The organism is Sulfuricaulis sp. (assembly GCF_049587675.1).
Lineage (GTDB): Bacteria > Pseudomonadota > Gammaproteobacteria > Acidiferrobacterales > Sulfurifustaceae > Sulfuricaulis.
This window is the reverse complement of sequence record NZ_JBAVEJ010000220.1, coordinates 1-47,461: the sequence shown is the minus strand read 5'-3', so window position 1 is coordinate 47,461 and position 47,461 is coordinate 1. Positions and strand designations below refer to the sequence as shown.

The following is a 47,461-nucleotide window of genomic DNA, read 5'->3' as shown; positions in this document are numbered from 1 at the left end:
CTTAATCAGAGCTTCCCTGAGAAAAATATACTTAATCATTTGCTAAATTTGAATTACTTTGCGCTCTTTGTATCGTTGCGGTGAATAAATAGTTAGTCAGGGAAAACCCCTGTCGACAGATAACGGTCGCCGCGATCGCAAATAATGGTTACGATCACGGCATTGGTAACTTCCTGGGATAATCTCAGCGCCGCAATCGTTGCGCCTCCGGAGGAAATACCGCAGAAGATGCCCTCATCGCGCGCCAGTCTTCGCGTCATCTCTTCCGCTTCTTTCTGCGTGACTTCCATAATGCGATCCACGCGTTTGGCGTCGTAGATTTTGGGGAGATATTCCTTGGGCCAGGCGCGGATGCCCGGAATCTGCGATCCCTCGGACGGCTGCACGCCGACGATCTGGATTTTAGAATTCTTTTCTTTCAGATAGCGCGATACGCCCATGATGGTGCCGGTGGTGCCCATAGAACTCACGAAGTGCGTGATCTTGCCCTGTGTGTCGCGCCAGATCTCCGGGCCGGTGCCTTCATAGTGTGCGCGCGGATTGTCCGGGTTTGAAAACTGGTTCAATACCTTGCCCTTGCCTTCGCGTTCCATTTTATCCGCCAGGTCGCGCGCGCCTTCCATGCCTTCCTTTTGCGTCACCAGCACCAGCTCGGCGCCGAAGGCCTTCATGACCGCGCGCCGCTCGAGACTCAAATGCTCCGGCATGACGAGCACCATGCGATAGCCTTGCATCGCCGCGGCCATGGCAAGCGCGATGCCGGTGTTGCCGCTCGTGGCCTCGACCAGCGTGTCGCCGGGTTTGATCTCGCCGCGCGCCTCGGCATGTTTGATCATGGAAAGCGCCGGCCGGTCCTTGACCGAGCCGGCGGGATTGTTGCCTTCGAGCTTGGCCAGAATGATATTCGAAGTCTTTCCCGGCAGGCGTTGCAGCTTCACCAACGGCGTGTCGCCGACAAAATCTTCCAGACGTTTCATACGCGGAATATTAACCCGCGCGCGACTGCAATGCGACCCAGCGGCATATATGGAAAATATTCTAGGTCCCTGTCACAGACGGTAAATTTCATGCCGTGGTCACCGGCTCGACATGGCTGACCGCGGTGTCGGCATGTTCCAGGTGTTCGATAATCAGCTGCAATGAGCGATAGCCCTGATATTCGTTCACGTCCAGTTTGTAAGCGGTGCGGATACGGGAATAGGTGACGGCCTGTCCCTCGCGCACGCTGTTGAACGCGATCGCCTCCAGCGCCTTGGCGTGATGCGGCGCGCGCAAGGTCAGCTTGAGGTGCTTCTCGCCCACCACCCGCTGGCTGACCACATCAAAGCAGCCGTCGAAGACGGGTTCCGGGAATCCCTGGCCCCACGGGCCGGCCGCGCGCAACAGCTCGGCGACCGGCAACGACAACTCCTCCCCCGTGAGTTCGCCGTCACTGATAACCTTTCCCTGTAAATCACTGTCGGAAAGATGGCGGCTGACTTCTTCATCGAAGGCCTGCCGGAAGGCCTCCAGGTGCGCGCGTAGCAGGGTCAGCCCGGCCGCCATCGCATGTCCGCCGAAGCGGCTCAACAAATGCGGATGGCGCGCGGCGACGGCATCGAGTGCATCGCGGACATGCAATCCGGGCACCGACCGTGCCGAGCCCTTGATCTCGGTGTTGCTGACCGGCGCAAACGCGATCACCGGGCGATGCGTGTGTTCCTTGATGCGCGAGGCCACCAGGCCGATCACGCCCTGGTGCCAGGATTCGTCGAACAGGCACAGGCCGCGCGGCAACGTCGCCATGTCCAGATGCAGGCTCGCTATCGCCGCGAGCGCCTGCTTTTGCATCGCGGCCTCGATCGTACGCCGCTCTCGGTTCAAGGCGTCGAGCTTCTCGGCCATGGCCTGCGCTGCCGACGGATCATCGGTCAGCAGGCATTCGATGCCGAGCGACATGTCCGTGAGCCGGCCGGCAGCGTTAAGGCGCGGTCCGACGACGTATCCCAGATCCATGGCCGTCACGCGTTGCGGCGAGCGCCCCGCCACACGCAACAACGCCGCGATACCCTCACAGGGATTCCCATGATTAATGCGTTTCAGCCCCTGGGCGACCAGAATCCGGTTGTTGACATCGAGCGGCACCACGTCGGCGACGGTGCCAAGCGCCACGAGATCCAGCAAACGGGCGAGATTGGGTTCGGGAATATTCTGTTGTGCGAACCACCCGCTTTCCCGCAGGTGCGCGCGCAGCGCCAGCATCACGTAAAAAATAACTCCGACACCGGCCAGGTTTTTGCTCGGGAAATTATCGTCCGGCTGGTTGGGGTTGACGATCACCGTCGCCATCGGCAGCGCTGCGCCGGGGAGATGATGATCGGTGACCAGCACATCGATGCCGCGACGGCGGGCCTCCGACACGCCTTCCAAGCTCGAGATGCCGTTATCAACCGTGATGATCAGTTCCGGAGATTGCTGTGCGGCCAGCGCAACGATTTCGGGAGTCAGGCCGTAGCCGTACTCAAAACGGTTCGGCACGAGATAGAGTACGTCGTGAGCGCCCATGGCTCGCAGTGCCCGCAACGCGAGTGCACAACTGGTTGCGCCATCAGCGTCGAAATCCGCCACGATCAGTATGCGCCGCTGCCGCTGCAGCGCGTCGGCCAACAATGCGGTGGCCTGATCAATCTCCTTCAATTGGGCCGGCGGAATCAGCTGATCGAGCGACTGTTCCAGTTCCTGTGCCGAGGTGACCTGGCGCGCCAGATAGATGCGCCGTAGCACCGGATGCAGATCGGTGGGAAGATTACCGGGTTCACCCGGTGGACGGCGGCTGATGATTTTATTTCCAGAAGACATAAATGAATCCCTACTTCGTTCGTCCTGACGATAATGTAGCCCTACTCGCTACGCTCGTTCGTTTTGACATAAGATCAGTAGCCCTACTCCGCTTCGCTCGTTCGTCCTGACATAATAAGAAGTGTCAGGGCTGCGCTGCGAGATAAGTCGCCAAGGGGCGAGGGAATCGCCACCAGTGGCGTGCCTGACGGGAGGTGAGCGAGAAACTCATTCCCTTATCCGTAATCAATGTTGCGTTCGTGATGGTGTTTGATTTCAATGCTTGTAATAGCGGCATCATCCAATCTCGCTCCAATCGTTGCAGGGCATTATTCCACTCCTGTGCATCACCATATATCGCCGCGTGCTGCAGATCGTCCAGCACCACCAGGTGCTCGCCGGGCCGGACCGCCAGTTTGTGCCAGTCTTCAAACCGATCTGGTGTGTTGTCACCCGGCGTACCTGACAGCCTTGCCAAGGACAGACTTACCGGTTCTTTGCTCCAGACATGCGTCCAGGATACCGGCTTGATGCGCGGCAGACGGCCGCCACCCCAGAACCACAGGCTGTTGATGGGGAGTTTGCCGTCTTTCTCGCGTTCGGCATTAACGGTCGTCGTGTGCAGCAGAATCTGGATTTCATTCAGGGTCGTATGCCAGGCCTTGCCATCAGGACCGCCAGGCAGAAAAGGATGCACGTCCTGGCCGATCGCCCGCGACAGCAAAGTGGTGGTTATCTTCGGCGCTCTTGCTGGCTTGAGATACCAGCGATCCGGTCGCGGCGCCTTGAGCAGCCATCCATCCGCGGTAAACACTTCCATGATCTCCGCCACCATGCGGTTTGCCTCATCCTGAGTGATATCCAGTCTCCGGGCATCGGTCAGGATCAGGCGGTCCTGTTGCAGGCTCAAATGCACGGGGTCGGCGCGCAGCCACCAATCTTTGTCGATCACACCCATGTCGTGCATGCGGCTGACAGCAGCCACCGGAAGATCGGTATTTTCCTCCTGTTCAAGTCCAAAGAGCCTGAACAGCTCATGTTCGTATCCGGTTGTCCCTCCGGTTTGTGACTTTTGCTCGGCCCGTGCCAGCAAGGTTTCCAGGCCACGGCATCTTCCAAGCTCAGTGTGGTCATTTCCGCTGGCAATAAGCAGTCCGGGGAGATAGAGGGTCAATTGCGGGCGCACGGGAGCTTGGTCGGGGAATTTAGGGTCATGTCACGTTGTTTTATGGCTGTGCCGTCGTACTGCGAGCCGCTGCAGCGATTCTAAGGTAAAAAATGCAAGCAAGGGTCGCGCCATGCGGAATTTTTCCACCAGCACCGGGCTCCACTTAGCCTGGTCCCGGGCCTGGCTTTACCTCCCGGGCGCTCTGCCACCTCGAACAGGGGCGATATCGGCCTAAAGGCCCGGGGTGGACGGAAACAGGCCTGCAAAAACCCTAATTTTACGGAGTATTTCAGCCTCTGGCCTGACTCTTGCATCATTAATAGACATTTAACGATGTTTCCAGGCAGGACGACCTTGAACCCGAAAACCGGCTTGTCGCAAGCGCAGGAGAGTCCTCTAACCGACACCAGCAATGTGGTGGCGATCGAGGATTTTGTGCAGTCGCGCAACGCCAAGGCCATCCTCAGCAATTTTTCCGAGCAATTGGCCCACTTTAAACAGTGGCGCGACGATCTCGCCCAGGCGATTGCCGATTATCAATCCTGGACCGAAGCACAGGGACTCACGGACGGTGAGCAGGATTTGCGCGTTTATGAGCTGATCGAAACGCTCCAATCCGACAAGCTGACCGTGGCGTTGGTGGCGGAATTCTCCCGCGGCAAGACGGAGTTGCTGAACGCGATTTTCTTTTCCGATTACAAACAGCGTCTCCTGCCCTCCTCGGCCGGACGCACGACCATGTGCCCTACCGAATTGCGCTGGGACGAGAAAGACGGAGCTTGCGTCAAGCTGCTGCCCATCGAGACGCGCAAGACGGCGCTCACGATTTCCGAGTACAAGCGCACGCCGGTGCACTGGACGACACAGCATATTCTGAAGCTGAGCTCCGCCGAGGAAGTACGCGAGGCTTTGTCCGAAATTACCAAAACGAAAAAGGTCAACATCCGCGAAGCGCAGGAACTGGGTCTGTATGATTCCCGGGCGCAGGCACAGAAACCAGCGCCCAATGAGATGATCGAAGTTCCGGTCTGGCGCCACGTCATCGTCAATTTTCCGCATCCTCTGCTCAAGCAGGGTCTGGTGGTAATCGACACGCCTGGACTGAACGCCCTGGGTGTGGAACCCGAGCTGACGTTGAACACGCTGGCCAATGCCCAGGCCATCCTCTTTGTGCTGGCAGCTGATACTGGTGTCACCAAAACGGATCTCGATGTCTGGGCCAACCATGTGAGCACAGTTAAGGGCAATTCGCACCTGATAGCACTCAACAAGATAGATATTCTCTGGGACGAATTGCACGATGAGGCCGCTGTGGCCAAAAGTATTGCCCGGCAGATTGAAGAGACCGCGCGTGTGCTGCATGTAGAGCGGAAATCGATCTTTCCGGTATCCGCGCAGAAGGGTCTCGTTGCCAAAATCAAGGGCGATCCGGCGCTGACCGATAAGAGCGGGCTACCGGTGCTCGAGCACAAACTGTCGGAAGACATGATCCCTTCCCGGCATATGCTCATCCGCAACCGCATCGTGCACGAAATCAGCGGGCGGGTTGAAAGCAGCCGCGCGCTGCTGGAATCGAAACTCACCGATGTTAACCGGCAACTGACCGATCTCAAGGCCCTGAGCGGCAAGAATCTGGAAGCGATCCAGAAGATGGTCGCGCGCATGCGCCAGGAAAAGCAGAAGTATGACAAGGAACTCGAAGGCTTTCAGTTGACGCGTGCGGCGCTGTCCAAGCAGGCGCAGATTCTGCTCGGGCATCTGAGCATGAAAAGCCTGGACGATTTGATCTCCAAGACGCGCGTGGACATGAATGACACCTGGACCACGCGCGGTCTGAAATCCGGCATGTCGACGTTCTTCGCGGGCACCCTGGAGCGCATGGAAAAGGTCAACAAGGAAGCCGACGAGATACGCAAGGTGGTCGAGGCCATCTATCTACGCCTGCATACCGAATACGGGCTGGCCAAGATCATCCCGCCACGGCTGTCGCTGTTGCCGTTTGTCATGGAGTTCAAGAAGCTGGAAGAAAAAGCCAATGAGTTCCGTGAAAGTCCCATGACCGTGATGACGGAACAGCGCTATGTCATCAAGCGGTTTTTCATCACCCTGGTCAGCCAAGCGCACCATATTTTCAATGAGTGCAATACCGCGTCCAAAAACTGGTTCCAGGCGGCGGTAAACCCGGTTTTTGCCCAGATTCAACAGCATAAGACCATGATTGACCGGAGTTTTGAGGCCCTGAAGAAGATTCACGAGAACATGGACAGTCTCGGGGAGCGTATCGCCGAGTTAGAGGAAGTCCGGAAAGGTCTGGAGGATCAGATGAAGACCACGGAAACCCTGCTGGAGCGGATACATCGCCCCTTAGCTGAGTGACGTACGCATCAGTGGCGCATAACCATGGTTAACAGAATCTTGGGAATGGCTCTGCAATCAATAAGATACATGGAGAATAGAATGTATCACCTGCGATTCAGCTTGTATTCAAGAAGTTGTCGATTGAACTGAAGTCTGTCGAACACAGCCCAAAGAACTACATTTATATATAAGGGAACGCCAGAAAATCTCTGGATTCAAGTATCTGATACCGCCGAGCGTGGAATGCCATGGACACCATCGTGATCATTGATGATCAATTCACAAGCCGCAAGATTCTCGAAGAATTAGTCGTGTCCCTGGACGATGAGATATTCGTGAAAACTTTCGCTGAGCCATTGAAGGCGCTTGAATACGTCGAGATTCACGAGCCTGATCTGGTGCTGGCGGATTTTAAAATGCCGCTAATGAACGGGGTTGAGTTCACGAAACGGTTCCGACAGATTTATAAGGATATTCCGCTGATGGTGATTACCGGCGTGGAAGACAAGAAAGTCTTGTATGACGCCCTGGACGCCGGCGCCACTGATTTTCTTTCCAAACCCATCGACCATCGCGAATGCCGCACACGTTGCAGTAACCTCCTCAAGCTGCGTCGTCAACATCAGGTCATCAAAGGTCGCGCCAAGTGGCTGGAATCGAAATTCGCCGAGGCTGTCGTGGACGTGCGACGCCGTGAACACGAGACGCTGATGCGACTTGCCAAAGCCGGCGAATACCGGGACGAGGAAACAGGAAATCACATCATACGCATGGCGAGATATTCCCGCCTGATTGCGAATGGCCTGGGACTTGGCGCCGAGGAATGTGAACTCATCGAGTATGCCGCGCCGATGCACGACATTGGCAAGATTGGAATAACCGACACGATTCTTCTCAAGCCCGGCCGCCTCTCGCCCGATGAAATCAAAGTTATGAGGCAGCACACATTGTTTGGTTATGAGATCCTGCGCGACAGCCCGTCAAAATATCTGCAAATGGGAGCGGTTATCGCGCTAGGCCATCACGAGCGATATGACGGTACGGGATACCCCCATGGTCTTGCACGCGACGCTATTCCGCTGTCCGCCAGAATCGTGGCGATCGCGGACGTATTTGACGCGCTCACGTCTGCACGGCCGTACAAAGAAGCCTGGCCGATACAAGACGCCCTCAATTACTTGAACGCAGAAATAGGAAAACATTTCGATCCTGATTGTATCGCAGCCTTCCACTCTCAATTCGAGAAGATTCTCAGTATCCGTCAGAAATTCATCGATTTGCCTGCCGTCAAAAACGGATAGCGAACGATGAGCACGGAAGCCAACGCCACGCCGGTTCACCAAGGCATGTTTGCTTTCTTGCGTGAAAGGCTCGCGCAACGCCCGGACAGCGAGCATGCTCAGGCGGCAATTCGACTTGTGATTGGCTTGATCGCCTCTGTTTATCTGATCAATTCAGTGCTGTCGGATAGCGCTATCAGCCGTGAGGAATGGCGCATCATAATATTGACGATATCTTTCGTTCTCTTTTCCGTTGCCGTGCTTACATCCATTGTCATCTTTCCAAAAGTTTCTGTTTGGCGGCGTGTCCTTGGCATATTTGCTGATATTTTTACGACCACGTGTGTGCTCTATTTCACAGACAGTGTGGGAGCAGCGGTTTACGGCGTGTATCTATGGGTTACTTTTGGCAATGGCTTACGCTACGGACCACGATATCTATATCTAGCGTCCGCCATGAGTGTAATCGGCTTTGTGCTGGTGCTCGCGGTAAGTGAATACTGGGCTATTCACCGCGCACTAGGCGTTGGACTTACGATTGCGTTAATCGTACTTCCCTTATATGTAGCCAGTTTAGCGCGTCAACTTCAGGATGCCCTTACTCGTGCAAACGAAGCAAGTCGCGCAAAAAGTGAGTTCCTGGCGAACATGAGTCACGAGATACGGACACCGCTTAATGGAGTGATCGGGATGAGTCATCTGCTGATGGGAACCGATCTCCAACAGGAACAGAAAGACTATGCGCAAACCATCCATGCCTCGGCGCAGACGCTATTGACCCTGATCGAGGATATCCTGGATATATCCAAGATTGAGGCCGGCAAAGTCACGCTGGAGACAACCGATTTCGACCTGCATGGGCTTGTCAACAGCATCGCTATGATGCTGGCGCCCCAAGCGCATGCCAAAGGCCTTAACTTTTCTGTCCACATCGCACCGGAAACCCCGTTTCTTTTACGCGGCGATCCACTGCATGTGCGCCAGGTTCTGATCAATCTCGTCGGTAATGCGATTAAATTCACGGAACATGGCGAAATTGAAATCCGGGTCAAATTGCTCAAGGAAGTGCCCGCCACTGTCAACATAAGGTTTGAAGTCATCGATACAGGAATAGGAATTCCGCTGGAGGCGCAGGCTAGAATATTCGAAAGCTTCACACAGGCGGACGCATCCACCACGCGCCGTTATGGCGGAACGGGCCTTGGGACCACCATAGCCAAGCAACTTGTACAATTAATGAACGGCCGCATAGGACTGATCAGCACGCCCGGCGTCGGCTCGACATTCTGGTGCGAGATCAATTTCGACAAGCAAGCGCTGGCAATGCAAATGTTGGCCAACACGGAGAAGCTGGTGGATACCCGTGTGCTCATGATTTCATCCGGCACGGGCAACCGGTCACTCATGTTTGGTTATTTAAAAATATGGGAAGTTGAGCTATCTATGGCGGAAAATGCCGCGCAGGCATTTGCACTGCTGGTAAATGCGGCGCACAGCGGCCGGCCGTTCCACACGGTATTGGTGGATCAGGAGCATCTCGACATGTACGCCTTGCAATTCATCGCGGCGGCGCGCTCGGAATCCTCTCTATTCGAACTTTCCCTCGTGCTCATTCGTATAAAAGCGGACAACAAGACCGCTGACGAATATCTAAAAGCGGGATATTCGTACGTCCTGGAAAGCCCCGTGGAAAAACGACTGCTTTTTAATGCCTTGCATGCCAGCACCACGGCGCAGCACTACGAGAATGAAAGCGTGATATCGCTGAACGATCGCTATAAACGACATGCGGGGATCAGGCAATCCGGTCTCAAAATACTGGTCGCCGAAGACAATGCCATTAACCAAAAGGTGATCAGCAAAATCCTCGAGAGTGGAGGCCACCGCCCTACTCTGGTGACAAACGGGGAACAAGCGCTGGACGCGCTGGGCAGGCAATCTTTTGACCTGGTGATACTGGATATGCAAATGCCGGTGGTCAGCGGTCTGGAAGTGGTGAAAATCTATCGGTTCACCGGTCCGAAGGATTCCCCTGTTCGTTTTCTGGTTCTGACGGCGAACGCCACCACCGAAGCAATGAACGAATGTCGAGAGGCTGGCGTAGATGCCTATCTGACGAAACCCATCGACCCCGCGAAATTGCTCGATCAAATCGATCGCCTTGCCCCAAAGGGGGCAAGCGGCAGTTCTGCTGACAGGGTGTCTGTGCGAACCACTGTCATGCCGGTTGCCATATCGCCATCCAGCCACGTACTGAATGACGCGACGCTCGCCAGCCTCGAGATTATGGGAAAGCGTTCCTCGTTTATACCAGAACTAATCCATGGCTTCCTGAAGGATACAGAACGGCTGTTGGGCGATATGGAAACAGCCTTGAGGTTGAAAAAATACGCGGAATTTAGGGACCTTGTACATGCGATGAAAGGCAGCGCCGGCAGCGTTGGTGCGCAGGCACTCTACGATATCTGCGCAAGCATGCACGGGTTGCCGGACGATACGCTTCGCAACGAGGCCTCTTCATTTATGCATGACCTGATCACGCAATATGAGTCCGCGCGTTACGAACTTTTGGCATACTTGGAGAGGCGCGCGGCTGGCTAAGAAAACTGCGCAATATACGAATATCCGCTGTTCCTTCTCAGGCGAGTTGTTTTACCACCGCAGTTGGACGAAAAACTGTAAGTTTCTCCTGAGCGCGTGATATCCGTTCCATGATACGTAAGTCTCGTTCATTGAGTTGTAACGCGGCGTCAACCCAGATCGTAACTATGCGCATGAGTTCGTCGTAACTGATGGGGTGATATATTTGCCGTACTTTATGGATGGCGTCGTAACCGTTGGACGCACGCATATATTTTTTCATGTAGGCATGAACAGCTTCTTCCCCCTGGTCGTTTTCAGCTAGAACGTCCACCACGCCCATCTCATAGAGTTCCTCGGCTGAATACATGCGTCCGCTGAGGATTAATCGTTCTGCGCGTGCTGGGTCGAGCCTCCGCGCAAGCAAGCTATATGCACCCATCCCAGGAAAAAGATTGAACAGAATTTCAGGCAGTCCCATCTTTGCCTGTCGTTCGGCAATGATTACTCGGCTTGTGAGCGCCCCCTCGAAGCCACCTCCGAATGCGTCTCCTTGGACCAGTGCTATTGTCGTAATAGGAAGATGATAGCTCACATGCAACAGATCGATGCAGGACTTAGCGTAGCGAAACAGCCCTTCTCGTTCGCGGGCGCGGATCAGCTTCAGAAACAATGAGAGGTCGCCACCAAGACTGAACACTCCAGGAACGCGCGAGGCAACCACAAGAAAGCATAGTCTGTCCCGCTCGGCTGTCTCGGCATCGAGTTTTGTACGATGCTCGATGGCACGATGGAAATGTTCAAGTTCGGCGAGGAGTTCGGGAGTGCAGCAGGGGCGGGAGGTGGGTCGCAGGTAACACCATATGGCCCGGTGTTCCGGCTCATATCGTATGTCTAGCTCGCGATAATGTTCTTGCGTGAAGCACGCATGCGCATGTTGCTTGCTGTTCATTTCACCTCCCCCTCAGCTGCAAGCCCTGTTCGCTTTTCTAGCTGACCCCAAGCGTGCACCCAAGAAACTAGTATCCTAGGCAGGAAACAGAAAAACAAGTGATATCGATTTTACCTTGCGCGACGCGGGGAATGTCCCCGTCCCGGCGGCTCGACTTTGAGTAACGCCGACGCTTTTAATTCCGCGTATCGTTACTTCACTAGTATCCTATGACTACACATGCTTTAATCGAACCGACGCATCACCACGGCCGCGTTATGTCCGCCGAAGGCAAAGGATTGTGACAGCCCCACCTGCGGGTCGAAACGATCGACATGGCGCACGAAGTTGAGATCGAGCAAGGGCGCGTCAAGGTTCTTGCATACATGGGTCACGCCGTCACGCAGGGTCAAGGCCGTGACCAGGGCTTCAAACGCACCGCTGGCGCCGATCGTGTGCCCCAGGAGTGATTTGGTCGAGTTGACCCACACGGATTTGCCGAACACGCGATCGATGACACCAGATTCGATCTCGTCGTTATTCCTGGTGCCAGTACCGTGGGCGTTTATGTAATCAATTTCCGTAGGCGAGAGACCGGCGTCAGACAGTGCGCCGCGTATCATGCGCTCGATCTGCCCGCCGCCCGGGGCAAGGCTCATCATGGAATGGGCGTCGAACGTTTCTGCGAAACCGATCAGTTCCGCCATGATCGTGGCGCCCCGACGCTGCGCGTGTTCGAGTTCTTCGAGAACCAGCGCCGCCGACCCGCCCTGGCTGAACAGAAAGCCCGAGCGCTTCTCGTCGAAAGGCCGGTTCGCGGTTTCAGCATCCGCGTAATCCCGCACCAGAGTCCCTGAAACGTCGAAACTGCGGAAGATGTGGCCATGTTCGTCGGCGAAATATTCGCAACCACCGCTGACGGCGACGTCAACGCGGCCGTCTCTCACCGCTCGATAAGCATTACCCACGGCCACGGTGCCCGAGGCGCACGCGACACAATAGGTTTCATTCGGTCCCTTGAGGTTATATTTAATTCCTATCGCCGCCGACGGCGAGTTCGGCATCACCATGGACACTTCGAAGGGGTTGAAGCGCGTTCCATGGGCCATCTGCTGGACGATATCCTCCAGCACCTCGCGATCAACCGCGGTTTCGTGTTTTTCAACATAGGCTGCAAGGGCAGCACGCGGTTTGGTGAATATATGATGGGTGTGATTCCGAAGGAACGAGATCGCCCCACCGAGTCCAGTTCCGAAAAAGACACCGGTCCGCGCGCTGTCCGCTCCCGACAACACAAAGTTGCGTGAACGTTCGCCGGCAGTAGCTAGGGTGAATCCGGCGCGCCTTATGGCCTCGCGCGCGGCGCCAAGGGCGAGCATGGCTACCGGGTCGAGCTGCAGCCGTTCCGCACGCGCCACGCCCAGGGACTCGGGATCGATTTCAGGGAGAGGCGACCAAATCCGAGAATGGAGTTCATCGTGGTGCCGCCAGCTCGCCGGGACGGTTGCAACCGCCGATTTGCCCTCGAGACATTGGGACCAGAACTCATCCATGCCGATGCCCAGGGAGCTGACGACACCAGCGCCGGTAATAACTACCCGCCGGTTCATGCGGAGGTGGTTTCTTGCAGCTTCCTGTCGATGAAGGAGACGATGTCCTTGACGGTGATAAGCTCCGTCACCTCTTCGGGCGGCATCGTGCGCTGAAATTCATCCTCGAGCGCAACGTAAAGGGTCATTTGATCAAGTGATGAGGCCTGAAGGTCGGAGCGTATGGAGGCATCCAGCCTGATTTCGCTTTCCTTTCGATTCAAAATATCGGCAATAACTTTAAACACACGTTGCTGTACATTTACGTTCATGGAATTGCTACTCGGTTGGTCTGGGAAAGCAGTAACGACTGGCGCGCTCATGGATGGCTGTGTCGGCTATATTGATGCAAGTTCGATGTGGCGCTTGGACCGCCAATCAGCTTGGCGATTAAGCGTTTCGTCGTGGGATGACAACCTGAGACTATCCGGTAGCGGGGCAATATCAATGTCGTAAACAGTCCGCCGCAGGTCAGAGTAATCAGCCGCACTGTCTACCCTCAATCGATCAACCCCTCCGGACATTGGATGGATTCGCTGCGCCGCTATGTACCGGTAGTAGACAACAAGACGCAATTCCTCGTCCGATAATCCGCCCGCCTTAAGTAGGAATCCATAATAGTCCACATAACAATGATAAAGCATCTTTTCGAGCCGCTCGCGTGCCAGATTTGAATGCGACCATGTTGAATGGGTGGCGTCGAAGCGGTCAAGGTTCTTTTCTGTAATAAGACCCTTTTTTCGGAAGTCATCGTACTGCTCGGTTCCTGGTATGGGTGTCAAAATGTAAAAAGAAGCCACCCGTGGATGCAGCGACTTTAATACGCCGAGGTGATGATGAATCTCGTCCTCGTTATCCTCGTCGAATCCGATGATGTTAGAGAAATGAGGACGAATGCCCGCTTCATTGCACAACCGTATAATCTCGGCGTAGAGTTTCGGATGATTGTGGTGTTTCCCCGCCGCTTTGAGTACCTCGCGATTGAACGATTCGATGCCTACGAACATCTCAACACAATTGGCGCGACCAAGCAATGCTATTAATTCCGGATCCTTCGCAATCTGAGCATCGCATTGGCAGAAAAACCGGAGTCCTATATCCTCATCTATTATGGCATGCAGCAGTTCTCGAACTCCGGGAAACTTGTTGAAATTGTCCGACACGAACATGATCAGTTTGACACCCGCGCGTTTCGCCCGCCGTAAACTCTCCAGTGTGCTTTCTATATCCGGACTGCGCACTTGCCTGCCCGAGATCTTGATAACGGAGCAATAATTACACTTATACGGACAACCACGCACAGGATAGAGTCCTAATATGGGCGCTCCATATCGGGCCAAGTCAGTCGAACTCGGCGGGTTTATTACAACTGACGGTAATTGTTCCGCCCAGCGTCGTTCAGCACCATAGACAGGACGTAATTCACCCGCCACGGCATCCTCCAGGATTTCGCGCCAGATCAGTTCCGCCTCGGCCAGCGCGAAGCTCACGCCTCGACCCTGGAGCGAAGTGGTGTCGCAGGTCATGGGGTGCGGTCCGCCGATGATGCAATGGCGCACGCCATGATGGAGAGCGTAGGCAGTCAGATCCAGCGCCCGATGAAACTGGTGAGATTGAACGCCAACCAATGCGATTAGCGTGGTGACGTCGGGATCATGGTGCAGCAAGCGAAGATAGTCGAGGTCCTGCCAAACGTACTCGTCCACAGTGTGAACCGTGACAGGGACGTCGCCAATTCGCTCTGGTGTCAAACTGGCGATATGCCACAAGGTGGCATTGGGCATGTATCCCTTTTTAAAACGCTCCACCGAACCGTCTATCGCGTATTTGCTAGGTTTGATGAGAACTACCCGAAGCTTGGTCATGATGCTCCTGCATCCATACGTCCGTGTTCCGCGGTTTATCCTGACGCGTTAATGTTTGGAGTCTACCATAAAGTCAGACAATAAAGACTTGATGTAGCTCATGTTTCCATTGGTCCAGCTGCGTGGAACACCAGGATCAGCATGTCGCCAATAGCCCACACAAGGTATAACCCTATAGCCGGATATCAATGTTTTTAGCAACGACCGCGCACAGCTAGAACACGGTGAATGCCGGGCTCCTGGATTTGTGGTGTATCTCCGCGGCCGGCGTAGCTACCTGCCTTCCCGCTGCGGCCCGCAGCACCCACGGGCAGAGCCTTTGCGGATTTGCTATAAGAAGTAAAGGTAGGATAAATCATCCGGAGGACGTATAAATGAATCAGAATCACAATATGTTCCCGTACAAGATACTACCGCTCGCCGTCACCCTGGTATTGGGTGGATTCTCGGGCGCGGCGGCGGCGGCGGGTTTTGCGCTGATCGAGCAGAGCGTCAGCGGTATGGGCAACGCCTTTGCCGGCGGGGCGGCCGCCGTCGACGACGCCAGCGTCCAGTTTTTCAATCCCGCGGCCATAACCGAGTTGAAAGGCACGCAGTTCTCGGTTGCCGCCCATAGCGTTAGACCCAGCGCCAAGCTTACCGACGCCAGCGCCAGGGAGACGACCTTGGGCAACATCCCCTACACCACCCCCGGCGCGGCCGAAGATGGTGGCGTGAATGCAGTCGTTCCCAATCTCTACTTCGTGAGCGACATCAACCCTCAGACCAAGTTCGGTCTCGGCATCAGCGTACCGTTCGGTCTTTCCACCGACTACAGCAACGACTGGATCGGCCGCTATCACGGCATCAAATCCTCCGTGGAAACGATCAACATCAATCCCGTGCTCGCCTTCAAACTCAACGATCAGCTGTCGCTCGGCGGCGGCATCAGCGCGCAGTACATCAGCGCCGAGCTGACATCGGCGATAGATTCCGGCGCGATCTGCTATGCGCAGGTGCTTCGGCTCGGCGGTAATCCAGCGGTAAGCTGCGCGCCAGCCGGCCTGACGCCCGGCAATAACGCAACCGACAGTTATGCCAAGATCAAGGGTGAAGACTGGGGCTACGGCTTCAATCTCGGCCTGCTGTACAAGCCCATGGACGGCACGCGCATCGGTGTCGCCTATCGCTCGTCGGTCAAGCAGAGCATCGAGGGCGACGCTACTTTCACCCGTTCGGCGGCGTTCAACGCCTTCCTGACAGGCGCCGGTTCCACCTTATTCACCAACACCTCCGACAGCGCCGACCTCGATCTTCCGGCGACCCTCTCGGTGAGCGCCGCGCACGCGCTCAGCACGCAGCTCGAACTCATGGGCGACATCACCTGGACCCAGTGGAACAAGTTTAAGGAGCTGCGCGTGAAGTACGGCAACGCGGCACAGCCCGATTCGGTGACCACCGAGAACTGGAGAAACACGTTGCGCTATTCGGCGGGCCTGTCGTACAAACTGGACGACCGCATGAAGCTGCGCGGTGGTGTGGCCTACGACCAGACCCCGGTGCCGGATGACGAGCATCGCACGGTACGCCTTCCTGACAACAACCGGACCTGGTTTTCGCTTGGGATGACTTACGCGGCCAGCAATCAGCTGTCATTCGACGTGGGATATGCCCATCTGTTCCTCAAAGACAGCCACATCAACAACACCACGGAGGCCTCCGTGGCTCAGAACCTCCAGGGCACCTACAAGAACAACATCGATCTTCTCAGCGCCCAGCTCAACTACATGTTCTGAATCTTGAGTGGGCAATGAAGGACTCGGGGTCATCAACCATTGATCAACCCCGTGCCGTCCTGCGGTTGAGAACCGCCACAATTACTTTACGACTCTCGCGATGCTACAGTGATTTATCGCCGCTATAGCTACTTACAAACTTATCTTCAGTGTTCGCCCATTCCAGGATGCGTTCAGCGATTCTATCGAGTGACGCTATTTCGCAAACACCGCCCTGGCGAATCGCCTGTTCCGGCATCCCGAAAACCACGCAACTTTTTTCATCCTGGGCGATGGTATATGCACCGGCCATTTTCATCGCTTGCAAGCCGCGCGCACCGTCACCACCCATGCCCGTGAGAATAATGCCCAGGGCATCGGCTCCGGCAATGCGCGCCGCGGAATTGAAAAGCACATCGACAGACGGTCGGTGCCGGTTGACGGGTTCGTCTTCGAAAACCCTGACAGCATAACCACCGCCTGCACGCATGATCTCCAGGTGGTAACCGCCCGGGGCGACGAGCGCCACACCCTGCTTCAAACGATCGCCGCTTTTGGCTTCACGGACTTCCAGTGCGCACTGATTGTTGAGCCGTTCGGCAAACGATGCTGTGAATTTCGGCGGCATGTGCTGCACGATGGCGATGCCGGGCGTGTCTCGTGGCAGTCTCTCCGTGATCTCGGCGATTGCCTGCGTTCCACCGGCCGAGGCGCCGATAACGATTATGCCTTCGCGGGAAATTGGCAATGTTACCTGGGGTTGTCGAATCAGGGGCCCGACAGAACGCGCCGTTGGCGCCGCCGCGCGCACGTGCGCGCTGGCGGCGGTTCTGACTTTCTCGCGGATTTCATCCATGAGCTCATGGGTCATGCCTTCACGCACCCCCCCTTGCGGTTTGGCGACGAAATCCACGGCACCCAGATCGAGCGCGCGCAACGTGGCGGCGGCGCCCTTTTCCGTGTGCGAAGACACCATGACCACGGGCAGTGGATGCAAGCGCATCAGTTTTTCGAGGAAGGTAATGCCATCCATACCGGGCATCTCCACGTCGAGAGTCAGCACATCCGGCTTGAGCGCCTTGATCTTTTCGCGCGCAATGAGAGGGTTGGCGGCTGTTCCCACGACATGGATGGCCGGGTCCTCGTGCAGGATGGTTGTCAGCATCTGACGCATGACCGCGGAGTCATCGATGATGAGGGCCTTTATTTTCCTTGTTTCTTTCATGGCAGCGCCAATCTGGTATCCGTGATTGTGCTCATGTCAGAAGAGCGTGACATCGCCATCGAGCTTCTGTTTCTTCAGGCTGATCAGGTAGACCATTTCTTCCTCGGCGGTGCGCTCTGCCTCGTTATTGCCGAGGTATTTGAGGAATACCTTGCCCGTGTGCGTGTGGAACAGCACGCGGCGCGGCTGATAGCCGCCCACGTCTTCCTTAATAACAGGAATCTGTTCAGTTTCCAGAAACCGCCTTACAAAATCGATATTGCGCTGTGGAACGCCGTCGAGACTCTCGCGAATCTTGAGCACGTGACCGCCGCCGAAAACTTTGGCCTGAAAGCGGCGACGCTCGCCGCCGAGCTTCATCAATTGACTGATCAGCAGTTCCATGGCGTTGACGCCGTAGCGCGCGCTCGTCGGATTGCCCGGATCGGCGCCCTCCGGCAACATGAAATGATTCATGCCACCGATGCCCGATACCGGGTCGTACAAACAGGCGGAGATGCAGGAACCCAGTACTGTGTCCAGTAACAGCGGCTTGCAACTCGCGTGCAGGCCGCCGATATTGATGGTGATTCGAGCGAGATCTGCGTCAAGATTCTTCGGGAGACTGTTACCGTTGATGCGCTGAGGCTGCTCCGGTTTCATGAAGCGACCTTCCCGCGACACTGGTAGATGCTATGACCCACCGGTTTGAAGTAATCGACCAGGCCATAGATGGCCTCCGAATGACCTAGCATCAGATAGCCGCCAGTTTTGAGCATACCCGCCATGCGCCGGAAAAGTTTCAGCTGTGTCGGCTTGTCGAAATAGATGAGCACATTGCGGCACAAAATCACGTCGAACGGCGTCTGCATGGGCCAAGGATCGTCCTGCAGATTGAGGCGGCGAAAACGGACCAACGATTTCAGCACAGGTTTGGCCAGAATCTCGCCCTCATGGCTACCCTGCCCTTTTAGAAAATAGCGGCGCAATAACGCTTCGGGAATGTGTTTGCCTTGTTCGTGGGTATATACACCGTTCTCGGCGCGTGACAGGACGTCGGTATCGATGTCGGTGGCAAGTATGCAGATATCCCGCTCGTTGAAGGATGGCATTGCTTCCAGGGAAGTCATGGCGAGCGAATAAGCTTCTTCTCCGGTCGACGCGGCAGCGCTCCACAGGCGGATCGGACGTTCGCGTTTCGGATTATTCCGGTACGCCGGGAATATTTCTTCGGCCAGAAAGCGGAAGTGATGCGGTTCACGGAAAAAATCGGTTTTGTTGGTGGTGATGGAGTTGATCATCGCCACCAGTTCAAGCCCGTCATGATCGTTCTCGGTCAAAAGCCTGTAGTACTCGGAATAGTGCTGCAGGTTATGGTGACGCAGTCTCCTGGCGAGGCGCGAGCACACGAGTGCGCGCTTGTGATCGGAAAGTGCAATCCCGCTGTGCATATGAATAAACTCGCGCAAATGCCGGAATTCCTTGTCCGTGATAGTCAGCCGGCTGTCATCCAGCAAGGATCTGCTATTTTTTGAGGCGGTGTGGCTGATTACCATGGTTATTGACCCGGCACGATCCATCTTGAAGGAAGACGGCTATCGCTGAATGTTTCCCGGCCTGGATGGCGCCTCGGACGTGCCGGGTCAATAACGAAAATCATTAATGATTTTTCGATTATTGAGGCGGTAAAACGGTCTCGGTTCATGACCGTGGCGTGAATAGACCAGCTCAAATGTTCGGGTTGATTCATGCCGCCTCAATAATCCTGCGCCACTGCTGGTTTTGTTCGGGGCGTGGCGGTTTTTTCGCCACGCCCCCTGATTTTATGAAGACGGAGTCAGTCTAGAATTCCGTCCAGTCGCCTCCACCCGAACTGGCCTTCTGCGCGACAACCCTTGGTTTGAGGTACTGCACATTCCGGGCTTTGACTGACTTTCCCGACGAGCCAGATTCCGAAGTTACGAGTGAACCTGTTGGCTTGCTGTCTGAAGCGGCCGTCTTCATTTTTTCACCAACACCCGTGCTGGAGACGAAGTGTTTTACCGCTTCGGTTTTCAGAGTGAAATGCGAGACCATGCCCATCATCTGTTCCGCCTGCGCCGCCAACGATTGACTCGTGCCGGAAAGTTCCTCGACTTGGGCGGCATTGGACTGGGTAACGCCGTCCATCTGCATGATGGCCCGGTTGACCTGTTCGATGCCGGAAGCCTGTTCCTGGCTCGAGGTGCTGATTTCGGCGATGATCTCGGCCGTGTTTTTCACGCTTTCGACAATACTTTCGAGCGTCTTGCTCGAGGAGTTCACGAGCTGCGTGCCATCCTGGACTTTTTCCACACTGTCCTGGATTAATGTTTTAATTTCCTTGGCCGCCGAAGCGCTGCGCTGGGCGAGGTTGCGCACCTCGGAGGCGACCACGGCGAAGCCGCGTCCCTGCTCGCCGGCACGCGCTGCCTCGACCGCCGCGTTGAGTGCCAGAAGATTGGTCTGGAATGCGATCTCGTCAATAACGCTGATAATGTCCGCAATCTTGGTGCCACTGGTGTTGATCGCCTCCATGGAACGTCTCACCGAGGATGCCATCACCACACCCTCATTCGCCGCTTCGCGCGCATCGAGCGCGACCTTGTCGGCCCGGAGGGCGTTATCGGCGTTCTGTTTCACCGTGCTGGTCATCTCTTCCATCGAAGCCGCGGTCTCTTCGAGCGAGCTCGCCTGTTCCTGCGCGGAGGAGGAAAGCTGTCCCGCCGCCGAGCTAAGTTCCTGGGAGCCACTTGCCACCGATTCGGCGGCACGCGAGACGTGCAGCATGCTTTCGTGGAACTCGTCCACCAGCACGTTGAGCGCGCCGATGGCCTGACCGACCTCATCCCTCCTGTCGGTGAATAGAGTGACGGTAAGATCGCCATTGGCAACACGCTGCATGGCTCCGACAAGCCGATTAAGCGGTTCCGAGACCGTGCGTATGAAATAAATCGCAATTCCGACTCCCATGATCAGCGCCGCTAAGACGACGCCGATCGTAACCAGTCGGTATTTTTGATATACCGCCTGCGCCTTCTCGTACTGCGGCGCAATGCTGCTGGCGAGCGCCGTGTTGTCCTTGACGAGGACCTGCATTTCCTCAAGGGGACTCATGACTTGCGCAAGACTCCGTAGTCCGAGTATCCCGCCACCGAGCACCAGTAACGTCATCAGGATCGCGGCGGCGATCATCTTGACACGCAGGTTCACACCTTTTGCATAGTACATTTCCATGACTTACCTTCTTTTGCGATAACTCGCATGTTTACAATGTGGGAACATCCGCCTCTATTGTGTCTTTCTTGTCCAATAACTCCGGATTGATCAGCCTGTCGACATCCAACAGAATGAGCAGCTTGCCGTCGATCTGAGCCAGTCCACTGATGAACTCTCGATCCTTTTGGCCTTCAAAATCGGGTGCGATACAGCGTTGTTCTTCGCTGACTTCGATTACATCGCTGACGGAGTCGACGACGAGACCAGCCAATCTTTCGCTAATGTTCACCACCACGATGGCGGTGATGGCCGTGTAAGCGATTTCCTCGATATTGAAGCGCATTCGCAGATCAATGACCGGGACTATCAGACCGCGAAGATTAAGCACGCCGCGAATGTAAGCGGGGCTATTGGGAATCGGAGTCACCTTTTCCCAACCCTTGATTTCCTGAACCTTGAGGGCGCTGATGCCATATTCCTGCCCACATAATTTGAATGTGAGGAACTGTTCCTCGGTTATCGAGGGCTTGATTTTCTCGATCGTTGCGTGCGCGGTCTTCATAACATTACTCCTTGACTTAATCGTTCAATTCCACCGCAATCGGTGACGTACTTAATTCTTGCCATCAACACTTCAGGTTAGGCTCCCGCTATCGACTTACGTTGAGCCGTTCCTGAAGGTGATGCTGTATGTGCAGCGGAAATCAGTGGACGCACATTGCCCGTATGTATCTCTGTCCTTGATTGAGCAGGATCAGCCGTGGTTCCATTCGCCCCGCTTCTCGATTCCGCCAGCGTGAATATATTCACTGCTTCATTCAGCTTTCTCGCCTGCTCTTCCAGAGCCGCCGCGGCGGCTGAGGCCTCCTCAACCATGGCGGCATTCTGTTGCGTTACGCCGTCCATCTGTACGATCGCCTGGTTGACTTGCTCGATGCCGGCGCTTTGTTCGTTGGACGCAGCCGCGATCTCGGCGACAATATTGCTGACCTTCTTGATGCTGCCCACAATCTCGCTCATCGTCCGACCCGCCTCATGCACCAACTCGGATCCGTTATCGACCTTGCTCACCGAATCGTCGATCAGTGACTTAATTTCCTTGGCGGCATCCGCTGACCGTCGGGCAAGGTTGCGCACCTCGCTGGCGACAACGGCGAATCCACGGCCCTGTTCTCCGGCGCGCGCGGCTTCGACCGCGGCATTCAGTGCCAGCAGGTTGGTCTGATAGGCGATACCTTCGATCACGCTGATGATATCGACAATTTTCCTGGAGCTCTCGGTAATCGCACCCATCGTAACGACAACTTGTGCGACAGCCCGGCCGCCTTTGACGGCAATGTCACAGGCGTTGCTGGCCAGTTGGTTGGCCTGCATGGAATTTTCGGCATTCTGTTTAACCGTCGTGGTAAGCTCCTCGAGACTTGCGGCGGTTTCCTCAAGGCTGGAGGCCTGCGCCGAGGTACGTTGAGAAAGTTCGTCATTTCCGATGGTTATATCCTTGGCGGCAATGGCGACTGAGTTGGCGCCCGAGCGCACGTTCGAGACGATGCCAGCGAGACTGGCATTCATCTCTTTCAGTGATTGCGACAGCTGGCCGGTTTCGTCTTTGGAATAAACCTCGACCCGGCTGGTCAGGTCACCGCCGGCAACCTGTTTGGCGATTCGCACCGCCTGCATCAAGGGACGTAAAATCAGTCGCCCCATGTATGCGCTGATCAGCATGGTGACCACACACGCGGCCAGAAGGACAATTACGGCGATGTACAAGGACTGGTTGAACGTCGCAATGGCATCGTTGTAACTAGCTTTGGCCTGGCTCGATTCATGCGCCACCAGGTTGGTGAGATTCACGATGAGTGTGTCATAGGTGTAATCGGCCATTTTATGCATCTGCGCCATGCCGCGCTTGCTGTCCGTGCTGGCGACATTGACGGCTTCTGCCACGTCGGTTTTATACTTGCTCAGGCTGCTGATTACCGGATCAAGCAGGTCTTTCGACTGGAGGGAAAGAGTGTTGTTAGCCGGGTATGCTTCATTCAGTTCTGTGATGATCCCTTCGATGCTGTCCTGTTGTTCCTGAGACATCTCATGGACGAGTTTTTTGTCGTAGGTCGAAATCACGCTCAGCAGGCGGTATACGCTCGAATGCACCATGGCAAGTTTTTGTGCCGCCTGAGTGCTTACCGAGAAATGGCTAAGCCGGTTTTCGTATATATCCACCAGGGCGGACTTTTCCATCCACATGGCAAAGATAGTCACGGAACCGAACAATAAGAAAAACAGGATGGCCGATGCCGGTCCAATAAACAGTTTGTGATATAAGCGCATTGTGGTGTACCTAGTCTTTCGCAATAAAGAAGATTAAAACCCGCTGCCCATGCGTCGCGCCGGTGGTGTTTATTTCAGTTCCGGAAGGCTGTCTTGAAAACGACCTCCCGCACTTGGAGAAATTACCGTCATCATTCATTAAATGAATTGTTAACATTGCGTTAGCCTCTGATTCCCTGAGAAGCATCGGGAGACGGCCCGCGCAATTCGCAATACTTCGTCACGGGAGCGCTCTCATTGTTAGCGGATTTGCGTTGGACTGAGCCCGCATGCGCCATGATGATCAGGCCCGCCACATCCAGGATCATGGCCACGCTGCCATCGCCCAGTATCGTCGCCGCGGAAATACCTTCGACCTTGCGGTAGTGGGCGGAGAGACTTTTAATCACAATCTGCTGTTGACCCAGCAGATCATCCACATATAGCCCCGCCTTCTTGCCGTCAGCCTCGACGATAACAAGCAGCCCCTGGGTAAAATCCGTGGAGCGCGACTCGATGCCGAAAAGCTGATAGAGCCGGATTAGCGGCAGATATTCATTGCGCATACTGAACAATTCGCCGCCGCCGACCGGACGACTGACCTGCTCGGGACGAATGCGCACCGATTCTATGATGCTTACCAGCGGCAATATGTAGGTGTGTGCGCCGACTTGCACGCTCAGACCGTCCAAGATCGCCAGCGTCAGTGGCAGGCGCACGGTAAAGCAGGTGCCGCGTCCACTCTGCGACGTAATTTCCACGCTTCCACCCAAACGATGGATGTTGTTGCGCACAACATCCATGCCAACTCCGCGGCCGGAGATGTCGTTCACCATCTCGGCTGTTGTAAAACCCGGAAGGAAAATCATTTCTTCAATTTCCTGCACCGAAAGTTTAGCGTCAGCAGCAATCAAGCCATTTTTGACGGCTCTGGAAAAAATCCGGTCATGCTGCAAGCCACGACCGTCATCGCGAATTTCGATGATGACGTTTCCGCCTTTTTGGAAGGCCTTAATTTCGATGGTTCCGGTTTCAGACTTGCCGGCGGCAACACGCTCCGCCGGCGGTTCGATGCCGTGGTCCAGGCTGTTGCGCACCAGGTGCAGCAGCGGGTCGATCAGATGATCAATCACGGTTTTGTCGATCTCTGTCTGCTCCCCGCTGATGATAAGTTCCACCTTTTTATCGAGCTTCTGGCTCATGTCATGTACAAGACGCGGCAAACGGTTGAAGGCGAAACTCAATGGCAGCATCCGTATACGCATGACGCTTTCCTGCAGTTCGCGGGTGTTGCGTTCCAGCTGCTCGAGACCGGCAAAAAGCTTGGAGAGATTGTCAAATGAGAAGTTAGTCGTCAGCTGACTCAACATGGTTTGCGTGATCACCAGTTCGCCCACGGTGTTGATGAGCGCGTCGACTTTTGGCACGCTGACACGAAGAGTGTCGGTATGAGTGTCTATGGAGGCAACCGCCTCAGCGACGCTGCGTTGCGACAGCGTCGGTGCCGGCATCGTGTTGGGTGTGATTTCCAGGTGGCACTCGTCCAGCACCCAGCTGAATACTTCAGCGATCGCCTCGCGTGTGGCGGGTCCGGCAAACTCGACATTCCAGGAGAGATAACACTCTTCAGGATTCAGTTGTTCCCAGGATGGCAGACGTGAAACATCAGCGCTTGTTTTCAGTTTTCCCAACCCGGCAAGCTCGCGCAGAATGCGCAACGGATCGTTGCCCGTGTGAAACATTCGCGGATTCGGCCGAAACAGAATGTGCCATAGCGTTGTCGTTAGCGCCCCGGGTTGTGTCGGGGTTTTCCCCGTTGCCGGCAAAACCGTGCTCTCGTTTCCCAGCCTCTCGAGCTGCACGCGCACCGCCTCGATGGCATTCTGGTCAGCCCCCTTTCCTGTCTTGGCCGCGATGATCAGGCTGCGCAGACAGTCTACGGCCAACAGCAACAGGCCCACCACGCGCCGGTCCGGCAACGAGCGGCCATCGCGCAGGGCATCGAGCCGCGATTCGAGCACATGCGCAAAAGCCGCGACATCGCCGAATCCGAAGGTACTGCTTCCGCCTTTGATGGAATGGGCGGAGCGAAAAATGGTATTGAGAATTTCAGGGTCGGCGTTCACGGTGTCTTGACCGCTTGCAGACGCTGTTTTTTCCAGACGTAGTAATTCGGCTTCCATGACCGACAGCCCTTCGAAACTCTCCTCGAAGAATGTCTGGTGAAATTGGCGCATGTCGATGGCCATGGCCTTATCCCAGCACCTTTTTCACCACGGTTAACAATTGTTCCGGATTGAAGGGTTTGACGATCCATCCGGTGGCGCCGGCGACTTTTCCCTGCTGGCGCTTGGCTTCCTGCGATTCGGTGGTGAGCATGAGAACGGGTGTGAACTTGTATTCCGCCAATGCACGCAGGGATTTCAAGAGAGTAATCCCGTCCATGTTGGGCATATTGATGTCCGCGATCACCAGATCGACCTTTTTCCCCTCGAGGACTTTGAGCGCTTCCTGGCCATCCGAGGCCTGGATGACTTCATGCCCCACGCTGTGCAGCGTGAAACTGATCATCTGGCGCATTGAGGCGGTATCGTCGACGGTGAGTATAGTTGCCATAGTGGCCTCCTTCAGAACAACTCCACCGCGGGCCCGTCATCCGTGGCCTGGTGGATTGTGCGTGATTCGTGGACAGCGTTTTTCGTTGGTTTTGCTACCGGTTCCTGCGCGGGTTCTTCACGCATGCGTGACAGCCAGCGCTCGTTATTCGGCAGGTTCTTGAGCAGGCTCTTGTCGAGATTGATTGTTTCCTGCATCAGGTGATACAGCGAGCGGCGCAGGTCATCCATCGGTTCCAGCATGCCGCTCAGTTTCTGGCTGGTAATATCGTGGAACTGCAGGGAGACGACGACGTTGCGCACGTCTTGCGCGATTTCCTTGCTGATCTCGTTGATGCAGCTGACGGTTTCGGCCACTTCGCGGTTTTTGTCTTCCAGCGACCGCGTGAGCGAAACCACGTCCTCCTTGATCTGAAGAGCGTGCTCCATATCAGCCGCGGACAGCATGCGCATGTTGCCGTAGGTCTTGCTCAGACCGGTTCTGACTTCCTTGAGATGTACGCGTATGCGATCGCTGAATTCATGCGAGCGCTTGCTGAGGCGCCGGACTTCGGATGCCACGACCGAGAAACCGCGCCCGTGTTCGCCGACGCGCGCCGCTTCGATGTCGGCGTTCAGCGCCAGCAGGCTGGTCTGGTCGGCCAGCTTCTCCACGTCGAGAAGGAACCCGTCGATCGCCTGGGTACGGTTCTGGACACCGTCAAGTTCGCGTACCATATTGACCGACAGATCCGCCACTCGAACGACCTCGTCGGCCATTTTGTTGAGCCGTTCATCCGATACCTGAATGAAATCTTTCAGCGACTGGGGGATGCCGTCGCTCGTGGCGCCTTGCGTGCCTTCGAGGAGTTCCATCGCCTGCCGTGCCTGAATGGTGGCCTTGTTGATCACCGCCTCGAAACTGCTGGCGATGGTATTGGCGGCCTGCTCGGTCTGCTTGATCACCGAGTAGATATCCTTGCGCAACACGAGCGCGGCTTCGCTGTAACGTTGTGCCACGTCTACCCAGCGACGCATCAGATCCTCGAGACGGCGACGCTGGTTATCCGCCGCCATGTTCTGCAACACTTCATCGACTTGGGGAATCTGTTCAATATCGTTGGATGGCGACATCAGCGCATCCACTTGATCGAGGACTTGTTTTGCATCGTGCCCGCCGAGTACTTCCTCTCCTTCCAGCGGCTTTTCCTCGTACTGCTTGCGGGCGTAAAACGCCAGGATGGTCAGCGTGAGAACGGCGCATAAACCGCTGCCCAACCCCGCCCACCAGGGTATGAACGGCACCGACCACGACAGGGAAACCACCATGCCCACGACAGCCCACAGCCACCAACGCGGCCAGGAGGCCGAGTGCGCCAGAACAGACGAGTTGAAAGAAAGCGGTCCGTTCATGATTTCATCTCAAGAATAAATTCAAGGCCGAGCCATTGTGCGGCCTGCTGCAAACCAGAAGACGGGCTTTGCCAACTGATCGCCAGACCGCGTTCGCGGGCCGCGCGGCAAAAACATGCCAACACCTGCATGGCGGCGGCATCCAGACGTTCGACCCGGCTGCCGTCAAGCACCACTGGTGTGGCGCAGGCAAGCACCGTGCTCAGCTTTTCATGAAGCGTCTGGGCATCGACAATGCCTAGCACCGCCTCTAGCAACACATGCGTCGTATCGGCGGTATGTTCGATGTGAACCGGATCCATACTATTTCCTGTCACGACCTATCCTTTTCGTGGCCTCAGGTGGCCATGTACCTGCCGTTACCCCGGGATTGGCCGGGGAACCTGCAAACATCCTCATATAGTTATAGCAATAGCCGTGCCAGTCCCGGGATTGCAGCAGGGGCGCAGACACGCAGGAGCAAGGGGGTTAGCCGCAAAAACAGCGATAACTAGCCATTTTCGCGAGCGAGCAGGGTCTTCCCGGGAGACGGGAACAGCAAATAAAGCAGATCCCTACAGATTAAGGGGGGGATGAGGTCCGGTAACGGCAGGATATTACAGAAAACGGCAGTTCAGCGAGCCAGGTTGTTCAGAATGGCCTGTTTGACGGCACCCACCTCGGCCTTGACCTTGAGCATCGGTCCATTGCTCTGCTTGATGGCCGTGTCGGGATCCTTGAGACCGTGGCCGGTCAGGGTACAGACCACGCGGCTGCCCTCGGGGATTTTGCCGCGTTTGATGTCGTGCAGGGCGCCAGCGAGCGAAATGGCCGAGGCCGGTTCGCAAAAGACGCCTTCCTTCTGGGCCAGGAGTTTTTGCGCCGCCAGGAGTTCTTCGTCACTGAATTTCTCAAACCAGCCTTGCGACTCCTTCTGTACCTGCCAGGCCTTATCCCAGGATTGTGGATGGCCGATGCGGATAGCGGTGGCAACCGTCTCAGGGTTGTCCACCATCTTGCCAAGAATGAATGGCGCGGCGCCCGCTGCCTGGTAGCCCACCATGACCGGACGGTTGTTGCATATGCCGTGATCGGCGTATTCGCAGTAGCCCATCCAATGCGCCGTGATATTGCCGGCGTTGCCGACCGGCAAGCAGTGGTAATCCGGCGCACTGCCCAACTCTTCGATAATCTCGAACGCCGCTGTCTTCTGTCCCTGCAGGCGGTACGGGTTGATCGAGTTGACGATCGTCACCGGCGCTTCGTTGGCAACATTTTTCACCAGCGCCATACCGGCATCAAAGTTTCCCTCAATCTGGATGACGACCGCCCCGTGGATCATCGCCTGCGCCAGTTTGCCCAGAGCGATTTTCCCATCGGGGATGACCACAAAGCAGGCAATGCCGGCGCGAGCGGCATAGGCCGCGGCCGCGGCCGAAGTATTTCCAGTGGAAGCGCAGATGATCGCGCGGCTGCCCTCTTCCACTGCTTTGGTTACGGCCATGGTCATGCCGCGATCCTTGAACGAGCCGGTTGGATTCAGGCCTTCATACTTCACATAGATGTCGATCTGTCTGCCCAGCTCACGAGGGATGTTGTTGAGGCGTATCAGCGGTGTGGCACCCTCGCCAAGACTGATGATGCGGGTATCGTCCGAAACCGGCAGACGGTCGCGGTATTTGTCGATGAGGCCGGTATAGCGGCTGCCGAGATTCATGATCAATTCCAGTTGGGGTTCAGGTGTTCGAGGCGGATACGCGCCACGCTGCCTTCGATGGAAGAAAGCTTCTCTATGCGGTCAATGGCTTCGTTCATGTTTTTCTCCCGCACCCGTTGCGTCAGGATGATGACCGGCACGGTCTTTTCGTTCGGACGCGGCTCCTTTTGCAGGATCGACTCGATGCTAATGTTGAGATCAGCCAGAATGCGCGTGACTTCGGCCAGCACGCCGGGTTTGTCGAGCGCGTGCAGACGCAGATAATACGAGGTCTCGACGTCCTCGATCGGAAGGATCGGCAGATCCACGAGCGCATCCGGTTGAAACGCCAGATGCGGAACGCGGTTGTTCGGATCCACCGTCAGCGTGCGCACGACGTCCACAAGATCGGCAACCACGGCCGAAGCCGTCGGTTCGGCGCCGGCGCCGGCTCCGTAAAACAGCGTTGGCCCCACGGCATCACCCTTGACCAGCACCGCGTTCATGGCCCCGTCCACGTTGGCGATGAGCCGGCGCTCGGGAATCAGCGTCGGGTGCACGCGCAGTTCGAGACTGCCGTTCGTGCGTCGCGCGATGCCGAGAAGCTTGAGGCGGTAGCCGAGATTTTCGGCGTATTGCACGTCCATGCGAGTGATCTTGGTGATGCCCTCGGTATAGGCCTGCTTGAATTTGAGCGGAATCCCGAAGGCGATGGCCGCCAGAATCGTGAGTTTGTGTGCGGTATCGATGCCTTCCACGTCAAATGTCGGATCGGCCTCGGCGTAGCCCAATCGCTGCGCTTCCTTCAACGCGTCGGCGAAGTCCGCGCCCTTGTCGCGCATCTCCGTGAGAATGAAATTGCTCGTGCCGTTGATGATACCTGCCAGCCATTCGATGCGATTGCCAGCGAGTCCTTCGCGCACCGCCTTGATGATGGGAATACCGCCGGCCACAGCGGCTTCGAACGCCACCATGACGCCCTTTTTCTGCGCCTGAGCGAAAATTTCGTTGCCATGCACGGCGATCAGGGCCTTGTTGGCGGTGACCACGTGTTTACCGTTGGCGATGGCCTCGAGTACCAGCGCGCGCGCCGGTTCGTAACCGCCGATGAGTTCCACCACTACCTCGATCTCGGGATTGCGCACTACCTCGTACGGGTCCGTGACGAGCTTTATGCCATCGGTCGAACAGGGGCGCTTTTTCTTCAGATCGCGCGCCGAGGCCTGGATGATGTTGATTTCGCGTCCGGCGCGGCGAGCGATTTCCTGTCCGTTGCGCGCCAGCACGCTGATCGTGCCGCAGCCGACGGTGCCGAGGCCGAGAATGCCGATTTTGACAGGTTTCATGTTTGATTTATGAATTAAGGAAACTATGGATAAACACTGATGGACACAGATAAAAAATCAAAAAATGGAAATAACGTTCTTCTAATCTGTGTTTATCTGTGTTCATTTGTAGTTAAAAGCGATATTTAGTTGTTCGCTTGGCGCACATTAACCAGCACCTGATCCTTGCGAAACATCTCGCGGATAGACCGGACCGCCTGACGCGTACGGTGCTCATTCTCGATAAGCGAGAAACGCACATGCTCATCACCGAACTCGCCAAAACCGATGCCGGGCGAAACTGCCACCTTGGCATCGGTGAGCAATTTCTTAGAAAAGTCGAGCGAACCCATCGCGCGGTATGGCTCGGGGATGTGCGCCCAGACGAACATCGTGGCCTTTGGCTTTTCGACCAGCCAGCCGGCGGCGAACAAACTGTTGCACAGCACGTCGCGCCGTTTCTCGTAGGTCAGCCGGATCTCCTCCACACAGTCTTGCGGCCCTTCGAGAGCGAGAATGGCCGCCACCTGGATCGGCGTGAACATGCCGTAATCGAAGTACGACTTGATGCGCGACAATGCCGCCACGAGCTTGGTGTTACCGCACATGAATCCGATGCGCCAGCCGGGCATGTTGTAACTTTTCGATAACGTGAAAAACTCCACCGCAATGTCCTTGGCTCCCGGCACCTGCAAAATGGATGGCGCCTTGTAACCGTCAAAGACAATATCGGCATATGCCAGGTCGTGCACCACCCAGATGCCGTGTTCTCTGGCTACCGCGATCACCTTCTCGAAGAAACCAAGGTCGACGCACTGCGTTGTCGGGTTGGCCGGGAAATTAAGTACCAGCATCTTGGGTTTGGGCCAGGCCGTCTTGATGGCTTTCTCGAGTTCCGCAAAAAAATCACCGCCCGGTACGAGCGGCACATGGCGAATATCGGCGCCGGCAATGACGAAACCGTAGGCATGAATCGGATAACTGGGATTGGGAACCAATACCGAATCACCCTTGTCGACGGTCGCCAACGCCAGATGCGACAGGCCTTCTTTCGAACCGATGGTGACGATGGCCTCGCTGTCCATGTCGAGATCCACGTCGTAGCGGCGTTTGTACCATTGGCATATCGCGCGACGCAGGCGCGGAATACCGCGCGAGACCGAATAGCGGTGCGTGTCTTCTCGTTGCGCGGCCTCGATCATTTTGTCCACGATATGCCTGGGTGTGGCGCCGTCGGGGTTACCCATGCCGAAGTCGATGATGTCATCGCCACGACGGCGCGCCTGTGCCTTGAGCTCGTTGACGATGTTGAAGACGTAGGGCGGCAGTCGCTTTATGCGCGGAAAGTCGTCGTTTTGTGACATGCTTTTAGCCGGGCTGGTATAGTAAAGGCTTGGCGCCAAGATATTGAATACGCATGCATTATAGGGCTTTCGCTACAGCGATGGAACATGTGAACCGCCAGCAGCCATGAAAATTCATCTTGAGTCCGGTCTGGGGCAGAACCTGATCCGTGCCTATGCACTCGGCCGCATCACCATCAACGAGGAATTCTATACCACCAGCCTGATCGTCACACCTCGTCAGGTCGTCACGGAGTGGCCGCCGGTCAGCTTTGCCGACTTGTTGGCGGGGCACTTTGAAATGATTGTCCCCTTGCGACCCGAGGTGGTGATTCTGGGCACAGGTGCGCAGCTGCGGTTTCCCGCGCCGAGTCTTACCCGGTCGCTGGTGGAGGCGGGAATCGGGATTGAAGTGATGGACACCGGCGCCGCGTGCCGCACCTACAATTTTCTGATGAGCGACGGCCGGCGTGTGGCCGCCGCCCTGCTCATGATCGAGGAACTAAAACAGGGAATCGACTGAGTAACCGGCTTTTTCCAGGATCACACGCAGTCGTTTCAGCGCCTCTACCTGGATCTGGCGTACCCGTTCGCGTGTTACGCCAATGTCGGCGCCGACCTCCTCCAGCGTAGAGATCTCGCGGTGGTTCAGCCCGAAACGGCGCTCGACCACCTCACGCTGCTTGTCGTTGAGTTCATCCAGCCACTGCTGAATCAGCTGTTGCAGGTCGTCACTCTGCAAAACCTTCTCCGGATCGGGCGTGCGCTCGTCGGCGATGGCATCCAGTAGCGAGCGGTCGGGATCGTCATCCAGCGGGGCGTCGACCGAAGCGACACGCTCATTGAGACCCAGCATGCCTTTGACGTCTTCGACCGGCTTGTCGAGCAGATTGGCGACCTCTTCCGGCGACGGCTCGTGATCCAGTTTCTGCGCGAGATAACGCGCCGCGCGTTGATAGATATTGATCTCCTTGAGAACATGCACCGGCAGACGAATGGTGCGCGTCTGGTTCATGATGCCGCGCTCGATGGTTTGCCGTATCCACCACGTCGCATAGGTGGAGAAACGGAAGCCACGCTCGGGGTCGAACTTTTCCACCGCGCGAATCAGGCCTAGGTTGCCTTCCTCGATGAGATCAAGCAGCGAAAGGCCGCGGTTCATGTAACGTCGGGCGATTTTGACCACAAGGCGCAGGTTGCTTTCGATCATGCGCTTGCGCGCCTTGCCGTCGCCTTTCTGCGCCTTGCGCGCAAAAAAGACCTCCTCCTCGGCGGACAGGAGCGGCGAAAAACCGATCTCCTTGAGATAGATACGAGTAGCGTCTGCGTGCGAATAGTACACGTCGCCCGATTCGCGTCCGCTGGTCTCGGCCTCTTCGTTTTCAGCCGCCGCCTTGGGGGCCGTTTCCTCGGAAACCTCTTCTTCGGCTTCCTCGGCCGGAGCGATGGTCTCGTCGTCGATCTCTTCGGCTTCGGGCGATACCTTGATCTCGTCAGGCGATTTGACTTTGGCTTTGATTATGCCCTTTTTGACGGGGGCGCGGGACGGTTTGCGTGGTGGCATAATTACTTTCTGGGAAGATAGTCCTGCGGGTCCACCGGAGCACCGCGGTATCGAACTTCGAAATGCAGCTTGGCCCTATCGGCGCCAGTGCTGCCCATGTCGGCGATTTTCTGGCCCCGTTTTATCACATTCCCTTCCTTGACGTAAATCCTGTCGCAGTGGGCATATGCGCTCAGAAAATCGGCGTTGTGTTTGATGATGATAAGCTGTCCGTAGCCGCGAAGTCCACCGCCCTGATACACGACTTGTCCCGCCGCCGCCGCGAAGATCGGTTGGCCTTTACGGCCGGCGATGTCAATACCTTTGTTCGGACCGTTGGCGGAATATCGCTCCAACAACGCTCCTTCCGCCGGCCATATCCAGTCGAGCTGTTTGGCCGCGCCGGCGGGTACATCTTGCTTGGCAGACGTTTGCGGTTTTTCCACCGCGGCTTTTTTCTTTTCCGGTGCTTTTTCGGTAGTCGCACGCTGATTCAACGTCGGCGGCAATGGTTTCAACTCCGGACGGATCGCCTGATCCGCACCCGCCGGCGGTAACAGGCGCAGTTTCTGTCCAGGCTTGATTACATACGGAGGGGCGATGCGGTTCCATCTTGCCAGGTCGCGGTAATCGCGCCCGGATTCCCAGGCAATGCTGTAAAGCGTATCGCCCACCTGCACCTCGCGGTATCCGGCTTCCGGGTGTCGCAGCGCGGTACCCTGCTCGCTGACGGGCGCCAGGGGAAAGGCGCAGGAAGAAAGCAGCACCAGCATGAAAGCCATTCCCCATCTAAAGAGGGCCATTCGATGGTTGTTGAACGGCGCATGCGCTGTTCTCAGGTGGAATCTCTCACGAGCGGAACGAAATTGACGAGTTCGAGGCGTTCCTGGGAAAGCCCTTTGTCCGTGTTTTGAACCAGCAACAATTCCTGCATGGCCGGCCCGCCGACAGGGATGATAAGCCGGCCACCGGGCGCGAGTTGCTCGAGCAGGGCCGGCGGAACTTCCGCGGGCGCAGCGGTGACGATAATACCGTCGTAGGGGGCGTGCTCCTTCCATCCCCAGCTGCCATCGGAGAGCTTGATGTTGACGTTGCGACAGCCGAGTTCGCGCAGCCGCTTGCGCGCCAGTTTCATCAGCGGCTCGATCCGTTCCACAGAATAGATTTCGTCCACCAGCTGGGCGAGCACTGCCGTCTGATAGCCGGATCCGGTACCGACCTCGAGGACCTTTTTCAGGCGCCCGCCGGCCAACAGAGTCTGGGTCATGAGCGCCACGATATAGGGCTGTGAGATAGTCTGCCCCTGGCCGATAGGCAGGGCTGTGTCTTCGTAAGCGCGGGTGGCGAGCGCTTCATCCACGAAGAGATGACGCGGCACGTTGCGCATCGCCTCGAGAACCCGTTCGTTGCTGATCCCCTCTTCGCGCAACCGCTGGATAAGCCGGTCACGGGTTCGCTGCGAGGTCATGCCGATGCCGTGGACGTTCATGCTCACCGGAAATCGTTCAGCACAGAAGTTTCCTATATTTTCTTGAGCCAGACAGAGACCTGCTCCAGCGCAGTATAACGGGTCAGATCGACATGCAAAGGGGTGATGGATACGGCATGGTGTCGTACGGCGTAAAAATCCGTTCCCTGTCCCGCGTCCGCCTCCGGTCCGGGAGCACCGACCCAGTAAACCGGATTGCCATGGGGATCGGCGGCGCGGATCACGGGCTCGGCCTTGTGGCGGTGTCCGAGACGCGTGGCCTCGTAACCGGTGAGTTGCTCGAATGGTACATCCGGTACATTGACATTCAATATGGTATCCGCGGGCAAGGGATCGCGCTTGAGTTTATCCAGCAGACGCAGCACAACCTCTGCCGCTGTTTGAAAATTCGTTCCGGTTTTACCCACCAGCGATACGGCAATGGCCGGCAGACCCAGGAAGCGTCCTTCCATCGCCGCCGCGACGGTGCCGGAATAAATCACGTCATCGCCGAGATTGGCGCCACGGTTGATGCCGGCAATGACGATATCGGGTTCCTTCTCGAGCAGACCGGTAATGGCCAGATGCACGCAATCGGTCGGCGTGCCGTCCACGTAGTAGAAACCGTTTTCGCCTTTCTGGACACGCAGGGGCTGGGTCAGCGTGAGCGAGTTGCTGGCGCCGCTGCGATCGCGCTCTGGAGCCACCACGTCGATGTGCGCCTGTGGCGCTAGCGAGCGGGCGAGACAGGCGAGCCCGGGAGCGAGGTAGCCGTCATCGTTGCTGAGGAGTATTCGCATGGCGATTTATATCACGGGCTTCTTTTCCACCCCGTATGGCGCGCCCGAGCATCGCAGCCGGAATCGGGAAAAGCGAGCCTCGTGTTCGAGCCCGTGGCGCGTATTTCGCACCCGGCGAGTTGAGGCGAGCGCCGATTCCGGCGAGAAGCACAGGGAGACGGTCGCGCCATCCGGGGGCGTGCTTTCTTTGGTTACTTTCTTTGCACGAGCAAAGAAAGTAACCCAGGGTGCAGGGGCGGAGCCACCCGCACATAGCTTTTGAGAATCGCGCGCAACGCGCGCGATACCATTCAAAGCCTGGATTCCCGCTTTCGCGGGAATGACGGGAGACTCGTGGGTCAGCCACCCACAAGTATGCGTCGCCGCAGGCGACACAAAACCAGGTGCCAGGAATGGAGCGCGCGAATAACCAGATTGGTCGGGGCGAGAGGGTGAGCCGGAACAGACGAAGGCACTTAACGTGCCTTCGTCCCGGCGAACGCCCGCACACGGATGTGCGGGCTGGGGTTCATCGAAGTTACTGGTGTTTCGCCAAGGATGGCATGCACGATGGTCGGGGCGAGAGGATTTGAACCTCCGACCACCACCACCCCAAGGTGGTGCGCTACCAGGCTGCGCTACGCCCCGTTTGTATGTTTGCGTGGAAGGGTCCCGCATGATGTACCGCAGATATGCGGCCGCCATCATACCGGAGAATAAACGTGAGGCAAGGCTAATTTAGAGCTTTTTAAGGATGTCCAGGACGCCTTCGAGCTCGCTGATGAGCGTCTTGACGGCCTGCTGACGATTGGCGTCCAAGGGTTCGGGGTTGTCCAGATCAAGCTTGTTGCGTGCACCGCTGATGGTGAATCCTTCCACGTACAGAAGGCTGCGAATCTGACGGATGAGAATCACGTCGTGACGCTGATAGTAGCGCCGGTTGCCGCGGCGCTTGACTGGCTTGAGCTGAGGAAACTCCTGCTCCCAATACCGCAGCACGTGCGGCTTGACCGCGCACAACTCACTCACTTCACCGATGGTGAAGTAGCGTTTTCCGGGTATCGTGGGAAGTTCGTGATTTTCGCCGGGGTCAAGCATTTAGTTCAGCCTGCGCTTTAAACTTTTCGCGATTGGCCTGAGCATTCTGCTCGACTCGTTCCTTGAGCTTGTGGCTGGCGCGGAAGGTGACAACCCGCCGGGCGGTGATGGGAATCTCCTCGCCGGTTTTGGGGTTACGTCCCGGACGGGGGTTTTTCTGACGCAACGAAAAATTGCCGAAACCGGAGAGCTTTACCTGCTCCCCTTCGGCCAAGGCGGTGCGAATCTTTTCAAAGAAAAACTCGACAAATTCCTTTGCCTCCCGCTTGTTCAGACCCAGCTCGTTGAACAGGTTTTCCGCAAGATCTGCTTTGGTCAAAGCCATATACCTATACCCTTCTTCTTTGTTCCCAAGGACTTATTGACGTGGTAGCGCTCCCAGCTTGGCTCCCAGAGTCGTGATAACCTCTGCCATCACCTGCTCCACATCCGTTTCATTAAGAGTGCGCGAAGAGTGCTGCAAGGTCAAGCCCAGAGCCAAACTTTTTCTTCCGGAATCAATGCCTTTCCCGCGATACTCATCAAATAGCTCAAGGTTTACGAGCAAACTTCCCGCGGTTTTTTGTACGCACTCCAGCACCGACTGGGCCGGTATGGCCTCATTCACCATGATAGCAAGATCCCGTCTTATCGAGGGAAATCTTGAAAATTCCTTGAAAATAGGGATTCTTTCCCAACCCAGTGAGGATAGCCGAAACTCATACAGGACCACCGGCTGCGAAAATCCCAGATGGGCCTGAATCGCAGGGTGCAGCAATCCCAGCAGGCCAAGCGGTTGTCCGTGGTATTGAATTTCCGCTGTCTGTCCGGGGTGCAAGGCCGGGTGCTTGCCAGGCCGGAATAGTACCTCTCTGCCTATGCCCGCCAAGGCAAACAAGGCTTCAATATCGGCTTTGGCGTCATAAAGATCGACCGCGCGCCGGGCCGCGCCCCATTGCTCTGCCACCGCATCGCCATAGACGGCACCGCCCAGCATATGCTCCTGAACAACGTCCTGGTCCCGCGGCAGAAAGCTGCGTCCGATCTCAAACAGACGCGCCCGCGTCTGCTGGCGGTTCTGGTTATACAGGATGGTCTGGAGCAAGCCGGGCCATAGCGAAGTGCGCATGACCGCCATGTCCGCGCTGATGGGGTTGGCCAGTGCCAGCGGCGGGATCTCGGGGTCGATCAGGTTTTGAATCTTGGGATCAACGAAGCTGTAGGTGATGACTTCCTGGTAGTCACGATCTATCAGCGCGGCACGCAGACGCGTTTCGGATACCCCAGATTCCGCTACCGGCCGCGCGGACATCGGAATACGCGGATGCCGGGTTGGGAGTTTGTCGTAACCATGGATGCGGGCGATCTCTTCGATCAGATCCGCTTCACGCTCGATATCGAAACGATATGAGGGTGGCGTGACGATCCAGTTCGACCGTGACTTTTTCAGCTTCATGCCAAGACGTTTCAGGATGCTCTCGATAATTCTGGCCGGCACATTCATGCCCAGCAATCGTTCAACGCGATCAACGCGCAAGGCAATTGAAACGGCGCGTGGCAAGTGCCGCCCTGCCGTCTGTTCAATGACCGGTCCTGGCTTGCCGCCAACGATGCCAAGCAGGAGCGAGGTCGCGCGTTCCATGGCGCGCCGTTGCAAGTCCGGATCGACGCCGCGTTCAAAGCGCTGGGACGAATCGGTTTGCAGCCCCTGCGAACGGGCGCGAACTGAAATCGTTTCCGGTCGAAACCAGGCGCTTTCGAGAAACAAATGCCGGGTGGAATTGGTTACCGCGGAGTGAAAGCCGCCCATGATGCCGGCCAGCGCCAATGGTTGCCGGTCGTCGGCGATCAGCAGACTGCCTGGCTCGATTTTGATCGTATTGCCATCGAGCAGGACCAGCGATTCGTTTTTCGTGGTGAGGCGCACGTGAATAGCGCCATGCAGTTTCTCGAGATCGAAGGCATGCATGGGTTGCCCCAACTCGAGCATGACATAATTGGTGACATCGACAACGGGATGAATGCTGCGGATGCCGCCGCGGCGCAATTTTTCCTTCATCCACATGGGCGTGACCACCGATGGATTGATATCGCTTATGATGCGGCCGACATAGCGCGGACAGTCCTGTGGTGCATCGAGTTTGACGGAAATTTTACGGCGAAGTTTGACGCTGGCCGGTTTGATGACCGGCGATTTCATTTTCGCGCCCGTCAACGCCGTGAGCTCTCTGGCGATGCCGGCGATGCTCAGACAATCGCCGCGATTGGGAGTGAGATCGATCTCCAGTGTGACGTCATCAAGACCCAGATAATCGGCGATCGACGTGCCCGGTCTGGCGTCCTTGTCCAGGGACAGCAGGCCATCGGCGGAATCCGTCAGTCCCAGTTCACCGGCGGAACAGAGCATGCCTGCGGACATAACGCCGCGAACTTCCGCTTGTTTGATTTTCATCCCGCCCGGCAGCGTGGCGCCTTCCAGCGCGACGGGCGCCTTCATGCCTTGCGCCGCGTTGGCCGCGCCGCACACGATATCGAGTTTCTTGCCTTTGCCGACGTTCACCCGGCAAAGCCGGAGCTTGTCGGCGGACGGATGCGGCGCGACGGAAACAATCTCTCCGACCACGACACGATGCAGAACCGGCGCCACCGGCTCAATCGCTCCGACTTCCAGTCCGGCCATTGTCAGGCGGTCCGCCAGCGCCCGCGTATCGAGCTTTGGCGATACCCACTCACGCAACCATTTTTCACTGATTTTCATAAATTATTTTTCACCGTCAAGACGCCAAGAATGCCAGATAAAAATTATTTTCACTCGTAAACCTGGCGTCGCCGGCGCCTTGGCGGTTTTATTCCTATCTAAACTGCTGCAAGAACCGTAAATCGTTTTCGTAGAACAACCGCAGATCGTTCACGCCGTAACGCAGCATGGCGAGACGCTCCACGCCCAGCCCGAAGGCGAAACCGCTCCAGCGCTCGCTGTCGATGCCCACTTGGCGGAACACCTCGGGGTGCACCATGCCGCATCCCAGCACTTCGAGCCAACCGGTGTTCTTGCAGACGCGGCAACCCTTGGCGCCACAGATGACGCAGCTGATATCCACTTCCGCGGACGGTTCCGTAAACGGAAAATACGATGGGCGAAACCGTACCTTGAGCGGTTTCTCGAAGAATTGAACGAGAAAATCGCTGAGCACGCCCTTGAGATCGGCAAAACTCACCGCCTCGTCCACCATGAGCCCCTCGATCTGGTGAAACATGGGAGTATGAGTCACATCTGAATCGCAGCGATAGACGCGCCCGGGCGCAATAATGCGCAGCGGCGGCTGGTGGTTTTCCATGTAGCGCACCTGCACGGGCGAAGTGTGCGTGCGCAGCAGCCGGTGCGCGTCGAAATAAAACGTGTCGTGCATCGCCCGCGATGGGTGACTTGGAGGAATGTTGAGCGCTCCGAAGTTGTGGTAATCATCCTCAACTTCAGGGCCGTCGGCGACATCGAATCCCATCCGCAAGAACAAGGTTTCGAGCCGTTCCAGCACGCGCGTAATCGGATGCGGGCCGCCTTGACGAACGCCGCGTCCCGGGAGCGTCACATCCAGTATTTCACGCGCCAGCTGCTGGTCACGGGCGGCGGATTCAAGCTGCTGTTTGCGCGCGCCGAGTTTCTCCTGCAGCGCTTCCTTGGCACGGTTGACGAGCGCGCCGACGCGCGGCCGCTCGTCCGGCGGCAGTCCGCCGAGACTCTTCAGCTGCTCGGTCAGCAGGCCCTTCTTGCCCAGATATTTGACGCGAAGATCTTCGACAGCAGCGGCATCGCCTGCGGCGGAGACCGCCGTGTCTGCCTCCGCCATCAACGTCTTCAGATGTTGCTCAACAGCGTGCGTCGTGTCATTCACAGTTCAGTTTGCTCGCGTACAAATAAAAAGGGAAAGGTCGGTTGACCTTTCCCTTTCGGTGACAATCGCTTCATGTGACGGCTCGCGCCGTCATCGCGACCTCAAGAGGCCAGAGCAGCCTTGGCCTTGTCAGCCAGAACGGAAAAGGACTTTTTATCGTGCACCGCGATATCGGACAGCACCTTGCGGTCGATATCGATGGTGGCCTTTTTCAATCCGTTCATAAATCGGCTATAGGAGAGACCGCACTCGCGAGCCGCGGCATTGATGCGCGCGATCCACAGGGCGCGGAATTCGCGCTTGCGGACGCGCCGGTCGCGATAGGCGTACTGGCCGGACTTGGCCACCGCCTGCTTGGCGACGCGATACACCTTGCGGCGTGCGTTGTAATAACCCTTGGCCTGCGCCAGCACCTTCTTGTGGCGCGCGCCGGCCGTGACTCCACGTTTGACTCTTGGCATGTTCTATTCTCCTCAGCTGTACGGCAGCAAGCGACGCAGGCCGGCGACATCGGTGCTGAACACCGTGGTCGTGCCACGCAGGTGACGTTTGCGCTTGGAGCTCTTTTTGGTGAGGATGTGCCGCAGATGCGAATGCGAGCGTTTGAAGCCGCCTTTCGCCGTCTTCTTGAAGCGCTTGGCGGCGGCGCGGTTGGTTTTCAACTTGGGCATGTTTGTACTCCTTGAGTAAGCGCCTGCAGGCACATGCGTGGCCCGTTCGGTCGCGGTTATAAAAAAATTTTCCGGCGGCTAGGTCGCCGTCTTGATTTTGGGTTCAGCCTTCGGTTCCGTCTTGGGCTCCGTCTTCGGAGCTGGCTTCTCGCTCTTGACGACCTTGCCCGCGCCCGGCTTGGGATTGAACACCATCACCATCTGCTTGCCTTCCATGCGCGGATGTTGTTCCACCACGCCGTAATCCTTGAGATCGCTCTCCAGTCGCTTCAGCATTTCAATGCCGAGTTCCTGATGCGCCAGTTCGCGTCCGCGGAAGCGCAGCGTGATCTTGGCCTTGTTGCCCTCTTCCAGGAAGCGGACCAGGTTGCGCAGCTTGGTCTGATAATCCCCGATATCCGTGCCGGGGCGGAATTTGACTTCCTTGATCTGAATCTGCTTTTGCTTGCGCTTCGCCGCGTGTTTGCGCTTGCTTTCCTCGTACTGGTATTTGCCGAAATCCATGACCCGGCAAACCGGCGGCGCGGCATTCGGTGAAATCTCTACGAGATCGAGGCCAGCTTCCTCCGCCCGGCGCAGCGCATCGCTTATGGGAACTATGCCAACCTGCTGGCCATCACTGCCGATCAACCTGACTTTCGGGGCGTTGATGCGCCCGTTGACACGAACCTCTTTATCCGTCGCGATGTTTCTGATCCTCCAAAATAGTAATGCCGCGGCTCGCGGTTTCCCGGGTGAGCATGACGTGGAACGCTTCCGACGTCATCCCGCCGAGATCCTCACCCTTACGCGTGCGCACGGCTAGGGTACCTTCCAGTGCTTCCTTCTTGCCGATTACCAGCATATAGGGGATGCGCTGCAGGGTATGTTCGCGAATTTTAAAGCCTATTTTCTCGTTTCTCAAGTCGGATTCGACCCGCCAACCGAGTCGGCGCAGGGTTTTTTCGAGTCGGAGGGCAGCTTCCTGTTGCTCGTCGGTAATGGTCAGGATGACGGCTTGGACCGGGGCCAGCCAGGTCGGCAGCGCTCCGGCGTGTTCCTCGATCAGGATGCCGATAAACCGCTCCAATGAGCCCAGGATGGCCCGGTGCAGCATGACCGGCACCTGCTTGCTACCGTCCTCGGCGATATAGGTCGCTCCCAACCGGCCGGGCATGGAGAAGTCCACTTGGATAGTGCCGCACTGCCAGATGCGCCCCAGACTGTCCTTGAGCGAGAACTCGATCTTGGGGCCGTAAAACGCCCCTTCCCCCGGCTGCAAGTCCCATTTGAGGCCCTTGGTGTTCAGCGCCTGCTCCAGGGCATGTTCGGCCTTGTCCCAGCTCTCATCAGAGCCGATGCGGTTCGCCGGGCGGGTGGATAGCTTGTAGATGATGTCCTTGAAGCCAAAGTCGGCATAGACCCGGTGCAGCAGGTCGATAAAGGCCGAGACCTCGGGCTGGATCTGATTCTCGGTGCAGAAAATATGCGCGTCGTCCTGCACGAAATTACGCAGGCGCAGCAGCCCGTGCAACGCGCCCGATTGCTCGTTGCGGTGGCACGAGCCGAACTCCGCCAGCCGCAGCGGCAGATCGCGGTAACTCTTGAGCCCCTGGTTGTATATCTGGATATGACAGGGGCAGTTCATCGGCTTGACGGCATAGAGCCGTTTTTCCGATTCGGTGATGAACATATCGCTGTGGAATTTCTCCCAGTGGCCGGATTTCTCCCACAATGAACGGTCCACGAGTTGCGGCGTGCGGATCTCGCGGTAGCCGTGCTCGCGCCACAACTCGCCCATGTACTGAACGATGGTCTGATAGAGCCGCCAGCCGCGCTCGTGCCAGAACACCATGCCCGGCGCCTCTTCCTGCATGTGAAACAGGTTGAGGCTGCGGCCGATCTTGCGATGGTCGCGTTTCTCGGCCTCCACAATCTGGTGCAGATAGGCATCCAGCGCCTCCTTGCTCGTCCACGCCGTACCGTAAATGCGTGCCAGCATTTCGTTGCGCGAGTCGCCGCGCCAGTAGGCGCCGGCCACCTTCATGAGCTTGAATGCCTTCAGCTTGCCGGTCGAGGGCACGTGCGGGCCACGGCACAGGTCGATGAATTCGCCCTGGCGATACAGCGAGATCTGCTCGCCGGCGGGAATGTCCTCAATGATCTTCGCCTTGTACTCCTCGCCCATGTCCCGGAAAAACCCGATGGCTTCGTCACGCGGCATGACGGTGCGGCTGACGGGGTAATCGCGCTTCGCGATCTCGTGCATGCGCTGCTCGATTTTCGCCAGATCCTCTTCCGTGAATCCACGTTTGAATGCGAAATCGTAATAAAAGCCGTTCTCGATGACCGGACCGATCGTGACCTGGGCTTCCGGGAACAACTCCTTGACGGCCTGCGCCAGCAGATGCGCCGTCGAGTGGCGGATGATTTCGATCCCCTCAGGGCTTTTGTCGGTGATGATGGCGACTTCGGCGTCCTGTTCGACGCGGAACGAGATATCCACGAGCTTGCCGTTGACGCGACCGGCAAGCGCGGCGCGTGCCAAGCCCGGCCCGATGCTCGCGGCAATGTCGGCGACTGATACCGGCTGGGGGTATTCCCGGCGGCTGCCGTCCGGCAGCGTGATGACTGGCATGATGCGCGACCCTTTCGTCAGTGGCGACCTCTACGAACGGCCGCATAATCGGGTTTCAGCAGTACGGTAGTCTTATCCTCCGGCGTTGCCGGGGATTGAATCTGGTAGGCGCGAGTGGGATCGAACCACCGACCACCACCATGTCAAGGTGGTGCTCTACCACTGAGCTACGCGCCTGCAAACAGGCGCGGAAAAATAGCACAATTCGGCGCGGAGTCACAAGTTTTATGCCTGATTGAGGGCGCCAATGCCGCTGCGCCCGACCAATCATAATTGAGGGCAGGCCCGGGCCACCCTCCTCAACCGCGCTTTCGGCCGCTGCCCTCGACCACGCCGAACTGACGTGAACGGATGGTGTGAAGCTTGTCGCGCAGCGCCGCCGCCTGCTCGAACTCGAGATTGCGTGCGTGGGCGTACATCTGCTTTTCCAGTTTGTTGAGCAGCTTGGCCAGCGCATCCGGCGCCATGGCCGCGTATTCGGCCTCTTCCTCGGCGGCGTGCAGGAACTCGCGTCCCGCATGGGCGGATTTCGTCCCGTAGTTTTTCGTGCCGAACAGCGGGTGCGTGGGCGGCACGCCATCGATGATTTCCTTGACCGCCTTGATGATGCCCTTGGGCGTGATGCCGTGAGTTTTGTTGTAGTCGACCTGTTTCAGGCGCCGGCGCTCGGTCTCGCCGATGGCCGCTTGCATCGAATCCGTCATCCGGTCGGCATAAAGAATGGCCTTGCCGTGAATATGTCGCGCCGCCCGGCCGATGGTCTGGATCAAGGAGCGTGCCGAACGCAGGAAACCCTCCTTATCGGCATCGAGGATCGCGACCAGCGACACCTCGGGAATATCCAGCCCTTCGCGCAACAGATTAATGCCGACCAGCACGTCGAAGGTGCCGGCGCGCAGATCGCGGATGATCTCCGAGCGCTCGATGGTCTCGATGTCCGAATGCAGGTAGCGTACCTTTACGTCATGCTCGTGCAGGTATTCGGTTAGGTCTTCGGCCATGCGTTTGGTTAGTGTGGTCACCAGCACGCGCTCGCCGTCCGCGACGCGAACGCGGATCTCGGACAAAAGATCATCGACTTGCGCCGTCGCGGGACGGATCTCCACCTCCGGGTCGACCAGGCCGGTCGGTCGCACGATCTGGTCCACGACAACGCCGTGGCAGCGCTCGCGCTCGTACGGACCCGGTGTCGCGGACACAAAAATGGTCTGCGGCATCAACCGCTCGAACTCATCGAAGCGCAGCGGCCGGTTGTCGAGCGCCGAGGGCAGGCGGAAGCCATATTCAACCAGCGTTTCCTTGCGTGAGCGGTCGCCCTTGTACATGCCCCCGAGCTGCGGAATGGTCACGTGGCTTTCGTCCACGACGAGCAGCGCATTTTTCGGTAGATAATCGATGAGAGTCGGCGGCGGCTCGCCGCTTTTGCGCCCGGAAAGATAACGTGAATAGTTTTCGATGCCTGCGCAGTAACCCACCTCGCGCATCATCTCAAGGTCGTAAAGCGTACGCTGTTCCAGACGCTGCGCTTCGACCAGTTTGTCCAACGAACGCAACTGCTCCAGACGTTCGCGCAGTTCCTGCTTGATCTCATCGATTGCCTTCACGATGGTCTCGCGCGGCGTGACGTAATGCGACGAGGGAAAAATGGTCATCCGCACCCGGCGCCCGGCGACTTCGCCCGTCAGGGGATCGAATTCGGAAATATTTTCCACGTCCTCGCCGAACAGCTCCACGCGCACGGCGAGCTGTTCGGATTCAGCCGGGAAGATGTCGATGACGTCCCCACGCACGCGGAACGTGCCGCGTCGCAGTTCCAGATCGTTGCGTGTGTATTGCATCTCCGTCAGCCGCTGCAGGATGGCGCGCTGGTCCATGCTGGCGCCTTGGCGCAGATGCAGAATCATGCTGTGGTAGGCATCCACGTCGCCCAGGCCGTAAATGGCCGAGACCGTGGCCACGATGATGCAGTCTTCGCGCTCGAGCAGCGCCTTGGTGGCCGAGAGGCGCATTTGCTGGATCTGCTCGTTGATCGAGGCGTCCTTCTCTATATACGTATCCGAGGAAGGGACGTAGGCCTCGGGCTGGTAGTAGTCGTAGTAAGACACGAAATATTCCACGGCGTTGCGTGGAAAGAAATCGCGGAATTCAGAGTAAAGCTGCGCCGCCAGCGTCTTATTCGGCGCCAGCACCAGCGTCGGCCGCTGCAGCTGTTGCACGACATTGGCGATCGTGAAGGTTTTGCCGGAGCCGGTCACGCCCAGCAGAGTCTGACAGGCCTCGCCGTGTCCCAGCCCCGCCATGAGCGCGGCGATGGCTTGCGGTTGGTCTCCCGCGGGCTGAAAAGGGCTGAGTAGGTCGAGCTTCTGGGTCATATGCTATCGTTTTTCCACTGACTTGCGGGTATATTACCGCGTTTTTCCGATACCGATTTCACGAGGAACCGTTGTCCACCATCCGCCTGTCAGGTCGCGTCAACCGCATCAAACCCTCCCCCACGCTGGCTGTCGATGCCCGGGCCAAGGAACTCAAAGCCCAAGGCAAAGATGTGATCAGTCTCGGTGCGGGCGAGCCCGATTTCGACACTCCGGAGCACGTCAAGGAGGCGGCGATCCGCGCCATTCGCGACGGCTTCACCAAATATACCGCGGTGGACGGCACGCCCGGGCTCAAGCAGGCGGTGATCGCCAAATTCAAACGCGACAACAGACTTGACTACACGCCGGAGGAAATCCTCGTCTCCGTCGGCGGCAAGCAGAGCTTTTTCAACTTGGCGCAGGCACTGCTCGACAACGGTGACGAGGTTATCATCCCGGCACCGTACTGGGTATCCTACCCCGACATGGTGCTGCTCGCGGACGCCAGTCCGGTTATCATTTCGGCCGGCATCGATCAGGCCTTCAAGATTCGTCCTGAACAACTCGATCGCACCATCACTCGCAACACGCGCCTGCTCGTCATCAACAGCCCATCGAACCCGACGGGAGCGGTCTATACGCGCGCGGAACTGGCGGCATTAGGCGAAGTGTTGCGCGAGCATCCGCATGTGCTGATCGCCACGGACGACATGTACGAACATATCCTGTGGTCGGATGAACCATTCTGCAATATCCTCAACGTCTGTCCCGACCTCAAGGATCGCACGATCGTCCTAAACGGGGTTTCGAAGGTGTATGCCATGACCGGCTGGCGCATCGGTTATGCCGCCGGGCCAAAATCGCTGATTGCGGCGATGAAGAAAATCCAGTCGCAGAGCACCTCCAATCCGACGTCGATCGCGCAAGTAGCGGCGGAGGCGGCTTTGAATGGCGATCAAGCCTGTATCACACCAATGGTGCGCGCGTTCAAGGAACGACACGATCGCGTCGTGAGCCGTCTGAACAAAATTCGTGGCGTGCGTTGTCTGCCCTCGCAGGGAACGTTTTATGCATTTCCCGATTTCAGCAAGGCGATTGCTGCGACCGCCGGTGTCGGCAACGATGTCGAAATGGCCGAGTATCTTCTTATTAAAGGCGAGGTGGCGCTGGTTCCCGGTTCCGCTTTCGGCGCTGAAGGTTACCTGCGCCTTTCCTATGCTACTTCCATGGATACGCTTGAAAAAGCGCTTGATCGGATTGATAAATTACTCGGTACGACTTAATCCTAAGAACTAGATATAAAGCTTACGTTGCAGGTCTTGCAGACTGGATATGAGTTGGCATAATAACTAACTCTTGAAAATAACTGGCTGCTAAACCCAAGATTAAAAACGTCGCGGGATAGCGGCGTCAACAAAAATAACAGGATGGATGGGGTAAATCGTTATTTGCCCGGATCATTATTTCTGCTATCAAGCTCCAGGTATCGCCTGAAGCAGTCTGGTTATTCGCTTTACGAGCTGATCATCACTTCGGCGGTGGCGAGTGTACTGGGAGTTAGCGCCGCGGGCATGAGCAGCCTGGTGCAGAATGCGCGCCTGACGGCTGGGGTCAATCAG

38 protein-coding genes, 2 tRNA genes and 1 pseudogene are annotated in these 47,461 nt (G+C 57.0%); 6 read left to right on the top strand and 35 right to left on the bottom strand.

All coding sequences use genetic code 11. From position 1 onward, the window contains the following. Positions 1-92 precede the first annotated feature (92 nt). From cysM to WB402_RS11510, 3 genes are all read right to left on the bottom strand, one after another. Positions 93-977 (bottom strand): cysteine synthase CysM, encoded by an 885-nt coding sequence (cysM, locus tag WB402_RS11520; RefSeq protein WP_424207978.1) that lies wholly within the window; start codon positions 975-977, stop codon positions 93-95. An 88-nt stretch (positions 978-1,065) separates the two neighbouring features. Then, on the bottom strand, positions 1,066-2,838 hold the full coding sequence (gene recJ / locus WB402_RS11515; protein WP_424207976.1) for a single-stranded-DNA-specific exonuclease RecJ: 1,773 nt from the start codon (positions 2,836-2,838) through the stop codon (positions 1,066-1,068). A gap of 124 nt (positions 2,839-2,962) precedes the next feature. Continuing rightward, positions 2,963-4,003 (bottom strand): hypothetical protein, encoded by a 1,041-nt coding sequence (locus WB402_RS11510; protein WP_424207974.1) that lies wholly within the window; start codon positions 4,001-4,003, stop codon positions 2,963-2,965. Positions 4,004-4,339: 336 nt separating this feature from the next. Between WB402_RS11510 and WB402_RS11505 the strand changes: the two genes are divergently transcribed. From WB402_RS11505 to WB402_RS11495, 3 genes are all read left to right on the top strand, one after another. Beyond that, positions 4,340-6,361 (top strand): dynamin family protein, encoded by a 2,022-nt coding sequence (locus tag WB402_RS11505; protein WP_424207972.1) that lies wholly within the window; start codon positions 4,340-4,342, stop codon positions 6,359-6,361. Between the two features lie 230 nt (positions 6,362-6,591). Continuing rightward, positions 6,592-7,644, top strand: coding sequence for an HD domain-containing phosphohydrolase (locus tag WB402_RS11500; protein WP_424207970.1), 1,053 nt, complete (start codon positions 6,592-6,594; stop codon positions 7,642-7,644). 6 nt (positions 7,645-7,650) lie between these two features. Next, positions 7,651-10,224 (top strand): ATP-binding protein, encoded by a 2,574-nt coding sequence (locus tag WB402_RS11495; RefSeq protein ID WP_424207968.1) that lies wholly within the window; start codon positions 7,651-7,653, stop codon positions 10,222-10,224. 37 nt (positions 10,225-10,261) lie between these two features. On the opposite strand, the gene WB402_RS11490 is transcribed toward WB402_RS11495, so the two are convergent. The 4 genes from WB402_RS11490 to WB402_RS11475 all read right to left on the bottom strand — a co-directional run bounded on the left by WB402_RS11490 (position 10,262) and on the right by WB402_RS11475 (position 14,588). After that, on the bottom strand, positions 10,262-11,155 hold the full coding sequence (locus tag WB402_RS11490) for a crotonase/enoyl-CoA hydratase family protein (RefSeq protein ID WP_424207966.1): 894 nt from the start codon (positions 11,153-11,155) through the stop codon (positions 10,262-10,264). A 224-nt stretch (positions 11,156-11,379) separates the two neighbouring features. Further along, positions 11,380-12,744 (bottom strand): beta-ketoacyl-[acyl-carrier-protein] synthase family protein, encoded by a 1,365-nt coding sequence (locus tag WB402_RS11485; protein WP_424207964.1) that lies wholly within the window; start codon positions 12,742-12,744, stop codon positions 11,380-11,382. Next, a complete protein-coding gene (locus WB402_RS11480; protein ID WP_424207962.1) occupies positions 12,741-13,046 on the bottom strand; it encodes an acyl carrier protein in 306 nt (101 codons plus the stop codon). Before WB402_RS11480 ends, WB402_RS11485 begins: the two co-directional genes overlap by 4 nt. Before the next feature lie 15 nt (positions 13,047-13,061). Further along, a complete protein-coding gene (locus tag WB402_RS11475) occupies positions 13,062-14,588 on the bottom strand; it encodes a B12-binding domain-containing radical SAM protein (RefSeq protein WP_424207960.1) in 1,527 nt (508 codons plus the stop codon). A gap of 374 nt (positions 14,589-14,962) precedes the next feature. Here WB402_RS11475 and WB402_RS11470 point away from each other — a divergent pair, with 374 nt between their 5' ends. Beyond that, entirely contained in the window at positions 14,963-16,363 is a 1,401-nt protein-coding gene (locus tag WB402_RS11470) for an OmpP1/FadL family transporter (protein WP_424207958.1), read from the top strand. Positions 16,364-16,466: 103 nt separating this feature from the next. On the opposite strand, the gene WB402_RS11465 is transcribed toward WB402_RS11470, so the two are convergent. The 13 genes from WB402_RS11465 to alaC form a co-directional block, all read right to left on the bottom strand. Beyond that, positions 16,467-17,567: a protein-glutamate methylesterase/protein-glutamine glutaminase gene (locus WB402_RS11465; RefSeq protein WP_424207956.1), complete on the bottom strand. Its 1,101-nt coding sequence runs from the start codon at positions 17,565-17,567 to the stop codon at positions 16,467-16,469. A 36-nt stretch (positions 17,568-17,603) separates the two neighbouring features. Further along, positions 17,604-18,209, bottom strand: coding sequence for a hypothetical protein (locus tag WB402_RS11460; protein ID WP_424207954.1), 606 nt, complete (start codon positions 18,207-18,209; stop codon positions 17,604-17,606). After that, complete coding sequence (locus tag WB402_RS11455) at positions 18,206-19,102, bottom strand: CheR family methyltransferase (protein ID WP_424207952.1); 897 nt, start codon at positions 19,100-19,102, stop codon at positions 18,206-18,208. Before WB402_RS11455 ends, WB402_RS11460 begins: the two co-directional genes overlap by 4 nt. 286 nt (positions 19,103-19,388) lie before the next feature. After that, positions 19,389-20,801, bottom strand: coding sequence for a methyl-accepting chemotaxis protein (locus WB402_RS11450; protein WP_424207950.1), 1,413 nt, complete (start codon positions 20,799-20,801; stop codon positions 19,389-19,391). 31 nt (positions 20,802-20,832) lie between these two features. Next, on the bottom strand, positions 20,833-21,345 hold the full coding sequence (locus WB402_RS11445) for a chemotaxis protein CheW (RefSeq protein ID WP_424207948.1): 513 nt from the start codon (positions 21,343-21,345) through the stop codon (positions 20,833-20,835). A 77-nt stretch (positions 21,346-21,422) separates the two neighbouring features. Beyond that, entirely contained in the window at positions 21,423-23,111 is a 1,689-nt protein-coding gene (locus WB402_RS11440) for a methyl-accepting chemotaxis protein (RefSeq protein WP_424207946.1), read from the bottom strand. A gap of 161 nt (positions 23,112-23,272) precedes the next feature. Then, complete coding sequence (locus WB402_RS11435) at positions 23,273-25,339, bottom strand: chemotaxis protein CheA (protein ID WP_424207944.1); 2,067 nt, start codon at positions 25,337-25,339, stop codon at positions 23,273-23,275. 4 nt (positions 25,340-25,343) lie between these two features. Further along, positions 25,344-25,706 carry a response regulator gene (locus tag WB402_RS11430; RefSeq protein ID WP_424207942.1) on the bottom strand — a complete coding sequence of 121 codons (363 nt, stop codon included), beginning with the start codon at positions 25,704-25,706 and terminating at the stop codon, positions 25,344-25,346. A gap of 11 nt (positions 25,707-25,717) precedes the next feature. After that, entirely contained in the window at positions 25,718-27,097 is a 1,380-nt protein-coding gene (locus tag WB402_RS11425; RefSeq protein WP_424207940.1) for a methyl-accepting chemotaxis protein, read from the bottom strand. Then, on the bottom strand, positions 27,094-27,399 hold the full coding sequence (locus tag WB402_RS11420) for an STAS domain-containing protein (protein ID WP_424207938.1): 306 nt from the start codon (positions 27,397-27,399) through the stop codon (positions 27,094-27,096). The genes WB402_RS11425 and WB402_RS11420 overlap by 4 nt, the downstream gene beginning before the upstream one ends. Before the next feature lie 311 nt (positions 27,400-27,710). After that, positions 27,711-28,793 carry a threonine synthase gene (gene thrC, locus WB402_RS11415; protein ID WP_424207936.1) on the bottom strand — a complete coding sequence of 361 codons (1,083 nt, stop codon included), beginning with the start codon at positions 28,791-28,793 and terminating at the stop codon, positions 27,711-27,713. 2 nt (positions 28,794-28,795) lie between these two features. After that, positions 28,796-30,118 carry a homoserine dehydrogenase gene (locus tag WB402_RS11410; RefSeq protein ID WP_424207934.1) on the bottom strand — a complete coding sequence of 441 codons (1,323 nt, stop codon included), beginning with the start codon at positions 30,116-30,118 and terminating at the stop codon, positions 28,796-28,798. A 125-nt stretch (positions 30,119-30,243) separates the two neighbouring features. Then, positions 30,244-31,461, bottom strand: a complete 1,218-nt coding sequence (gene alaC, locus WB402_RS11405; RefSeq protein WP_424207932.1) for an alanine transaminase — start codon at positions 31,459-31,461, stop codon at positions 30,244-30,246. Between the two features lie 106 nt (positions 31,462-31,567). On the opposite strand from alaC, the gene WB402_RS11400 reads away from it, so the two are divergent. Next, entirely contained in the window at positions 31,568-31,963 is a 396-nt protein-coding gene (locus tag WB402_RS11400; RefSeq protein WP_424207930.1) for an Mth938-like domain-containing protein, read from the top strand. Here WB402_RS11400 and rpoS read toward each other — a convergent pair. The 15 genes and pseudogenes from rpoS to uvrB form a co-directional block, all read right to left on the bottom strand. Further along, positions 31,943-33,004 carry an RNA polymerase sigma factor RpoS gene (gene rpoS / locus WB402_RS11395; protein ID WP_424207928.1) on the bottom strand — a complete coding sequence of 354 codons (1,062 nt, stop codon included), beginning with the start codon at positions 33,002-33,004 and terminating at the stop codon, positions 31,943-31,945. The two genes, WB402_RS11400 and rpoS, sit on opposite strands and share 21 nt — an antisense overlap. Positions 33,005-33,006: 2 nt before the next feature. Next, on the bottom strand, positions 33,007-33,756 hold the full coding sequence (locus WB402_RS11390; protein ID WP_424207927.1) for a peptidoglycan DD-metalloendopeptidase family protein: 750 nt from the start codon (positions 33,754-33,756) through the stop codon (positions 33,007-33,009). A gap of 62 nt (positions 33,757-33,818) precedes the next feature. Continuing rightward, positions 33,819-34,472 (bottom strand): protein-L-isoaspartate(D-aspartate) O-methyltransferase, encoded by a 654-nt coding sequence (locus WB402_RS11385; RefSeq protein ID WP_424207984.1) that lies wholly within the window; start codon positions 34,470-34,472, stop codon positions 33,819-33,821. Positions 34,473-34,504: 32 nt separating this feature from the next. Continuing rightward, positions 34,505-35,251, bottom strand: coding sequence for a 5'/3'-nucleotidase SurE (gene surE / locus WB402_RS11380; RefSeq protein ID WP_424207925.1), 747 nt, complete (start codon positions 35,249-35,251; stop codon positions 34,505-34,507). Positions 35,252-35,801: 550 nt separating this feature from the next. After that, positions 35,802-35,878 (bottom strand) — tRNA-Pro (locus tag WB402_RS11375). A gap of 90 nt (positions 35,879-35,968) precedes the next feature. Beyond that, a complete protein-coding gene (locus WB402_RS11370) occupies positions 35,969-36,328 on the bottom strand; it encodes a MerR family transcriptional regulator (protein WP_424207923.1) in 360 nt (119 codons plus the stop codon). Next, on the bottom strand, positions 36,321-36,653 hold the full coding sequence (locus WB402_RS11365; RefSeq protein ID WP_372522307.1) for an integration host factor subunit alpha: 333 nt from the start codon (positions 36,651-36,653) through the stop codon (positions 36,321-36,323). The genes WB402_RS11370 and WB402_RS11365 overlap by 8 nt, the downstream gene beginning before the upstream one ends. A 33-nt stretch (positions 36,654-36,686) precedes the next feature. Continuing rightward, entirely contained in the window at positions 36,687-39,065 is a 2,379-nt protein-coding gene (pheT, locus tag WB402_RS11360; RefSeq protein WP_424207921.1) for a phenylalanine--tRNA ligase subunit beta, read from the bottom strand. Positions 39,066-39,159: 94 nt separating this feature from the next. Then, the gene (pheS, locus tag WB402_RS11355) at positions 39,160-40,155 is read right to left on the bottom strand and encodes a phenylalanine--tRNA ligase subunit alpha (RefSeq protein WP_424207982.1); all 996 of its coding nucleotides are present in this window, start codon (positions 40,153-40,155) and stop codon (positions 39,160-39,162) included. 146 nt (positions 40,156-40,301) lie between these two features. After that, on the bottom strand, positions 40,302-40,661 hold the full coding sequence (gene rplT / locus WB402_RS11350; RefSeq protein WP_424207919.1) for a 50S ribosomal protein L20: 360 nt from the start codon (positions 40,659-40,661) through the stop codon (positions 40,302-40,304). A 12-nt stretch (positions 40,662-40,673) separates the two neighbouring features. Beyond that, entirely contained in the window at positions 40,674-40,871 is a 198-nt protein-coding gene (rpmI, locus tag WB402_RS11345) for a 50S ribosomal protein L35 (protein WP_424207917.1), read from the bottom strand. A gap of 177 nt (positions 40,872-41,048) precedes the next feature. Further along, positions 41,049-41,558: pseudogene (infC, locus tag WB402_RS11340) on the bottom strand (translation initiation factor IF-3); the annotation flags it as partial. After that, on the bottom strand, positions 41,545-43,488 hold the full coding sequence (gene thrS, locus WB402_RS11335) for a threonine--tRNA ligase (RefSeq protein ID WP_424207915.1): 1,944 nt from the start codon (positions 43,486-43,488) through the stop codon (positions 41,545-41,547). The pseudogene infC and the gene thrS, both read right to left, overlap by 14 nt. Before the next feature lie 102 nt (positions 43,489-43,590). Further along, positions 43,591-43,665, bottom strand: a tRNA-Val gene (locus WB402_RS11330). A gap of 122 nt (positions 43,666-43,787) precedes the next feature. Continuing rightward, positions 43,788-45,860 (bottom strand): excinuclease ABC subunit UvrB, encoded by a 2,073-nt coding sequence (gene uvrB, locus WB402_RS11325; RefSeq protein ID WP_424207913.1) that lies wholly within the window; start codon positions 45,858-45,860, stop codon positions 43,788-43,790. 80 nt (positions 45,861-45,940) lie between these two features. Here uvrB and WB402_RS11320 point away from each other — a divergent pair, with 80 nt between their 5' ends. Continuing rightward, entirely contained in the window at positions 45,941-47,125 is a 1,185-nt protein-coding gene (locus WB402_RS11320) for a pyridoxal phosphate-dependent aminotransferase (protein ID WP_424207980.1), read from the top strand. Positions 47,126-47,461: the final 336 nt, after the last annotated feature.

Excerpts from the sequence above, each read along its gene's own strand:
- cysM (WP_424207978.1), bottom strand. The coding sequence starts at position 977 with ATGAAACGTCTGGAAGATTTTGTCGGCGACACGCCGTTGGTGAAGCTG.
- recJ (WP_424207976.1), bottom strand. The coding sequence starts at position 2,838 with ATGTCTTCTGGAAATAAAATCATCAGCCGCCGTCCACCGGGTGAACCC.
- WB402_RS11500 (WP_424207970.1), top strand. The coding sequence starts at position 6,592 with ATGGACACCATCGTGATCATTGATGATCAATTCACAAGCCGCAAGATT.
- WB402_RS11495 (WP_424207968.1), top strand. The coding sequence starts at position 7,651 with ATGAGCACGGAAGCCAACGCCACGCCGGTTCACCAAGGCATGTTTGCT.
- WB402_RS11490 (WP_424207966.1), bottom strand. The coding sequence starts at position 11,155 with ATGAACAGCAAGCAACATGCGCATGCGTGCTTCACGCAAGAACATTAT.
- WB402_RS11485 (WP_424207964.1), bottom strand. The coding sequence starts at position 12,744 with ATGAACCGGCGGGTAGTTATTACCGGCGCTGGTGTCGTCAGCTCCCTG.
- WB402_RS11480 (WP_424207962.1), bottom strand. The coding sequence starts at position 13,046 with ATGAGCGCGCCAGTCGTTACTGCTTTCCCAGACCAACCGAGTAGCAAT.
- WB402_RS11475 (WP_424207960.1), bottom strand. The coding sequence starts at position 14,588 with ATGACCAAGCTTCGGGTAGTTCTCATCAAACCTAGCAAATACGCGATA.
- WB402_RS11470 (WP_424207958.1), top strand. The coding sequence starts at position 14,963 with ATGAATCAGAATCACAATATGTTCCCGTACAAGATACTACCGCTCGCC.
- WB402_RS11465 (WP_424207956.1), bottom strand. The coding sequence starts at position 17,567 with ATGAAAGAAACAAGGAAAATAAAGGCCCTCATCATCGATGACTCCGCG.
- WB402_RS11460 (WP_424207954.1), bottom strand. The coding sequence starts at position 18,209 with ATGAAACCGGAGCAGCCTCAGCGCATCAACGGTAACAGTCTCCCGAAG.
- WB402_RS11455 (WP_424207952.1), bottom strand. The coding sequence starts at position 19,102 with ATGGTAATCAGCCACACCGCCTCAAAAAATAGCAGATCCTTGCTGGAT.
- WB402_RS11450 (WP_424207950.1), bottom strand. The coding sequence starts at position 20,801 with ATGGAAATGTACTATGCAAAAGGTGTGAACCTGCGTGTCAAGATGATC.
- WB402_RS11445 (WP_424207948.1), bottom strand. The coding sequence starts at position 21,345 with ATGAAGACCGCGCACGCAACGATCGAGAAAATCAAGCCCTCGATAACC.
- WB402_RS11440 (WP_424207946.1), bottom strand. The coding sequence starts at position 23,111 with ATGCGCTTATATCACAAACTGTTTATTGGACCGGCATCGGCCATCCTG.
- WB402_RS11435 (WP_424207944.1), bottom strand. The coding sequence starts at position 25,339 with ATGGCCATCGACATGCGCCAATTTCACCAGACATTCTTCGAGGAGAGT.
- WB402_RS11430 (WP_424207942.1), bottom strand. The coding sequence starts at position 25,706 with ATGGCAACTATACTCACCGTCGACGATACCGCCTCAATGCGCCAGATG.
- WB402_RS11425 (WP_424207940.1), bottom strand. The coding sequence starts at position 27,097 with ATGAACGGACCGCTTTCTTTCAACTCGTCTGTTCTGGCGCACTCGGCC.
- WB402_RS11420 (WP_424207938.1), bottom strand. The coding sequence starts at position 27,399 with ATGGATCCGGTTCACATCGAACATACCGCCGATACGACGCATGTGTTG.
- thrC (WP_424207936.1), bottom strand. The coding sequence starts at position 28,793 with ATGAATCTCGGCAGCCGCTATACCGGCCTCATCGACAAATACCGCGAC.
- WB402_RS11410 (WP_424207934.1), bottom strand. The coding sequence starts at position 30,118 with ATGAAACCTGTCAAAATCGGCATTCTCGGCCTCGGCACCGTCGGCTGC.
- alaC (WP_424207932.1), bottom strand. The coding sequence starts at position 31,461 with ATGTCACAAAACGACGACTTTCCGCGCATAAAGCGACTGCCGCCCTAC.
- WB402_RS11400 (WP_424207930.1), top strand. The coding sequence starts at position 31,568 with ATGAAAATTCATCTTGAGTCCGGTCTGGGGCAGAACCTGATCCGTGCC.
- rpoS (WP_424207928.1), bottom strand. The coding sequence starts at position 33,004 with ATGCCACCACGCAAACCGTCCCGCGCCCCCGTCAAAAAGGGCATAATC.
- WB402_RS11390 (WP_424207927.1), bottom strand. The coding sequence starts at position 33,756 with ATGCTGGTGCTGCTTTCTTCCTGCGCCTTTCCCCTGGCGCCCGTCAGC.
- WB402_RS11385 (WP_424207984.1), bottom strand. The coding sequence starts at position 34,472 with ATGAACGTCCACGGCATCGGCATGACCTCGCAGCGAACCCGTGACCGG.
- surE (WP_424207925.1), bottom strand. The coding sequence starts at position 35,251 with ATGCGAATACTCCTCAGCAACGATGACGGCTACCTCGCTCCCGGGCTC.
- WB402_RS11370 (WP_424207923.1), bottom strand. The coding sequence starts at position 36,328 with ATGCTTGACCCCGGCGAAAATCACGAACTTCCCACGATACCCGGAAAA.
- WB402_RS11365 (WP_372522307.1), bottom strand. The coding sequence starts at position 36,653 with ATGGCTTTGACCAAAGCAGATCTTGCGGAAAACCTGTTCAACGAGCTG.
- pheT (WP_424207921.1), bottom strand. The coding sequence starts at position 39,065 with ATGAAAATCAGTGAAAAATGGTTGCGTGAGTGGGTATCGCCAAAGCTC.
- pheS (WP_424207982.1), bottom strand. The coding sequence starts at position 40,155 with ATGGCGGAGGCAGACACGGCGGTCTCCGCCGCAGGCGATGCCGCTGCT.
- rplT (WP_424207919.1), bottom strand. The coding sequence starts at position 40,661 with ATGCCAAGAGTCAAACGTGGAGTCACGGCCGGCGCGCGCCACAAGAAG.
- rpmI (WP_424207917.1), bottom strand. The coding sequence starts at position 40,871 with ATGCCCAAGTTGAAAACCAACCGCGCCGCCGCCAAGCGCTTCAAGAAG.
- thrS (WP_424207915.1), bottom strand. The coding sequence starts at position 43,488 with ATGCCAGTCATCACGCTGCCGGACGGCAGCCGCCGGGAATACCCCCAG.
- uvrB (WP_424207913.1), bottom strand. The coding sequence starts at position 45,860 with ATGACCCAGAAGCTCGACCTACTCAGCCCTTTTCAGCCCGCGGGAGAC.